46 protein-coding genes (2 of these 46 running past the window's edge) are annotated in these 57,671 nt (G+C 67.8%); 27 read left to right on the top strand and 19 right to left on the bottom strand.

Annotated features, from left to right (window positions below):
• Positions 1-1,957: the 3' portion of a beta-galactosidase gene (locus tag PK98_RS02305; RefSeq protein ID WP_200884962.1), read on the top strand. The gene continues 542 nt to the left of window position 1, outside the view; 1,957 of the gene's 2,499 nt are visible here — the last part of the coding sequence; its start codon lies off the left edge, out of view; it ends in the stop codon at positions 1,955-1,957.
• Here PK98_RS02305 and PK98_RS02300 read toward each other — a convergent pair.
• Both PK98_RS02300 and PK98_RS02295 read right to left on the bottom strand, forming a co-directional pair.
• Positions 1,945-2,856 carry a glycosyltransferase family 2 protein gene (locus tag PK98_RS02300; protein WP_268745934.1) on the bottom strand — a complete coding sequence of 304 codons (912 nt, stop codon included), beginning with the start codon at positions 2,854-2,856 and terminating at the stop codon, positions 1,945-1,947. The two genes, PK98_RS02305 and PK98_RS02300, sit on opposite strands and share 13 nt — an antisense overlap.
• Positions 2,857-3,015: 159 nt before the next feature.
• The gene (locus tag PK98_RS02295; RefSeq protein WP_039093978.1) at positions 3,016-4,389 is read right to left on the bottom strand and encodes a lipopolysaccharide biosynthesis protein; all 1,374 of its coding nucleotides are present in this window, start codon (positions 4,387-4,389) and stop codon (positions 3,016-3,018) included.
• A 444-nt stretch (positions 4,390-4,833) separates the two neighbouring features.
• Between PK98_RS02295 and PK98_RS02290 the strand changes: the two genes are divergently transcribed.
• Complete coding sequence (locus tag PK98_RS02290; protein ID WP_039093976.1) at positions 4,834-5,235, top strand: DUF6491 family protein; 402 nt, start codon at positions 4,834-4,836, stop codon at positions 5,233-5,235.
• A gap of 1 nt (position 5,236) precedes the next feature.
• On the opposite strand, the gene PK98_RS02285 is transcribed toward PK98_RS02290, so the two are convergent.
• Positions 5,237-6,667: an AMP nucleosidase gene (locus tag PK98_RS02285; protein WP_039093974.1), complete on the bottom strand. Its 1,431-nt coding sequence runs from the start codon at positions 6,665-6,667 to the stop codon at positions 5,237-5,239.
• 215 nt (positions 6,668-6,882) lie between these two features.
• Here PK98_RS02285 and PK98_RS02280 point away from each other — a divergent pair, with 215 nt between their 5' ends.
• Together PK98_RS02280 and PK98_RS02275 are read left to right on the top strand one after the other, a co-directional pair.
• The gene (locus PK98_RS02280; RefSeq protein ID WP_039093972.1) at positions 6,883-9,513 is read left to right on the top strand and encodes a TonB-dependent receptor; all 2,631 of its coding nucleotides are present in this window, start codon (positions 6,883-6,885) and stop codon (positions 9,511-9,513) included.
• Positions 9,513-10,622, top strand: coding sequence for a Ca2+-dependent phosphoinositide-specific phospholipase C (locus PK98_RS02275; protein ID WP_235425370.1), 1,110 nt, complete (start codon positions 9,513-9,515; stop codon positions 10,620-10,622). Before PK98_RS02280 ends, PK98_RS02275 begins: the two co-directional genes overlap by 1 nt.
• A gap of 12 nt (positions 10,623-10,634) precedes the next feature.
• Here the strand turns inward: PK98_RS02275 and PK98_RS02270 are convergent, their stop codons facing one another.
• From PK98_RS02270 to PK98_RS02260, 3 genes are all read right to left on the bottom strand, one after another.
• Positions 10,635-11,435, bottom strand: coding sequence for a polyphosphate kinase 2 family protein (locus PK98_RS02270; protein ID WP_052207923.1), 801 nt, complete (start codon positions 11,433-11,435; stop codon positions 10,635-10,637).
• On the bottom strand, positions 11,432-12,775 hold the full coding sequence (locus tag PK98_RS02265) for a cation:proton antiporter (RefSeq protein WP_052207921.1): 1,344 nt from the start codon (positions 12,773-12,775) through the stop codon (positions 11,432-11,434). The genes PK98_RS02270 and PK98_RS02265 overlap by 4 nt, the downstream gene beginning before the upstream one ends.
• Positions 12,776-12,838: 63 nt before the next feature.
• Positions 12,839-14,416, bottom strand: coding sequence for a DUF5060 domain-containing protein (locus PK98_RS02260; RefSeq protein ID WP_039096125.1), 1,578 nt, complete (start codon positions 14,414-14,416; stop codon positions 12,839-12,841).
• A 93-nt stretch (positions 14,417-14,509) separates the two neighbouring features.
• On the opposite strand from PK98_RS02260, the gene PK98_RS02255 reads away from it, so the two are divergent.
• Positions 14,510-15,787 carry an MFS transporter gene (locus tag PK98_RS02255; RefSeq protein ID WP_039093970.1) on the top strand — a complete coding sequence of 426 codons (1,278 nt, stop codon included), beginning with the start codon at positions 14,510-14,512 and terminating at the stop codon, positions 15,785-15,787.
• Here the strand turns inward: PK98_RS02255 and PK98_RS02250 are convergent.
• The 3 genes from PK98_RS02250 to PK98_RS02240 are packed head-to-tail and all read right to left on the bottom strand — an operon-like array spanning position 15,784 to position 19,045.
• Entirely contained in the window at positions 15,784-17,235 is a 1,452-nt protein-coding gene (locus tag PK98_RS02250; protein WP_039093968.1) for an FGGY family carbohydrate kinase, read from the bottom strand. The genes PK98_RS02255 and PK98_RS02250 overlap by 4 nt on opposite strands.
• On the bottom strand, positions 17,235-18,191 hold the full coding sequence (locus tag PK98_RS02245) for a transketolase family protein (protein WP_039093967.1): 957 nt from the start codon (positions 18,189-18,191) through the stop codon (positions 17,235-17,237). The genes PK98_RS02250 and PK98_RS02245 overlap by 1 nt, the downstream gene beginning before the upstream one ends.
• Complete coding sequence (locus PK98_RS02240) at positions 18,188-19,045, bottom strand: transketolase (protein WP_039093965.1); 858 nt, start codon at positions 19,043-19,045, stop codon at positions 18,188-18,190. Before PK98_RS02240 ends, PK98_RS02245 begins: the two co-directional genes overlap by 4 nt.
• A gap of 49 nt (positions 19,046-19,094) precedes the next feature.
• Between PK98_RS02240 and PK98_RS02235 the strand changes: the two genes are divergently transcribed.
• Genes PK98_RS02235 through PK98_RS02195 form a run of 9 tightly spaced genes read left to right on the top strand, consistent with a single transcriptional unit; the run spans position 19,095 to position 29,955 of the window.
• Complete coding sequence (locus tag PK98_RS02235) at positions 19,095-20,075, top strand: sugar phosphate isomerase/epimerase family protein (RefSeq protein ID WP_200884961.1); 981 nt, start codon at positions 19,095-19,097, stop codon at positions 20,073-20,075.
• Between the two features lie 13 nt (positions 20,076-20,088).
• A complete protein-coding gene (locus PK98_RS02230) occupies positions 20,089-23,172 on the top strand; it encodes an alpha-L-rhamnosidase (protein WP_052207919.1) in 3,084 nt (1,027 codons plus the stop codon).
• A gap of 56 nt (positions 23,173-23,228) precedes the next feature.
• The gene (locus tag PK98_RS02225; protein WP_039096123.1) at positions 23,229-24,410 is read left to right on the top strand and encodes an aldose 1-epimerase family protein; all 1,182 of its coding nucleotides are present in this window, start codon (positions 23,229-23,231) and stop codon (positions 24,408-24,410) included.
• Positions 24,407-25,153, top strand: coding sequence for an SDR family NAD(P)-dependent oxidoreductase (locus PK98_RS02220; protein WP_152608511.1), 747 nt, complete (start codon positions 24,407-24,409; stop codon positions 25,151-25,153). The genes PK98_RS02225 and PK98_RS02220 overlap by 4 nt, the downstream gene beginning before the upstream one ends.
• A 12-nt stretch (positions 25,154-25,165) precedes the next feature.
• Positions 25,166-26,356, top strand: coding sequence for a CaiB/BaiF CoA transferase family protein (locus PK98_RS02215; RefSeq protein ID WP_039093961.1), 1,191 nt, complete (start codon positions 25,166-25,168; stop codon positions 26,354-26,356).
• Positions 26,353-27,453 carry an extracellular solute-binding protein gene (locus PK98_RS02210; protein WP_039093959.1) on the top strand — a complete coding sequence of 367 codons (1,101 nt, stop codon included), beginning with the start codon at positions 26,353-26,355 and terminating at the stop codon, positions 27,451-27,453. The genes PK98_RS02215 and PK98_RS02210 overlap by 4 nt, the downstream gene beginning before the upstream one ends.
• The gene (locus tag PK98_RS02205; protein WP_039093957.1) at positions 27,450-28,220 is read left to right on the top strand and encodes an enoyl-CoA hydratase/isomerase family protein; all 771 of its coding nucleotides are present in this window, start codon (positions 27,450-27,452) and stop codon (positions 28,218-28,220) included. Before PK98_RS02210 ends, PK98_RS02205 begins: the two co-directional genes overlap by 4 nt.
• A gap of 3 nt (positions 28,221-28,223) precedes the next feature.
• A complete protein-coding gene (locus tag PK98_RS02200; RefSeq protein WP_039093955.1) occupies positions 28,224-29,174 on the top strand; it encodes a 2-hydroxyacid dehydrogenase in 951 nt (316 codons plus the stop codon).
• Positions 29,131-29,955, top strand: coding sequence for a kinase (locus PK98_RS02195; RefSeq protein ID WP_052207918.1), 825 nt, complete (start codon positions 29,131-29,133; stop codon positions 29,953-29,955). Before PK98_RS02200 ends, PK98_RS02195 begins: the two co-directional genes overlap by 44 nt.
• 4 nt (positions 29,956-29,959) lie before the next feature.
• On the opposite strand, the gene PK98_RS02190 is transcribed toward PK98_RS02195, so the two are convergent.
• A complete protein-coding gene (locus tag PK98_RS02190) occupies positions 29,960-31,975 on the bottom strand; it encodes a right-handed parallel beta-helix repeat-containing protein (RefSeq protein ID WP_039093951.1) in 2,016 nt (671 codons plus the stop codon).
• Between the two features lie 79 nt (positions 31,976-32,054).
• Between PK98_RS02190 and PK98_RS02185 the strand changes: the two genes are divergently transcribed.
• Entirely contained in the window at positions 32,055-33,698 is a 1,644-nt protein-coding gene (locus PK98_RS02185; protein ID WP_235425369.1) for a rhamnogalacturonidase, read from the top strand.
• 81 nt (positions 33,699-33,779) lie between these two features.
• Here PK98_RS02185 and PK98_RS02180 read toward each other — a convergent pair whose 3' ends face one another.
• From PK98_RS02180 to PK98_RS02170, 3 genes are all read right to left on the bottom strand, one after another.
• Positions 33,780-36,476: a TonB-dependent receptor gene (locus tag PK98_RS02180; RefSeq protein ID WP_235425368.1), complete on the bottom strand. Its 2,697-nt coding sequence runs from the start codon at positions 36,474-36,476 to the stop codon at positions 33,780-33,782.
• 161 nt (positions 36,477-36,637) lie between these two features.
• Positions 36,638-37,894 carry an MFS transporter gene (locus PK98_RS02175; protein ID WP_039093948.1) on the bottom strand — a complete coding sequence of 419 codons (1,257 nt, stop codon included), beginning with the start codon at positions 37,892-37,894 and terminating at the stop codon, positions 36,638-36,640.
• Positions 37,891-39,048, bottom strand: a complete 1,158-nt coding sequence (locus PK98_RS02170) for a mandelate racemase/muconate lactonizing enzyme family protein (protein ID WP_039093946.1) — start codon at positions 39,046-39,048, stop codon at positions 37,891-37,893. Before PK98_RS02170 ends, PK98_RS02175 begins: the two co-directional genes overlap by 4 nt.
• Positions 39,049-39,197: 149 nt before the next feature.
• On the opposite strand from PK98_RS02170, the gene PK98_RS02165 reads away from it, so the two are divergent.
• From PK98_RS02165 to PK98_RS02145, 5 genes are read left to right on the top strand one after another with little or no spacing between them, the layout of a single operon-like run.
• On the top strand, positions 39,198-39,938 hold the full coding sequence (locus PK98_RS02165; protein WP_039093944.1) for a FadR/GntR family transcriptional regulator: 741 nt from the start codon (positions 39,198-39,200) through the stop codon (positions 39,936-39,938).
• 14 nt (positions 39,939-39,952) lie between these two features.
• Entirely contained in the window at positions 39,953-40,786 is an 834-nt protein-coding gene (locus PK98_RS02160; RefSeq protein WP_235425367.1) for an amidohydrolase family protein, read from the top strand.
• A gap of 49 nt (positions 40,787-40,835) precedes the next feature.
• A complete protein-coding gene (locus PK98_RS02155) occupies positions 40,836-41,849 on the top strand; it encodes an aldo/keto reductase (protein WP_039093942.1) in 1,014 nt (337 codons plus the stop codon).
• Between the two features lie 12 nt (positions 41,850-41,861).
• Positions 41,862-42,590 carry an SDR family oxidoreductase gene (locus PK98_RS02150; RefSeq protein ID WP_039093941.1) on the top strand — a complete coding sequence of 243 codons (729 nt, stop codon included), beginning with the start codon at positions 41,862-41,864 and terminating at the stop codon, positions 42,588-42,590.
• Entirely contained in the window at positions 42,587-42,940 is a 354-nt protein-coding gene (locus PK98_RS02145; RefSeq protein ID WP_039093939.1) for an L-rhamnose mutarotase, read from the top strand. Before PK98_RS02150 ends, PK98_RS02145 begins: the two co-directional genes overlap by 4 nt.
• 100 nt (positions 42,941-43,040) lie before the next feature.
• Here the strand turns inward: PK98_RS02145 and PK98_RS02140 are convergent, their stop codons facing one another.
• Positions 43,041-45,671 (bottom strand): glycoside hydrolase family 2, encoded by a 2,631-nt coding sequence (locus PK98_RS02140; RefSeq protein ID WP_052207915.1) that lies wholly within the window; start codon positions 45,669-45,671, stop codon positions 43,041-43,043.
• 18 nt (positions 45,672-45,689) lie between these two features.
• Positions 45,690-47,057: a glycoside hydrolase family 28 protein gene (locus PK98_RS02135; protein WP_039093937.1), complete on the bottom strand. Its 1,368-nt coding sequence runs from the start codon at positions 47,055-47,057 to the stop codon at positions 45,690-45,692.
• Positions 47,058-47,149: 92 nt separating this feature from the next.
• On the opposite strand from PK98_RS02135, the gene PK98_RS02130 reads away from it, so the two are divergent.
• Together PK98_RS02130 and PK98_RS02125 are read left to right on the top strand one after the other, a co-directional pair.
• Positions 47,150-48,004 carry a fumarylacetoacetate hydrolase family protein gene (locus PK98_RS02130; RefSeq protein WP_039093934.1) on the top strand — a complete coding sequence of 285 codons (855 nt, stop codon included), beginning with the start codon at positions 47,150-47,152 and terminating at the stop codon, positions 48,002-48,004.
• A gap of 65 nt (positions 48,005-48,069) precedes the next feature.
• Positions 48,070-49,977 (top strand): BCCT family transporter, encoded by a 1,908-nt coding sequence (locus PK98_RS02125; protein ID WP_039093932.1) that lies wholly within the window; start codon positions 48,070-48,072, stop codon positions 49,975-49,977.
• Between the two features lie 21 nt (positions 49,978-49,998).
• Here the strand turns inward: PK98_RS02125 and PK98_RS02120 are convergent, their stop codons facing one another.
• On the bottom strand, positions 49,999-50,895 hold the full coding sequence (locus PK98_RS02120; RefSeq protein ID WP_039093930.1) for an AraC family transcriptional regulator: 897 nt from the start codon (positions 50,893-50,895) through the stop codon (positions 49,999-50,001).
• A 154-nt stretch (positions 50,896-51,049) separates the two neighbouring features.
• Between PK98_RS02120 and PK98_RS02115 the strand changes: the two genes are divergently transcribed.
• Positions 51,050-51,775 (top strand): SDR family oxidoreductase, encoded by a 726-nt coding sequence (locus tag PK98_RS02115; RefSeq protein ID WP_039093928.1) that lies wholly within the window; start codon positions 51,050-51,052, stop codon positions 51,773-51,775.
• A gap of 50 nt (positions 51,776-51,825) precedes the next feature.
• Here PK98_RS02115 and PK98_RS02110 read toward each other — a convergent pair whose 3' ends face one another.
• Entirely contained in the window at positions 51,826-52,959 is a 1,134-nt protein-coding gene (locus PK98_RS02110; RefSeq protein WP_039093926.1) for a hypothetical protein, read from the bottom strand.
• Between the two features lie 170 nt (positions 52,960-53,129).
• Positions 53,130-53,387: a hypothetical protein gene (locus tag PK98_RS02105; protein WP_039093924.1), complete on the bottom strand. Its 258-nt coding sequence runs from the start codon at positions 53,385-53,387 to the stop codon at positions 53,130-53,132.
• Positions 53,388-53,519: 132 nt separating this feature from the next.
• Here PK98_RS02105 and PK98_RS02100 point away from each other — a divergent pair, with 132 nt between their 5' ends.
• Genes PK98_RS02100 through PK98_RS02090 form a run of 3 tightly spaced genes read left to right on the top strand, consistent with a single transcriptional unit; the run spans position 53,520 to position 54,785 of the window.
• The gene (locus PK98_RS02100; protein ID WP_039093922.1) at positions 53,520-53,903 is read left to right on the top strand and encodes an SH3 domain-containing protein; all 384 of its coding nucleotides are present in this window, start codon (positions 53,520-53,522) and stop codon (positions 53,901-53,903) included.
• Positions 53,900-54,136, top strand: a complete 237-nt coding sequence (locus PK98_RS02095; RefSeq protein ID WP_052207912.1) for a hypothetical protein — start codon at positions 53,900-53,902, stop codon at positions 54,134-54,136. Before PK98_RS02100 ends, PK98_RS02095 begins: the two co-directional genes overlap by 4 nt.
• 52 nt (positions 54,137-54,188) lie before the next feature.
• Positions 54,189-54,785 (top strand): hypothetical protein, encoded by a 597-nt coding sequence (locus PK98_RS02090; RefSeq protein WP_039093920.1) that lies wholly within the window; start codon positions 54,189-54,191, stop codon positions 54,783-54,785.
• Positions 54,786-54,828: 43 nt separating this feature from the next.
• Here PK98_RS02090 and PK98_RS02085 read toward each other — a convergent pair whose 3' ends face one another.
• Positions 54,829-57,249, bottom strand: coding sequence for a TonB-dependent receptor plug domain-containing protein (locus tag PK98_RS02085; protein ID WP_235425366.1), 2,421 nt, complete (start codon positions 57,247-57,249; stop codon positions 54,829-54,831).
• 215 nt (positions 57,250-57,464) lie between these two features.
• Here PK98_RS02085 and PK98_RS02075 point away from each other — a divergent pair, with 215 nt between their 5' ends.
• On the top strand, positions 57,465-57,671 hold the 5' end (the start) of the coding sequence (locus PK98_RS02075) for an NAD(P)/FAD-dependent oxidoreductase (RefSeq protein WP_407637597.1). It continues 729 nt past the right edge of the window; only the first 207 of its 936 coding nucleotides appear in the window; it begins with the start codon at positions 57,465-57,467; the stop codon falls past the right edge of the window.

Here is a 57,671-nt window from a genome sequence, read left to right as displayed (position 1 = left end):
GGTGGAGCGTTTCTGGGGCGGCATCGCCGACCAGCTGCAAGGCCTGCTGTGGAAGGATGGCGGCCCGGTCATCGGCCTGCAGGTCGAGAACGAATACAACCTGACCGGGCCCGGCCAGGGTGCGGAACATATCGCGGCCTTGAAGCAGCTGGCGCTGCGGCTCGGCCTGGATGTACCGCTGTACACGGTCACCGGCTGGGACAACGCCGTCTATCCGCGCGGAGAGGTTGCGGCCGTTGTCGGCGGATATGTCGACGAGCCATGGGCCGCCTCGCGCCGCGAGATGCCGCCGCGCGAGAATTACGTGTTCCGGTTCCGCAGCCGGGTGTCGGGTGGTCTGGGCGCCCAGACCGAAGGCGATGCCCGGCGCGAGCCCGACGCCGACAAGGACCGTGACCTCACCCCCTTCCTGGGGGCCGAATACGGGCCCGGCCTGCCGGTCATGTACCGGCGCCGGCCGCTGGTCGCGCCGGACGACATCGCCGCCTCGATCGTCACCCAGATCGGTTCGGGCCTGAACCTGCTCGGCTATTACATGTATCACGGCGGCGCCAACCCGACGGTGCAGGGCCGCGGGCTGGAGGAAACCGTGCGGACCGGCGGGTTCAACGATGTCCCGCTGATCGGTTATGACTTCCAGGCACCGCTGGGCCAGTATGGCGAGGTCAATGCGGTGCAGGATTACCTCCGCCCGCTGCACTACTTCCTCCAGGACCATGGCGACCGGCTGGCCCGCATGACGCTGCGCCAGCCCCAGATCGTTCCGGGCGCGCCCGACGACCTGCGGACGCCCCGGATCGCCGTGCGCAGCGATGGCGAAGCAGGCTACGTCTTCATGAACAACCATGTCCGCCAGTACCCGATGGCGAGCCACCAGGATGTCCAGTTCGAAGTCGCGACCGGCAGTGGCACGATGCGGTTTCCCAGCCGGCCGATGGACGTCGCCAGCGGCACCTACTTCTTCTTCCCCTACAATCTCGATCTTGGCGGCATCCGGCTCGCCTGGGCCAGCGCGCAGCCGATCACCACGCTTTCCGATGCGGACGGCCCGCTGCACGTCTACATGGCGGTGGACGGCATTGATGCCGAATTCGGCTTCGACAGTGCCGATGTGGCAAGCATCAGCGGCAAGACCCGGACCCAGGCGGGGCGGATCATCGCCGACGTTGCGCCATCAGCCACGCGCATCACCACCATACGCGACCGCACGGGCGGCACCCATCGCCTGCTGCTGCTCTCCCCGGCCGACGCCAGGCGGCTCTGGATCGGCGACATGCTGGGGGCGCGGCGATTGGTGCTGACCGATGCGGACATATCCTTCGCCGACGGGGCTGCCACGCTGCGCCAGCGCGGCACGGCCAGGTTCAGCATGGACGTCTGGCCCCGCATCCCGAACCCGTTGGGGCTTGCGGCGGACCGGAGCGCCGGCTTCCTGCACCGCTACCGTGCCACCGTGCCGGCACAGGCCATCAGGCAGCCGGCAGTGGAACAGCTGCGCGCGCCGGGCGCTGTCGGCCCTGTGCCCACGACCGGGCCGCGCGGCTCTGCCGTCCAGCCGTCTCTCGAGGCGTTCGCCAATGCCGGCCGGTGGACGGTGCAGGTGCCGGAGAACGCCCTTGACGGGGTGGGCGATGCCTGGCTGACCATCGACTATACCGGGGATATCGCCCGCCTGTTCCAGGGCAGCGACATGCTGGATGATGCGTTCTGGGACGGGCGCAAATGGTCCATCGGCCTAAAGCGCTTCCGAGAGCGGCTGGCGGACCGGTTGGAACTGGTCATCCTGCCGCTTCGTGGTGATGCCCCGATCTATCTGGACGCAGCCGTCCGCCCGAAGCTCGCGACCGATGCGCAGATCGCCGAGGTGCGGTCGATCACCATCGAGCCGGAGTACAAGCTCGTCCTGACCGGATCGCCCGCGCTCGATCAGCGGGGACCGTCAGATCAACGTGAATAGGCACGCTGCTGGACGAAGTAGCGGAACACTTCCCGCCGGACGGGGGTCCGCTTGGCACGGCCGGTCAGCACCATGCCAAGTCCGTCGCGGATGCCACGCAGGCACGGCATCGGCCGGCGGCGGCGGATCGCCAGCATCATGTCCTTGATCGCCGCCCCCGCGATCCGGCCCGGCACGATCATGGCCGGCGCATACCGGTAATAGAACAGGACCTTGTTCCGCCCGCCCGTGTAATCCTGGATGTCGCTGACCTTCTTCAGCAGCTGCATGTGGTGCAGCGGTGGCGACGTGCCCAGCACGGTGCGCCAGCCGCCATCATTCAGCAGCCGCAAGGCAAGATCGCCTTCCTCCATCGTGTAGAACAGATCTTCGTTGTAGCCGCCGACCGCCAGGAAGGCGTCCCGCCGTACGACATGCGCGCATGCCGCACTATCCAGGAGATCGTTCGGGATGCCCGGCTTGATCTGGTGCCGGACGACGTCATCCTGCAGGATATTGATGAACGGCATGCAGACGATCGCGATATCGTCTGCCGTGAAGTCGGCCAGCGCCTGCTCCAGCGTGGCCGGGTCGACCAGCATGGAATCATCGTCCAGCGGGAAGACGAACGGGGTGGATGCCGCCTCGACGCCGGCATTGCGCTGGTAGCATGGCCCGCGCGACGTCTCGCTGCGGAGATAGGTGATGTCCGGGAACTGCTGCAGCACCGCCTGCTGCGTGCCGTCGGTCGATGCATCGTCGGCCACGATGATATGGACCGGAATGGTCTGCACCAGCGCCAGGGGGATTGCCCGCAAGACGAGATCCCGCCGGTTATGGCACGTGAATACAATGGTGGTCTCGGCCAGACGCTCGGACAGTCTGCCATCTTCAGTATGTGCAAAGCGAGTTTGAGCCATCATTTTCCACCTATATGACAGTTGCCACAGCTAAGACTGCTATCCGGCGCGTTGGTCATGGTTTGAAGTCTTCGGACGGTTGCCCGTCGCTGAACAATCCGCCGCCCATACATGTCGCCAGACCTGGCCGTGCCTGCAGGATCATCGTGGTCGCAAGCCTCAACCATTCCGCGCGAACGCTGTTACCCGTTGCAGGACACGGGGTATGTCATGCACCAGATCGCGCAGGTTCAACACACCTATTTTCCGCGCCAGCGGCACGATCCACAGGAGCATGAACAGGTCGACCGCCAGAACGGATATCGCGGCACCGGTGGCGCCGAAGGCACTGGTCAGCGGGAAGCAGATAAGCAAACCCGCAAGGCTGGCGGCGAGGTAAGCGTAGGCAAACCGCTCCTGCAGATTGATCGCCATGATCAGGTTGGAGATCGGCGTCCACAAGGTGTTGATGAACGCCGCACCCGTCATGGCAATCAGGATCGCGTTGCCCGGCCGGACGGCCCCATTCGTCCAGAACTCGATGAACCATGGGCCCAGCAGGGCCGCCGGTACCAGCACGGCGGTGGAGCAGATCAGGGTGACGATCACGCTTGTCGTCATCAGTTCGCGGGTCCTGGCACGATCGTCCGTCGCCATGGCAGCACTGAATGACGGCATGATGGCATGATTGACGATCATGATCGCCTGGATGGCGATGCGGGACAGTGTCCGCACGGTGGTGAAGACCGGCACCATCGCCGCGCCGGCGACAAAGCCGACCGCTGCGACCGTGCCCTGGATCGAGATCGCCTGCGCCACGGAGCCGAAGACCAGTGCCAGGGCAGGACGCACCAGCTGCGCGACATGATCACGCCATGACACCGAATGTTCGCCGAAGAGCCATGGCGCGATACGCCTGGCGATGAGCGAGAACATCCCCGTGCCGAGCGCCCGGATCACGACGTAGGACAAGGCCACCGTCGCGATGCCACCGCCGCTGGCCACGATGATGATCGCCGATATGGTTTCCGCCGCGAACATCGTACCGACGATATAGCCAGACAGGGCATAGGCACCGGAAGCCGTGTAGGCCGCGTTCGTGACCCCGTTCTGCAGGGTGATGATGCCGTAAAGCGCCAGCAGCGAGAGGACCAGCGCCACATCATACCCGACGATGGCGTAGTTCTCGTTCAGATCCTGGTAGAAGACCGTGAAGGACAGCGAGATGACCAGCAGCAGTCCCAGACCGCTGGCCACCAGGGTCAGGACGCGCGCAGCCCGGTAGGTCGCCACGGCCTTGCTGTGTTCGTTACGTGCGACATAGCTGATCATCTCCGCAGTGGCGGCGCGCGAGATGCCGAGGTCCGTCAGTGCAAGATAGCCGGGGATGCTGAACAGCAGCAGCCACACACCGTAGGTCGTCAGGCCCCAATAGGTCGCCATCACCGGGACGAGCGCGACCTGCGAGAAGATCTGCGTCAGCTGGACGTACATGTTGGAACTGACGCCGCGAAATACCCGCGATCGCTGCAAGTTCTTGATCAGGAGCCACATGCCAATCGTCCCGTACCACTCACCAGATAAGCAAGCCGGCGATGCCTTGACGGGCCACCAGCTCGTGCAGCTGCGCTGACAGTTCAGTTCGCCGGCTGACCGTCACGCCGTGCCCGGCGCATCGCCGAGGCGCCGCCCGGCGGACATGCACCCGGACACGAAGCTGCGTCCCGGTCATGCGAGAAGTCGATCATCAGACGCGCCGGCATTGGACCCCCAGGAACTGGCTAACCCGGCCTGCCGCCCAGCGCACGCTTGGCCTGCGGAGGAAGCCCGGTCGCCATAGACACGAACCTGCCCCTCGGCAACTCGCCGCTGTCGCCCGGCTGAAATCACCCAATCGCCGCCGCTCGCGACCTCGCCATCGCTTCTGGAACACGGCATCCCGCCTGTTCGTTCGTCCACCGTCCACGCAGCAGATTGCGGCAGTTGGAGAATGACCCGATGCGCATGTTCATCCTGCTGGCAGCCGCCGTGCTCCTGCCATCCTGCACCGATCAGGCGGTGAATACGGCCACCAACGCTGCCGCGGGTGAAGCACGGGAGTGCTTCTTCGGATCGCGGATCAGCGGCTTCAAGGATGACGGGCAGGATCGTGTGCTGGTACGGATCGGCTTCCGGGAGGCTTACGAACTCACGCTCGCCGCCGGCTGCCCGCCCGTCAACCTGGCGACCAGCATCGGCATCGTGTCGCGCGGCGGGGACCGGATCTGCACCGGCCGGCCCGCCGAACTCGTCGTGCCACGGGCCAGCGGCACCGGCTCCCAGCGCTGCCTCGTCAGCAATGTCCGCAAGCTGTCGGACACGGAGCTGGCCACCGCCTGGAACCGCGACCCCGCCGATTGAATCAGCGGAAAGGCGGCTCGTCGAAGGCACGCAGCTTGCGGCTGTGCAGGCGTCCGCCGACCTCGCGCAACTGGCTCACCGTCTCGATGCCGATGGCGATATGTTCGCGGATCGCGCGCTGGTAGAACCGGTTGGCCTGCCCCGGCAGCTTGATCTCCCCATGCAGCGGCTTGTCCGACACGCATAGCAGCGTGCCATGCGGCACCCGGAACCGCTGGCCCTGCGTGGCGATGGTGGCGGATTCCATGTCCACCGCCACCGCACGCGACTGGTTGAAGCGCAGTGCATATTCGGCGTAACGCAGTTCCCAGTTGCGGTCGTCGGTGGTGACCACGGTTCCGGTGCGCAGCCGGTCGCGCACAGTGGCCGCATCCTCGCCCGTCACGATCTCGGTCGCGCGGTGTAGCGCCTGCTGCACCTCCGCGATCGGCGGCACGGGAATTTCCGGCGCCAGCACCCCGTCCAGCACATGGTCGTCGCGCAGATAGGCGTGCGCCAGGACATAATCGCCGATCAGCTGGCTGGCGCGCAGGCCGCCGCAATGGCCGATCATGATCCACGCCTCCGGCCGCAGCACGGCCAGGTGATCGGTCAGGGTCTTCGCATTGGACGGGCCGACGCCGATATTGACCAGCGTGACCCCCTCCCCGCCCGGCGCGATCAGGTGATATGCCGGCATCTGATGCCGCCGCCAGGCATCGTCCGCCACCTCGTCCTGCGGGGCGCCACGTTCGTGATAGGCGCCGCCCGCGGCGCTGAACGCGGTGAACCGGCTGTCGCTCCTCAGTTGCTCCCCGGCCCAGCTGGCAAAGGCATCGACGTAGCGGTGATAGTTCGTGAACAGCACGTAGCGCTGGAAATGTTCGGGCGGCGTGCCGGTATAGTGGTTCAGCCGCGCCAGGCTGAAATCGGTGCGCAGGGCATCGAAATGCGCCAGCGGCTTGTACCCGTCATTCCCCCGCCAGCTGCCGTCGGAGATCCGGTCGCCGACCAGCGCCAGTTCCGTCGTCGGCAGGATCGCCGCCAGCGCGGCCGGCGGCACATCCTGCATGTCCAGCCCGTCGATCGCATAGGGAAAGGGGATCTCGGCGGTGGACTGGCCCACCTCTATCTCGATGGCATGGTCGCGCGCCACCGCCTCCAGCTGCTCCACCAGATAGCGTCGGAACAGCTGCGGCCGGGTAATGGAGGTGCGATATTCGCCGGGACTCAGGAACTTGCGGTCGGCGCGGCGCGTGCCGTTACCTGTGCGCGGACCGAGCACACGGACCCGCAGCTCGGGATAGGTGAAGGCCCCCGCCGCCCGCCGCTCCGCCGCCGGGGCGGAGCCATCACGCAGATAGGTCGTCACCGCCTCCCGCAACTCGCCCATGGCGGACTGATACCGCTGCTCCAGCTGATCCACGATTGTATCGGGGGTGTCAGCATCCATTGTCTCTCTCCATCTCGCTTCTTCGCCTCGCGCGTCTGTGGCCCTGTAACCGATCCGTGCCCGCCGGTAACGCCCTGCCGCAAGGCCATGTCCGCACGTGCCTGCCACGAAGTGCGCTGCGTGCAACGGTTCTGCAACATGCCAGCCATGCAGGTGTCACAGTCAGCCCGTAGCGGCGCCCTCACAGGCTCAGGGCCTTCGGGGAAAAACACATCATGTCACGCATTTTGCGCGCACTTCGTGCGCCGCTTCCATTCGCCTGCATCATTCTTGCGCTGTCGCAGCCGGCCTGTGGCCAGACGGCGACGCCGGACACCGCCGCTGCCGAACAGGGCGGCGACGAGATCGTCGTCACCGGCACCTATGCGCGCAGCCTGGCCGCCGCGACCCAGACCAAGCGCAATGCATCCTATGGCGTCGATTCGATCGCCTCCACCGACATCGGCAAGTTCCCGACGCAGAACGTGGCCGAGGCGCTGCAGCTGGTCACCGGCGTCTCCATCACCCGCCCGCGCGGCGAAGGGTTGTATGTCAGCGTGCGCGGCCTGGGGCCGCAGTTCCAGAGCACGCTGGTCAACGGGCGCACCGTGGCGATCAACGACCTGATCGAGAATGGCGGCGCAGCCGGGCGGCAGTTCCGGTTCGAGATGCTGCCGGCCGAGTTCGTGTCCCAGATCGACGTCATCAAGACGCCGACCGCGGACATGACCGAAGGCGCGCTGGGCGGCAATATCGACGTGCAGACCTTCAAGCCGCTGGATGTCGGCACAAAGACCACGCTGAACCTGCGCGGCACCTACACCACCATGACGGAAAGGGTCCGCCCCAACGCCACGGTGCTCAGCAGCTACGCCGCCGCCGATGACAGCTTCGGCATCCTGGCCGGCGTGCAGTACTGGGCCAAGTCCGTGCGGAACGACCGGTTCTACAACACCGGCTGGAACCTGATCCCCCGCTTCGCGCAGACACTGGGCGGCAGCTTCTACACGCCGACCCGCACCCGCCCGACGGTGGAGACCGAGGAACGCGACCGCTATTCCGGCATCGTCTCGGCCCAGTGGCGCCCCTCGCCCGAGCTGGAGACGACGCTGGACGTGTCGCTGACCCGGCTGGATGTCGAATATGACGAGTTCGGCCTCGACATCTATCCCGACGATCCCGGCACCGCGATCGTGCCCGGATCGTTTACCGTCGCCGGCGACACCGTGACCCGTGCCACCATCAACAATGTGCGCTTCATGGCCTCGCGCGAATACAGCCTCAACCGGCACGACCTGATCAATGTCGGGCTGAAGCAGCTGTGGTCCCCCGGCGCGTGGGACGTGTCGGCCAATGTGAACTGGTCCTACGCGCACAGCTTCCATCCCAGCTATCGCGAAGGCACCGTGCGCAGCCGGATGCAGATCATCGCGCCGCTGACCTATGACGCATCGGGCGGCTACAAGGTCGGCCCGGTGATCAGCACGCCCGCGAATGTGGACGATCCGGCCAGCTACATCTTCTATCCGTTCAACATCGCGCCCAAGAACAGCAAGGACTGGGACACCTATGCCCGGCTGGATATCGGCCGTGATCTGTCCGGCTTCATCACCCGGCTGCAGGCCGGCGGCGAATATCATTGGCGCAAGCGGGATTACGCGCGCCGCGACTTCAACGTGAACGTCCCCGGCAACCCGCCTATCGGGCAGGTCGTGCCTGGTGGTTACGAGCCGTTGCCGTTCGACGATGCCTTCGACCGGATCGGCGGCGGCTTTCCGCGCAGCTGGGCCGTGCCGGTCACCAGTGCCTTCTACGACCGGCTGTTCACCGATGCGGTGGCCAATGCGCCGCTGGCAGCGGGCGACCTGCGCGCATCCTACATCGTGGAGGAGAAGATCTTCGGCGGCTATGTCCGGGCCGATTACGGGTTCGACCTGGGCGCCGTCGGCGTCACCGGTAATGTCGGCGTGCGTTACGTCCACACCGACCAGGTGGCGAGCGGCACCCTGACGCTGGGCACCACGCCCACGCCGGCCAGCTTCCCGCAGGAGTTCAACAACTGGCTGCCGTCCTTCAACCTGCGCGCCGCGCTGACGCCCAGCCTGATTGCGCGCCTCGCCGCCAGCCGCGTGCTGACCCGGCCCAACATGACGCAGACGGCGCCGCAGATCAGCGTGTCGACCGATGCACCCACCGCCAGTGGCGGCAATCCGGATCTGCAGCCTTTCCTGGCCACGCAGTTCGACGGATCGCTGGAATGGTACTTCCAGCCCGCCGCATCGCTGACCGGCGCCGTGTTCTGGAAGAAGATGGACGACTACATCACCGCGCAGAACGTCAACATCGACATTCCGGGTCGTGGCACCGTGCTGCTGAACACGCAGGTCAATGGCGGCGCGGCCAAGGTCTACGGCGTGGAGGCGGCATACAACCAGGTGTTCGACTTCCTGCCCGCCCCGTTCGACGGGCTGGGGGTGCAGGCCTCCTACACCCACACCTCCGTCCGCTCCAACTACCAGGCCGGCGCGCGGCCGATCGTGGACCAGCTGATCGGCCTGTCCAAAAACAGCTACAACCTGGTCGGCTTCTACGATTATGGCCCGGTCTCCGCCCGGCTGTCCTATGTCTGGCGCGGCCGGTACCTGACCAGCAATGGCAGCACCACGCAGACGGAAAGCTATGTCGCCCCGTTCGGGTCGCTGGACGGCAACCTGTCGTTCCGCGTCCTGCCCGACACATTGCTCAGCCTGGAAGGGATCAATCTCGCCGGCGCCAAGGCCTACTCCTATAGCGGGATCGAGCAGCGCTATAACGAGATCCAGTATTACGGGCGCACCATCCTGTTCGGCATCAGGACGCAGTTCTGATGCGCCGCCGGATCGCCCTCGCCGCCGCGCTCCTCGCCACGATGCCGGTCCTGCTCGCCGCGGGCGAGCCGGCGCCGCTGGCGATGAACGACATCCAGGTCGTCGGCTCCCACAACAGCTTCAAGGCACAGATTTCCTCCGCCGTGATGGCGCGGCTGCGCGCCATGGAACCGAAGCTGGCCGACGGGCTCGACTACCATCACCTGTCCCTGACGGAGCAGCTCGAAGCCGGCATCCGCCAGTTCGAGCTGGACATCTTCGCCGATCCCGATGGCGGCCGCTATGCCGATCCGGCGGGCGAGGCCTGGGCGCGCGAGGCTGGCGAGGTGACGGGCTTCGACCGGGCGGCGATGCTGGCCCCCGGCTACAAGGTGCTGCACATCCCGGACGTCGATTACCTCAGCACCTGCGCTACGCTGGCGCTGTGCCTGACGGAGATCGACGGCTGGTCGCGCAGCCATCCCGACCATCTGCCGATCATGATCACCCTGAACGCGGCCGACATGCCATCTGGGCGGCCCGGCATCACCGATCCGCTGCCGCTCGACAATCCGGCGCTGCTCGACGCACTGGATGCGGAGGTCCGCGCGGCGCTGCCGGCCGGTCGGCTGATCACCCCGGACGAGGTGCGCGGCACTGCGGCCAGCCTGCGCGACGCGGTGCGGGACAATGGCTGGCCCGCGCTGGATGCGACGCGTGGCCGAATCTACTTGGTGCTCGACGTGCGCGATGCGGTGTCGGACGCGTACCGGGCCAGCCACCCTGCCCTGGCCGGGCGGGCGATGTTCGGCTGGTATCCGGACGGCCAGCCCGAATCCATGCTCCAGATCGTGCAGGATCCGCTCGCCGATGGCGCGCAGATCCGCCGCTGGGTAGCGGGCGGCACGATCGTGCGCACCCGCACCGACGCCAATGCCGTGGAGGCCCGCTCGGGCGACCACACCAAGGCGCAGGCCGCCATGGACAGCGGGGCCCAGGCGGTCAGCACCGATTACTACCCCGGCGCGCCCGACCCGCTCGGGGCCGGGTTCACCATCAGCCTGCCCGATGGCGCGATGGCGCGGTGCAGCCTGGTGCGCGTGCCCCAAGGATGCAAGTTGAAGCCATGAACGCCTTGCCCGTCAGCCAAAGGCGGCGCGCGCCAGCTTCATGACTTCCTTTGATGGCTTCGGCGGCTCCGACGGGGTCGCCGCAGCCAGCTGGTCGTGGATCGCCTGCAGGGCAGCGATCCGCGCCGGCTTCTTCTTGTCGCCGTTGATGATCGTCCAGGGCGCGAGGGCGGTATCGGTCTGCGCGAACATCTCCTCCATGGCGGCCAGGTAGGCGGCGCGCTGTTCCCGGTTGCGGAAATCCTCCGCGCTGACCTTCCATCGCTTCCATGGATGCTCCAGCCGCGCCTTCAGCCGTTCGTCCTGCACCTCGGCGGAGACATGCAGGAACAGCTTGACGATCGTGGTCCCGTCCGCTGCCAGCTGTTCCTCGAACTGGTTGATCTCGGCATAGGCGCGGCGCCACTCCGCCTTGGTGGCGAACCCCTCCACCCGCTCCACCAGCACCCTGCCGTACCAGCTGCGATCGAACACCGCGATCTCGCCCGATGCAGGCAGGCGCTGCCAGAACCGCCAGAGGAAGTTGTGCGCCTGCTCCTCGGCCGTCGGGGCGGCGATCGGCCAGACGGAGAAGGCGCGCGGGTCCCACTCCGCCGTCAGCCGCTTGATCGCGCCGCCCTTGCCCGCCGCGTCCCAGCCTTCGAAAACGATCACGCTGCGCCGGCCATGCACGATATGCCCGACCATCACCTGCGCCAGCTTGCCCTGCAGATCCTCCAGCGCGGTGTCGTATGGCTGGTCCAGCGGCTCGGGCCGGTCGTGCCCGGCCAGCCTGCCGTCCGACTTGGCAGTGGAGCTTCGCGCCTTGGTCATTCCCGTACAATCCTCTCTCCCGGGGATCCCTCCCGATCCGGCTCGCCCGCCGGCCCCTGCAGGCCCGGCGGGCCCGCACCTTCGGCGTCCGGATCGATGCCGCGCTGCTGATCCAGCGTGCGCATGATCGGGGTGACCGTCAGCCCATGCAGCAGGATCGACAGCAGCACGACCAGCCCGACCACGCCCCACAGCCGCTCGGCATCGCCGATGCTCATGTGATTGATGCCGAACGCCACGTAATAGATCGTGCCTACCCCGCGGATGCCGAAGAACGCCAGCGTCAGCTTCTCGCCCCGGTCCGCCGGATAGCCCAGCATCGCGATCCATCCGGCCACCGGCCGGATCACCAGCAGGATGAGCAGCGCCGCACTCACCTCGATCCAGCCGACGGGGGCCAGCAGGCCGCTCACCAGCGCACCGCCGAACAGGATCAGCAGCACCATCATCGCCAGCCGCTCGACCTGTTCGGTCATCGCGTGCATCTCCAGCTGGAAATCATGGTCCCGATGCGTGCTGCGGAACGTCAGCGCGGTGACGAACACCGCCAGGAAGCCGTAGACATGGATGATCTCGGTCAGGCCATACGACACCAGCGTGGCCGCCAGCGCGATCAGCCCGTCGCCGGTCCGCGCCAGCTTGGTTTCGGCCGGCACCCGGAAGGTCAGCCAGCCGAAGGCACGGCCCACCAGCCAGCCGCCGACGATCCCGCCGCCGATCTCCCACAGCACGCGATAGGTCAGCCATTCGGTCAACCACGGCTCCCCACTGGGCAACGCGACCGCCAGCAGGACGGCCAGGTGGACGAAGGGAAAGGCCGCCCCATCGTTCAGCCCGGCTTCGGAGGTCAGGCCGAACCGCACGTCATCCTCGTCACCGGTGCGGGGCGGACCGACCTGGATATCGGCCGCCAGCACCGGATCGGTCGGCGCCAGGCTGGCCCCCAGCAGCAGCGCCACCGCCAGCGGCAGGCCGAGCATGGAATAGCCCAGCAACGTCATCGCCAGGATGCTGAGTGGCATGGTGATCAGCAACAGCCGCCACGTGATCGCCCATTGCCGCCAGCCGAACAGCCGGTCGATCTTCAGCCCCGCACCCATCAGCGCGATGATGACGACGAATTCCGTAAACCGCTCGGTGATCTCCGGATACAGCACCGGCAGCGGCCGCAGGGTCACCTGCGGCAGCAGGAACACGCCTGCACCGATGGCAATGCAGATGATCGGCAGGGACAGCGGCAGGCGCTTCAGTGCCAGCGGCAGCCAGGCGACCAGCGTGATCAGCACGCCGAAACCGGTTAGCATCAGGATGTATGGATCAGGGGCCAGGTCGGGCAGCATTCCCACGCAACGTGCGTCGGGCGCTTTCGGGGCAGCGCCGCGCGCAAATAGGTCTTGTCGGCCTCAGACCTTCACGATCCGCAGCGCGATGTAGGGCTTGCCCGGCAGCGCCACCGTGGGCCGCGCAGGATCGTGGACGTCATATTCGTCCAGCTGCACCATGTTGAACACGCCCTCCACCGGCGTCACCGTCATGTTCCAGGTGTCGAGCACGTCGACGCGGAACTGATGATGCGGATCGGCGGCGCGGGTCGGCAGCCGCATCTGCCATTCGGTCGGCTGCTCGCGCCCGAAATATTTGAGGTACCAGGTGAAATCGCGCCCACCCAGGTGATAGTCCCAGAACTGCTGCAGCGGATCGATGCCCGGGATCGGCGCATCCTCCAGCACCTGGCGCAGGAAGGCGAGCCGCGGCGGGCTGGTGCCGTGCAGCGCACCGCCCTGCCCCAGCCAGGAAATGTCGGGGTTGTCCTCGCTGCTGAATACCTCGCCATGGCCGACATAGCAGCCGCCCAGCGTGCCCCACCAGAACCGCTCCACCAGTTCCTCGCCGCTCAGCCGGGCCCAGCGCTTGGAGGAATTGCCTTCATAGATCACCTCGTCGAAGATCACCGCCTTCTGCGCGAACAGCCGGTGCGGATGGACCCGCCCGTCATCCAGCGGTGCGGCGCCATGCTGCACGCTCGCATGGGTAATCCACGGCTTGCGATGATCGTAATAGACATGCAGCTGGTGGATCGATCGCAGCCGGTCGTGCGGATCGGCCGCGACCAGCACCTGGAACAGGTGGTCCCAGTCGGCGACCGTCTTGCTTTCGACGATGTCGTATTCGTTGGCCATCGACCACCACACATTGCGGTATGCGCCGAAGCGCGCGACGACGTAGCGCAGGTAGCGCTCGTCATCCGCGCGGATCATCCCGGAATAGCCGCGCGTGGCGTCATAAGGGTGGAACAGGATCACGTCCGCCTCGATGCCGAGCTCGCCCAGCCGGATGATGCGATCCTCGAACCGGCGGAAATAGTCGGGATCGGGCCGGGTCGGATCCCAGTCCTTCGGCCCGCCGCCGGTCCGCACGAACGGGTCTGTGGCGACAGAGGCGACATTGGGGAACACCAGCATGCGGATCTTGTTGAACGGCGCCGCCTTCAGCGTCGCCAGCGTCTCCGCACAGCGGGCATCCGACTGCAGCGCCCAGGAATAGGACGTGGTGCCGACCGGCCGGTACGGCGTGCCGTCGGCATGGGCGAAGTGATACCCGTCCCGGCTGATCCGCACCGGCCCGCGATTGCCAGGACCAGGCGCGACGCTGTCGAACGCGCCGGTGCGACCATCCAGTGCGGCGACATTGCTGGTGGTGCGCCAGCGCCATTGCCCCAGATCGGGCGGGCTGAAGCGGATGCGGTACACACCCGCACCGTCATAGAAGCCCGGCACCTCGATCTGCCGCTCGCCCGACTGGAACAGGCCCGTCAGGCGTACATCGTCGAACGGGTTGCCGCCTGCCGGTCCGTCCAGCACGATCTCGTGCACGCCCCACCGCTCCACCTGCGTGCCGCGGGCGGCCGCTGCATGCGGCGCGACGGCCATGGCCCCTGTGGCCAGCGTGGTGCCCAGCAGCACCCGGCGCGTGATCGTCATCGACATTCCTCCCGCTCGACACCGCATTTCGCGGTTGGCATGCACAAACATAATATCATATGCTGTTTGGAAGCAAGACGATGGGGAGAGCAGATGGCGGGCGAGCAGAACCTGGCAGCACCAGGCACGCAGAAGGATGACTGGAAGAACACGATCCTGGCGGGCCTCGCCAACTATATCGATGCCGGATCGATCGTCGCCGGTTCCGCCGCGCTGGCGCTGTGGATGGAGGAGTATGCCCTCAGCCCCAGCTTCGTCGGGCTGATCGGCGCGCTGGGGCCCAACGCCATCTCGGCCGGGCTCGGCGCGTTCATCGGCGGGCGGCTGTGCGACCTGTTCGGGCGCAAGAAGATCTACCAGTACGATATGCTGTTCTACGCCTTCGGCATGCTGTGGCTGATCTTCGCGATGAATGCGTGGATGGTGCTGATCGGCTTCTTCCTGGTCGGCCTCGCCGTGGGCGCGGACATTCCGGCCTCGTGGTCGCTGATCGCGGAGGCCGCGCCGAAGGGATCGCGCGGCAAGCACAGCGGCGTTGCGCAGGTGCTGTGGTATCTCGGCCCGGTCGTCGTCCTGCTGATGTTCCTGGTGCTGGAACCGCTGGGCCTGCTGGGCGCGCGGATCGTGTTCGGCCACCTTGCCGTGCTGGCGCTGGGCCTCACCTTCCTGCGATCCCGCATGAAGGAATCGCAGCGCTGGCTGGACGCGCAGGTCGAACAGGAGGCGGCCGGCACCGCCGCGAAGCCTGCACGCCTGCGCGACCTGATGCAGGCGAAATGGATCGGCCCAATGGCGTTCCTGATCGGCATGTACGGCATGTGGAACCTGTGGGCCGGCACCAACGGGTTCTTCTTCCCCTACATCCTGCGCACCGTCGGCAATCAGAGCCAGGGCATGTCGGTCGCCATCCAGTCGCTCAGCTTCTTCATCGGGATGCTGTCGATCTGGCTGATCTTCATGAAACTGTCGGACCGGGTGAACCAGCGGCTGCTGTTCCTGGTATCCGCCATCATGCAGGTCATCGGCATGGCGCTGCTGGCGATCTTCCCGCTGACGCTGCCCATGGCCTTGCTGCACGTGTTCCTGATGGCGGTCGGCCAGGGGTTCGGCGCGCAGTGCTTCTTCCAGCTGTGGAGCGCGGAGATGTTCCCCACCCTGCTGCGCAGCACCGCACAGGGGCTGATGTTCGGCATCGTCCGGATCTCGCTGGGCGTGTTCAGCTTCTTCGTGCCGCTGCTGACCGCGACCGGGTTCCAGACCCTGGCCTGGATCCTCACCGGGTTCCTGGTGCTGAGCGGGCTGATCGGCTTCCTCGGCGCGCCCCGGAACGAGGGCAAGTCGCTGGAGGAGCTCGAGGAGGAGATGGCCTAGGCCGAAGCGCGATCCACCGCGGCGTGCCAGTCGCGGCGGATCGCCTGCCGGGTGGCGTCCGGCAGGGTCGGCACGAAACTGTCGTCCGCCCGCAGCCGCAAGCCGCCGTCATCCAGCCCCAGCGCCCTTATCGCCATCCGGGCCACACCCAGCGCGCTCGCGCCGGCGGCCTGCGGGCGGCGGATGGTGCGCCCGGTCAGGTCGGCCAGCAGCTGCGCCAGCACGACATTGCCCGCCGCCCCGCCATCGATCGACAGGCTGGTGGTGCGGGTGCCGAGATCGGCATCCATCGCGTCCAGGACGTCGCCGATCTGGTGCGCGATCGCCTCCAGCGTGGCGCGCGCGACATGCGCCGGCTGCGTGCCCAGCGTCATGCCATGGATCGTCCCGCGCGCCTGTGGCCGCCAGTACGGCGCGCCGAGCCCCGCCAGCGCCGGCACGAAGGTCACCCCGCCGCTGTCAGGCACGGTGGCGGCCAGCGCTGTCAGCGCATCTTCGTCCGCCAGGCCGAGCAGCGCGGTCGCGAACGCCGCGGCATGGCCGGACACCGAGATGTTGCCCTCCAGCGCGTGCTGCACCTGCCCCCTGCGCGACCAGGCGATCGTGCCCGAAAGACCATGCGTCGACTGGACGCGCCCCTGTGTCGGGGTCATCAGCGAACTGCCGGTGCCGATCGTCGCCTTCACAGCGCCCGGGCTTTCGATACCATGCGCGAACAGGGCGGCATGGCTGTCGCCCAGCATCGCGTGGATCGGAGTGCCCGGCGGCAGGCCGTATCCGGGTGCGACCATGCCGAACTGGCTGTCGGACGGCATGATCGCCGGCAGCATGGCCAGCGGCACGTCGAAGATGCGCGCCAGTTCGGCATCCCATTGCAGCGTATCCAGGCTGAACAGCTGCGTGCGCGACGCGTTGCTGTGATCGGTCGCATGGACCGCGCCGCCGGTCAGATTCCACAGCAGCCAGCTGTCGATCGTGCCGCAGCGCAGCTCGCCCCGTGCGGCCCGTTCGCGCCCACCGGGCAGGCTGTCGAGCAGCACCGCCAGCTTGGCCGCGGGGAACATCGGGTCCAGCCCCAGCCCGCTGCGCCGGACAACCTCGTCCGCCACTCCGCGATGCTGCAACTCGCGGCAGCGCGCGGCCGAACGCTGACACTGCCACGACACGGCGGAGGTGACCGGCTGCCCGCTTGCCGCGTCCCAGATCACCACCGTCTCGCGCTGGTTGGCGATCGCGACGGCCACGATCCCGGGGGTCGCCACCTCGGCGATCAGCGCCGCCACCGTCTCCCGGATCTCCGCCGCCGACTGCTCCGCCCAGCCGGGCTGCGGGAAGGACAGCCGCAGCGCGCGTGAGCGTGATTGCATCACGCGGCCATCCGCCGCCAGCAGCACCGCCTTGGTGTTCGTCGTCCCCTGGTCGATCGCCAGGATCAGCGGTCCGCTCATCAGCCGGGCTTCGCCTGCAGCACCTCGCGGGCGGCGGCGGCGATGCCGGTGGCGGTCAGGCCGTGCTGCTCCATCAGCCAGTCCGCCGATCCGGTCGGCAGGAAGCCGGGAAAGCCCAGCATCCGCATGCGTGTCGGGGCATGGCGCGCGCACCATTCGGCGACCGCGCCACCCAGGCCGCCATGCGCCAGCCCTTCTTCCGCCGTCACGATTGCGCCGGTCGCCGCCGCTTCGGCCAGTGCCGCCACGTCGATCGGCGACACGGTGGCCATGTTGATCACACGCGCCCCGATCCCCTCGGCCGCTAACGATTCCGCCGCGGCAAGTGCGCGGTGGACCAGCGTGCCGGTCGCCACGATCGCCAGGTCGCCACCCTCGCGCAGGGTCTCCGCCACGCCGATCCGGAACGTCGCGTCGGTCCGGGCCAGCTGCGGCACCGGCATGCGGCTGAGGCGCAGATAGACCGGTCCGTCATGCGCCGCCGCCGCACGGATCGCCGCCGCCGTCTGCCACGGATCGGCGGGCACGATCACCGTCAGCCTGTCGATGGCGCGCAGCCAGGCGACATCCTCGATGCTGTGATGCGTCGCGCCCAGTTCGCCATAGGCCACTCCGCTGGAGATGCCGCACAGCTTCACATTGGCCTGGCTGTAGGCGCAATCGACCTTGATCTGCTCCATCGCCCGCGCGGTCAGGAAGCAGGCGGCACCGCTGACGAACGGTACCTTGCCGCCATTGGCCAGCCCGGCCCCCACGCCGACCATGTTCTGTTCGGCGATGCCGACATTGATCAGCCGGTCGGGGAAACGGTCGCGGAACCGGCCAAGCTTGGACGAGCCGACAGAATCGTTCACCACCGCCACGATGCGCGGATCATCCGCGGCCAGCTCCTCCAGCGCGGCGACATAGGCGTCGCGGCAATCGAACATGCCCTGTGCCGGTGCAGCCCCGCTCATCGTCCCGCCTCCGCTTCCAGTTCGGCGAGCGCCGCCGCATATTGCTCTGCATTCGGCACGCCGTGATGCCAGCCGGCCTGGTCCCGCATGTAGCTGACGCCATGCCCCTTGAAGGTGTGCGCGATGATGCACAGCGGTACGTCGCGCGGAGCGGCAGCGGCGTCGAGCGCCTGCAGCAGCGCGGCATGGTCATGCCCGTCGACCTCCGCCACCTGCCAGCCAAAAGCGCGCCACTTGTCCGCCAGCGGCTCCAGCGCATTGGTGTCCTCCGTCCGGGCACCCTGCTGCAGGCGGTTGCGATCGACGATCACCGTCAGCCTGCCCAGTCTGCGGTGACCCGCCAGCATCGCCGCTTCCCACATGCTGCCTTCCTGCAGTTCCCCGTCGCCGGTCAGCACGAAGGTGCGGTAATCGGTGCGGTCGATCTGCCCGGCGATGGCAATGCCGACCGCGACGGGGAAGCCATGCCCCAGCGGCCCGGTATTGGTCTCTACCCCCGGCAGGTAGGTACGGTTGGGATGCCCGTTCAGCCGCGATCCCGGCTTCAGGTAGGTGTCGAGCTCCGCCTCCGGAAAGAAGCCGCGCCCGGCCAGCGCGGAATACAGCGCGCCGGTGCAATGCCCCTTGCTCATCACGAACCGGTCCCGGTCCGGCGCGTCGGGCATCGCCGGATCGATCCGCAGGACATCGAAATACAGGCTGGCCAGGATATCGGTCGCCGACAGGTCGCCGCCGGGATGCCCCTGGCCCGCCGCCACGATCATGCCGAGCAGCCGCTGCCGCATCCACCCGGCGCGTTCCCGGGTGCGGGCGGCGCGCTGCTCGATGTTGTTCCGGTTCAACTTGTCTGTCATATGATGACCATACGGCCCTCAGCGCCGCGAAGCAATCGGGAGGATGACAATGGGCACGCAACGCTACGGCGCCGGCATCTGGCACTTCGCCACCTATGTGGATCGCTACGCCACTGACGGCTACGGCGAGGCGCGATCGCTGCTGGAGATGATCGATCTCGCCGGACAGGTGGAGGATCTGACGGTAGTGGACATCAACTACCCGTTCGTTGATCCCAGCCTGTCGCTGGACACGGTCGAACAGGCGCTGCAGCGCAACGGCCTGTCGGTGATCGGCATCACGCCGGAGATCTACACAAGGCAGTTCGCCAAAGGCGCCTTCACCAACCCGGATGCGGGCATCCGCCGGCTGGCCAACGAGATGTGCAACGACGCGGCCGACGTGGTCCGCCGGTTCGGCGCCGATTACGTAAAGCTGTGGCCGGGGCAGGACGGGTGGGACTATCCCTTCCAGGTCGATCACCGCAAGCTGTGGCAGGCCAGCATCGACGGCGTGGCGGAACTCGCCGGCCAGAACCCGGACCTGAAGTTCGTCATAGAATACAAGCCGCGCGAACCGCGCGTGCACATGAGCTATGACAGCGTGGCGCGTACCCTGCTCGGCATCGAGAAGATGGGCCTGCCCAATGTGGGCATCCTGCTCGACTTCGGCCATTCGCTGTATGGCGGGGAGAGCCCGGCCGATGCGGCGCAGCTGGCGATCGATCATGGGCGCCTGTTCGGCATGGACGTGAACGACAACCTCCGCGGCTGGGACGACGACCTGATCGCCGGCTCCGTGCACCCGATCGAGCTGTTCGAGTTCTTCTACACCCTGCGCAAGAATGGCTGGGAAGGCGTGTGGCAACTTGACCAGTTTCCCTTCCGGGAGGACTCCGTGGCCGCCGCCAATTCCGCGATCGGCTTCCTCAAGGCGGTCGAGCGCGCACTCGACAAGCTCGATTTCGAGGGGATGCAGGCGGCGCAGGACCGGCAGGATGCCGTCACCGCGCTGAACCTGGCGCGCGCTGCGCTGTTCAGTTCGTACTGAGGGCTGCATCGCCTTGACCGATCTTGCCGTCACCGACCTGCGCGCCGAACAGACCACCCGACTGCTCGGTACGGATGTGCGCCATCCGCGCCTGTCATGGCGGATCGAGGCGACCGCGGCCGGCGTGGCGCAGCACAGCTACCGCATCCGCGCCGCCGCCGATCCGGACGCGGCCGGACCGCCGCTGTGGGATAGCGGCGTCGTCCGCTCCGATGCCTGCTTCGACATCCGCTATGGCGGCCCGCCGCTCACCTCCATGCAGCGCGTGTGGTGGTCGGTCGAGGTGACTGACAATCGCGGCCTGGTCGCCCGCGCCGCGCCCACCTGGTTCGAGGCCGGCCTGCTGGAACCCGGCGACTGGCGCGGCGACTGGCTGGAGGCGGAGGATGCCGGCGCCGCCGCCGAACGCGCTGCGGGCCTCGCCTGGATCTGGAGCAAGACGGCGCTCGACCCGCGGCCCCATGCCTTCCGGCTCGACCTCGACCTCGACCTGCCCGACGACATCATCCGGGTGGAGGTGCTGGTATCGGGCAAGGACCATCTGCGCGGCGTGTGGATCGACGGAGCACCGGCTGCGCTGGACCAGCCATGGGGCTATGACACGCCGCTGCCATATTGGGGCACGCTGAGCCCGGTCGTGGTGCCCTCCGGCGCCATCCCGCGGACGATCTGCGCGCTGGCGCAGGCGGATGTCGCAGGCTTCTTCCCGGTCGATGGCGGGGCCTTTGCCGCGCTGGTCCGGCTACACCGGCGGGATGGCTCCGTCATGCCGGTCGTCAGCGGCCCGGCCTGGCATGTGTGCGTCGATCCCCCGCAGGGCTGGCAGGCACCCGGCTTCGATGCCGGCGGCTGGCCAGCCGCGGTGACCAGCGGCGCGAATACGCACAACGATCCCCGCCCGTCCGAGCCGGTCATGCGCCTGCAAAGCCGTTTTGAGGCGCGCGGCAACATCATTGCTGCCCGCCTCTACGCCACCGCGCTGGGGGCCTACGACCTGTCGATCAACGGGCAGCGGGTGTCCGACGCGGTGCTCTCGCCGGAGATCAGCGTCGCCGCGCGGCATATCTTCTACCAGACTTGTGACGTCACGCCCCTGATCGTGGCGGGCACGAACGCGATCGACGTGCTGGTTGGCGATGGCTGGTATGCCAGCCCGTTCGGCTGGCGGATCGAACGCTACGCCTTTGGCCCTGCGCCGCGCCGGTTCCGGGGGCAGCTGCGGCTCGACTACGCCGATGGTTCACATGAATGGGTCACCACCGGCCCGGACTGGCGGATCGCATCGTCGCAGATCCTGACCTCCGAGATCTACGATGGCGAGACGGTCGATGCGCGCCGGCAGTCACGCGACTGGGTGCCGGTGAAGCTCGGCGCCGACCCTGGCGTCGCGCTGCTGCCGCTGACGTCCCCGCCGCTGCGCCCGGTGGAGGAGCTGCGGCCACTGTCCGTCAGCGAGCCGGTCCCGGGGCGTTTCGTGTTCGACTTCGGGCAGAACTTCTCCGGCTGGGTGCGGATCGCGGCACGGGGTGCGGCAGGCACCACCATCACCGCCCGCTTTGCCGAGCTGCTGCACCCGGACGGCACCGCCGACCTCGCCAACCTGCGCCTCGCCCGCGCCACCGACCGCTTCACGCTGGCAGGTTCCGGCGACGGCACCGGCGAGGCCGAGCTGCTGGAGCCGCGCTTCACCTATCATGGGTTCCGCTATGTCGAGCTGGACGGCTATCCTGGCACACCCGGGCCGGAGGATGTGGCCGGCGTGGTGGTCCACAATGATTGCCGCGTCACCGGCGCGCTGGAGTTCCCCCGGGCCCCGCTGCTGCAAGGCATCTGGCGCAATGCCATGTGGAGCCAGAAGTCCAACTTCTTCGCCGTGCCGACCGACTGCCCGCAACGGGACGAGCGGATGGGCTGGATGGGCGATATCCAGGTCTTCGCGGATGCCGCGGCCTTCAACATGGAGGTCGGCCCGTTCCTGCGCCGCTTCCTGATCGAGGCGCGCGCCGCGCAGCGGCCCGATGGCGGTTACCCCATCGTGGTGCCGCAGCCGCAATCCTACCCCGACGTGGTCACTGCAGGCTGGAGCGAGGCGGGCGTGATCCTGCCATGGCAGCTGTGGCAACGCTATGGCGACACCGCCGTGATCGAGGAGAACTGGGCGGCGATGCAGGCGTGGATGGACCATGTCGCCAGCCACAATCCCGACGGCATCTGGCGCCAAGAACGCGGGCTGGACCTGGGCGACTGGCTGTCCGTCGACGCGATCAAGCCCGATGACGAGACCACCCCGCGCGGCCTGTGCGCCACCGCCTACTGGGCGTGGTGCGCCGACCTGATGGAGAGGATGGCCACTGCCACCGGCCGCGACACCGATGCCGCGCATTACGCGCGGCTGCGCACCGGCATCGGACAGGCCTTTGCGGCCGAGTACCTGCGCGGCGACGGCACCGCAGGCAATGGCAGCCAGACCAGCCAGGTGCTGGCCCTGCATATGGGACTGGTCCCGCCCGGACAGCGCGCTGCCGCCGCGCGGGTGCTGGCCGACGACATCCGCGCACGCGGCATGAAGCTGTCGACCGGCTTCCTCGGCACGCCCTACATTCTGGACGTGCTCGCCGATGCGGGCCTGCTGGAGGAGGTCAGCGGATTGCTGCTGCAGACCGGTTATCCCAGCTGGGGCTACATGGTCGCGCAGGGGGCGACGACCATGTGGGAACGGTGGAACGGCGACACCGGCGATCTGGCGATGAACAGCTACAACCATTACGCCTTCGGCGCGGTGGTCGGCTTCTTCTACCGCCGCCTTGCCGGGATCGCACCGGCGGCGCCGGGCTTCCGCCGGATCGCGGTGCGGCCCTTGTGGCTGCCGGACGTCGGGCCGGTCCATGCGCGATATGAGTCCGTCATCGGCCCGATCGCGACCCGCACCGAAGGCGATGCCATCGGGCTGACCGCCCTGTCCCTCACCGTTCCGCCGAACAGCATCGCGGAGGTCGAGCTGCCCGATCGCGGCACATGGGTCGCGGACGGCCAGGACCTGCCATCCCACCGCTTCTCCGTGCCATCGGGAGAGTACCACTTCACCCTGCGCGATTGACGCCTCCTCACCAGCTTGCTAATCATCATACGTCTTACGACACATGGGAGAGAGTGGTGGTTACGCTGTTCGGCGAGACGATGACCCGGCGCGCACTGGCGGAGCGGACCGGCAGCCTGTCCCAGTTCGCCGGCGTGCGCCTGTCCACCCTGGGTGACGGTGTCGAACGCGGCAATCGGCTGCTGGAATTCCGCACCGGCACCGGCCTGCGCTTCACCGTGCTGGTCGACCGGGCGATGGACATCGCCGAGTGCGAGCATGCCGGGCGCAGCGTCGGCTGGCACTCCCCCTCCGGCTTCCGCCATCCGTCGCTGCACGATTACGAAGGCGAAGGCGGGCTCGGCTGGTTCCGGTCCATGTCCGGGCTGAACATCACCTGCGGGCTGGACCACACGCTGTTCATGCATGACGACCCCGCTGGCCATTACCATTACGGCCCGCGCCAGAAGGTATCCTCCTCCCTGCATGGGCGCGTCGGCACGGTCCCTGCCCGCCTGACCGGCTATGGCGAGCAGTGGGACGGCGATACCTGCGTGCTGTGGGCCGAAGGGATCGTGCAGCAATCGACCGTGTTCGGGGAGGACCTGCACCTGATCCGCCGGATCGAGGCCGATGTCGGCGGCGACGAGATCCGGCTGCACGACCGGGTGGTAAACCACGGGTTCTACCGTACGCCGCACATGTACTGCTACCACATCAATGTCGGGCACCCGGTGCTGGCCGAAGGCGCGCGCTATGTCGCGCCGATCCGCGAGGTGCTGTGGGCCGCGCATGAGGGCGACTACCGTGGCCAGGGCGTCGGCTACCGCACCGCGCCCGCGCCGATCCGCAACTTCCACGAACAGGTCTGGCAGCATGACATGGCCGCCGATGCGCATGGGCGCGTCAACGTCGCGCTGGTCAACGAGGCGCTCGGCTTCGGCTTCGAGGTCGAGACGCTGAAGAGCCAGTTTCCCGCCATGTACGAATGGCAGAACTTCCATGCCGGCCATTATGCGCTGGGAATCGAGCCTTCGACCAATCACGTGCTGGGCAAGGATTTCGCGCGCGAGCGGGGCGAGCTGATCTGGCTGGAGCATGGCGAGGAGCGGCAGTACGACACGGTTCTGCGCATCCTGCCCGGCAGCGCGGCCGTGGCCGATGCGGTCGCACGGATCGAGGCGGTGCAGCGCCAGCCGGACGAGGATTACCCGCAGCCGACCGGCAATTTCCCCGAAATCGCCGGGCGCGCATCGTGAACGGCCGCACGGTGCTCTACACCGGCGCGGCCGGCGGGCTGGGGCTGGAGACGACGGTACTGCTGCTGCGTCGCGGCGCCACGGTGGTGGCGGTCGACAATGATCCCGCCAAGGTCGCGCAGTTGCAGGCCGCCGCAGCTGATGAAACCACCGGCCGGCTGGTGGTGTCGCAGGCCGACCTGTCCGACCTCGCCGCCTTCCGCACCGAGCTCGACCGCCTGCTGGGCGAGGTCGGCCGGTTCGACGTCGTCATCAACAACGCCGCGATCTATCCGTCGAAACCGTTCGAGGACTTCACGGTCGAGGATCACCAGCTGGTCCAGCGGGTGAACGTCGATGCCGGCATCGTCGCGGTGCAGGCTGCCCTGCCCGGCATGCGGGCCGCCGGTCGGGGCCGGATCATCAACATCTCCAGCATCACCATCTCCGGCGGCTGGGCCAACCTGTCGCCTTACGTGGCGTCCAAGGCGGCGCTGATCGGCCTGACCCGCGCCTGGGCGCGCGAGTTCGGCCCGTATGGCATCACCGTCAACGCCATCGCGCCGGGCGCCTTCCCAACGGATGCCGAGAAGATCCACCCGGATCCGGAAGGCTACGACCGAATGGTGCTGGACGCGCAGGCGATCAAGCGCCGCGGCAGCGCGGACGACATCGCCGCCGCCATCGCCTTCTTCGCTGCCGACGAGGCAAGCTTCATCACCGGTCAGACGCTGCACGTGAACGGCGGCTGGGTCATGGCCTGAGGACCTGATTGCATGACAATTCTCAATGGTATCCGCGTGCTCGACTGCTCCATCGCCATGGCCGGCCCGCTCGCCGCCCAGCGGTTGGGCGACATGGGGGCCGACGTCGTGAAGGTCGAGCCGACCTCCGGCGAATGGCAGCGCCATGCCTCCGCCGGCGGGGCGACGGGCAACAAGATCAACGTGTCGTTCCTCTCGCTCAACCGCAACAAGCGATCGCTGGCCGTCGATCTGAAGGCGCCGGAGGGCAAGGCGCTGCTGCTGGAGCTGGTGAAGACGGCCGATGTCTTCCTGCAGAACTACCGCCCCGGCGTGGCCGAGCGGCTGGGGGTCGATTACGCCACCCTGTCGGCGATCAACCCGCGGCTGATCTACGTCTCCATGTCCGGCTATGGCGAGGACGGGCCGTATCGGCTGTATCCCGGGCAGGACCTGCTGCTGCAGGGCATGTCCGGCGCGATGTTGTCGGCCGGCGCCGAAGGGCAACCGCCGGCTCCGGCCGGGCAATATCTGGTCGATGCCGTTACCGCCTACTCCGCGTTCGAGGGTGCGCTGGCCGCGCTGTTCCACCGGGAGCGCACCGGCGAAGGCCAGCTGGTGCAGGTCAACATGCTGGACGCCATCACCACGCTGCAGATGCAGGAACTGTCGGTCTTCACCGTGGGCAACAAGCCGCAGACCCGCTCGGCCGAGGCGCATGCCCACAGCTACATCCGCGCACCCTATGGCGTGTTCGCCACCAGCGACGGCTACATCACGCTCGCCATGGCCAAGCTGGCGAAGCTGGGCGAGGTGCTGGACGATCCGTTCTTCGCCACGCTGGACGAAGAAAGTGACGGCTGGACGCAGCGCGATGCGATCTTCGGCCGGATCAAGGAACGGCTGACGACGAAGACCAGCGCCGACTGGCTCACCGCCTTCCGCGCGGCGGACATCTGGGCCGGGCCGGTCTATGGCTATGCCGATCTGGTCGACGATCCGCAGATCAGGCACAACGGCACCTTCGTGGAATATGACCATCCGACCGAAGGCCGCGTGAAGACGCCGGGCTTCCCCATCCGCTTTTCCAAGACGCCATCCGCCGTTACCCGCGGGGCACCGCTGGTGGGGGAACACAGCCATGCGGTCCTGGCCGAAATGGGGCTGGACGAGGCGGCGATCACGCAGCTGATCGAGTCCGGTGTCGTCAGACAGCACGCATGACGCCGCGCTATCACGGGCTCACCTGGGATCATCCGCGCGGCCATGCGGCGCTGGCCGCATCCGGCGGAACGCTGATCGGGTGGAACAAGCACCCGCTGGAAGGCTTCGAGTCCCGCCCCATCGCCGAACAATGCGCGCTGTACGATCTGGTCGTGCTGGACCACCCGCATGTCGGCGAGGCGGTCGCGGCAGGGTGCCTGTACCGGCTGGAGGAGCTGTTCGCCGCCGACGAGATCGCGGCGTGGCACGCGGCGGCGATCGGTCCGTCCCTTGCCAGCTACCGCTATGCCGGCGCACACTGGGCCCTGCCGCTCGACGCCGCGACGCAGGTGATGGCATGCCGCAGGGACATGGCCGAGACGCCGGAAAGCTGGGATGAGGTGATCGCGCTGGCGACCCGCGCGCCGGTCGCCCTCTCCCTCGCGGGCCCGCATGCCGCGCTCAGCTTCCAGTCGGTTGCGGGCGCGCTGTCCCCGGTGATGCGGCCGGACAACAGCTTCATGGACCGCGTCCTCGCCCGCGGAGCCTATGCGATCATGGCCCGCCTGACCGGCGATGCCACGCGGGCGGCGGCGGCAATGAACCCGATCACCATGCTGGAGGCGATGGCAACGGGCGACGGACCGGCGCTGTGCCCGCTGGTCTACGGTTATGTGAACTATTCCGCGGCCGGCACCGTACGCTACGCCGATGCCCCCTGCGGCCCCGGCGGGCGGATCGGCTCGACCCTGGGCGGCACCGGCATTGCCGTCTCCCGCCGGGCGGAGATCTCGCCGGCGCTGCTCGATCATCTGCGCTGGCTGCTGTCGGACGCGGCGCAGCGCGGTTTCATTCCGCAGCATCAGGGGCAGCCCTCGTTCCGATCCGCCTGGACCGATCCGGCGGTGGATCGGGCCGCCAATGCCTTCTACTCGGCCACGCGCGCCACGCTGGAGGCAGCGCTGGTGCGGCCACGCCACAATGGTGCCATCGCCTTCCAGACGGAGGCTTCGGCCCTGCTGCGCCAAGGCCTGCTCGACCAGACACACGCGGACACGGTGCTCGACGCGGTCGAAGCCGCCTATCGCCGCCACCATCCTGCCGGAGCCGAAACATGAGTGACGAACTGAGCTTCACCATCGCGGACCGGGTCGCCACGATCCTGATCAACCGTCCGGCCAAGCTGAACGCGATGACCCCGGCCATGGCGGATGCGCTGGTCACCGCGATCAGCGAATGCAACCAGTCGGACGCGGTGCGCGCTGTCGTGGTCACCGGCGCCGGAGAGAAGGCGTTCAGCGCCGGGTCGGACATCACCACGCTCGATGCCTATGCAACCCCGTGGGACTTCCGCAACCGGGCCGATTATTGCGACGCGCTGCGCGCCTGCCGCAAGCCGGTGATCGCGGCGATCAACGGTTATGCACTGGGTGGCGGGCTGGAGACGGCGATGGCCTGCGACATCCGCATCGCCTCCGCCAACGCCCGCTTCGCCGCGCCGGAGATCAAGCTGGGCTGGATCGGCGGCGGCGGCATGGCGGCGGGTCTGTCCTATTCGGTCGGTACCTCCAATGCGGCGATGATGCTGCTGACCGGCGACATGATCGACGCGCAGCAGGCGCTCGCCTGGGGCCTGGTCAGCGAGGTGCTGGCGCCCGAGGCGCTGCTGCCGCGCGCACAGGCGATCGCCCGCACGATTGCGTCGCGCGCGCCGATCGCGGCGGAAATCGCGAAACTCAATCTGCGTGCCGCGTTTACCATGCCATGGGACAAGGCCATCGAATATGAGCGCGAGCTGCAGGCGATCTGCTTCGCCACCGAAGATGCACAGGAAGGCCGCGCCGCCTTCGCTGAGAAGCGTGAGCCCGACTTCAGGCGACGCTGAGCGATGACCCGCCCGCGCATCCTGCTGACCCGCCGCTGGCCACAGGCGGTCGAGGACCGGCTCGCCCGCGATTACGATGTGACGCTCAACATCGCCGACCAGCCGCTCGACGCCGCTGCCCTGACCGCCGCGCTGCGCAGCCATGATGCGCTGTGTCCGACCGTGACCGACAGGCTGCCGCGTGCGGTGATTGCCGGCGGCACGGCTCGGATCATCGCCAATTACGGCGCGGGGTTCGAGCATGTCGATCTGGACGCCGCGCGCGAGGCCGGGATCGTCGTCACCAACACGCCCGACGTGCTGACCGACGCCACTGCCGACATCGCGATGCTGCTGATCCTGATGGCCACGCGCCGCGCGTCGGAGGGCGAGCGCGAGCTGCGCGCCGGCGGATGGACAGGCTGGCGCCCCACCCACATGCTGGGGCAGAGCCTGACCGGCAAGACGCTGGGCCTGATCGGCTATGGCCGCATCGCCCGCGCCACGGCCGAGCGGGCGCAGGCGTTCGGCCTGCGGATCATCTATCACAGCCGCAGCCGGGCCGACGACATGCCGGCCGACACTTATCGCGCCACGCCGCACGCGCTCGCCGCCGATGCCGATATCGTGTCGCTGCACGCGCCTGGCGGGGAGGCCACCCGGCATATGGTCGATAGCGCCTTCCTGTCCGCCATGCGGCCCGGGGCCGTGCTGGTGAACACGGCGCGCGGCACGCTGGTGGACGAGGCCGCCCTCGCCGCGGCGCTGGATGCCGGCACGATCGCCGCCGCCGGGCTCGACGTCTACGCGGCTGAGCCGGAGGTCAGCGCCGCCCTGCTGGGCTGCCGCAACGCCGTCCTGCTGCCGCATCTGGGCAGCGCGACGCTGGAGACGCGGGTGGCGATGGGCATGCGCGTGGCCGACAATCTCGATGCGTTCTTCGCCGGCGAGGAGCCGCGTGACCGGGTCGCTTGACCGGGTCGAGCAGGCCGTCGGCCGCTGGCTGGCAGGTCGCGACAGGCCGCTGATCCTGGGCCTGTGCGGCGCGCAAGGGTCGGGCAAGTCGACGCTGGCGGAAGGCTTGCAGGAGCGGATGACCGCGCGCGGGGTGCGCACCGCCATCCTGTCGCTGGACGACCTCTATCTCGACGGCCCCGCCCGCGCCGCGCTCGCCACCCGGATCCACCCGCTGCTGCGCACCCGTGGCGTGCCGCTGACCCATGACGTGCCGCGGGGCATCGCGGTAATCGACGGCATCCGTGCCGGGCAGCCGGTCACCCTGCCCCGGTTCGACAAGGCGCGGGACGAGCCTGCGCCAGATACCGGCCCGGCTGACGGCGTCGATCTGCTGATCTTCGAAGGATGGTGCGTCGGCGCCATCCCGCAGGACGAGGTTGCCCTGGCCAAGCCGATCAACCCGCTGGAGCGCGACGGCGATCCTGACGGCACATGGCGTCGCGCGGTCAATGCAGCCCTTGCCACGGACTATGCCGCACTGTTCGGCCGCATCGACCGGCTGATCCTCCTGGCCGCACCCGGCTTCGAGGTGGTCGCGGGCTGGCGCACGGAGCAGGAGGAGGCACTTCGCCGGCGGATCGCTGCCACCGGCGGCGACGCATCCGGCCTGATGGACACCGCCGCGATCGGCCGCTTCGTGCAGCATTACGAACGGCTGACCCGCCACATCCTGCACGAGATGCCCGCCCGCGCCGACCTGACGCTGCCGCTGGACGAACATCGCCGATTGCTCGGCTGAGGGGTCAGTCCCGCACCCCGGCCCGGTCCATCACGTTGCGCGCCTCCACCGACCAGTCACGATCCGGCACCAGCACATTGTCGCGCGCGACATTGCCGATCTCCGCCAGCCAGCGCCCGCCCGTGGTGCTGGAGCTGTGCCAGTTGCCGGTCGCCAGATTGTCGGTCGAGATGCGCCGCTGGTACATCTTGCCCGCGGTGTTGATGTTCAGCCACTTGCCGCGTGTCTCGATCACGTTGCCGGTCACGTCGAAATGCTTGCTGCCCTCGTCCAGGTAGATCGCGATCTTGTCGTCGATGTCGAAGATGTGGTTGCCGCGGATCACCGCGCCGGGATTGGCCGACAGATTGTAGATCGCCCCGCCATCCATGAACCAGGTCTTCACCCCATGGATGCGGTTGTTCTCCACCACCGTGTCGCGCAACGTCGTGGGCGTGGTGTAGCGGGTGTTGTGGACGTATCCCTGCTGGTTCTCGTCATAGTTCGGGTTGCCGCCGACATCGTTGTAGCCCCAGCCCCAGCCCACCGCGATCGCGTCATAGGGCGCGTCGGTGATGTCGTTATGTGCGATCCGCGCGCCGGTGATGTAGGTGGTCAGGATCGCGGCATTGTCCTTGTAGTCCTGGCTGACGGTGGCGATCGTATTGTCCTCGATCACCAGGTCGCGGTTTATCAGCGCGGGGTCCTGCGGATGGTGCGCATCCTCCCGCACGCCGCCGGCCATGATCGCGCTGCCGGACAGGACGGCGAAGTGGTTGCGTACCACCCGCACCCGCGCGGTCGCATGACCCATGCCGCTGCGGTTGGCGGTCGGATCGTTGCCGATGCCCAGACCGATCTGGCCGAGCTGCGTGAAGCGGTTGCCTTCGAACGTGACGTCGCGCGCGGCGGCGACCTGCACGGCAGCGGGCATCTGGTGCCATTTCTGGCGCATGGATTCGAACTCGACGCAGCCCCAGCCGCATTCCTGCCAGGCATCGGCCGGGCGGATCGGCGACACGTCCGACAGATAGGCGCCGCTCTGCTGGTTGGCATAGCCGGTCGGCTGCGACGGCCCGAGCCAGCTGGTATAGGAGAAGCGCAGGCCCTTGAACGAGAGCCGCTCGACCGACTGCGCCGGGGTGCCGGCGATCGACACCAGTGCATCCAGCCGGGGGATCACGACCTTCAGTTGGCGGATATCGTCATCCTGCGCGATCCGCAGGTACAGCTTGCCCGCCTCCGGGTCGATGAACCACTGATACGGATTGGCGTGCCAGTCATTGGTCCTGCCGACGAACTCCAGCGCGTTGACCAGGAACAGCCGCGAGTCTTCCGGGAAGATCGGCTTGGTGATCGTGTCGTAGCCCCAACTGTTGTTGTCCCACGCCGGCTGCTGCATCGTCACCGTGCGGCCGGAGATCGACTGCACGGGCGAATACCGGTCGGTGAAGAAGCCGGTCGCCTCCACCTCCATCCGGCCGGGCTGCGCGACCTCGGCAACCCAGGCCAGATCCGGGTTCATGATGTCGAACCCGGTGCCGGAGAACGCGACATCGCTGGCCTCGATCTCGATCCAGGGCCGCTCCGCCAGCTGGTCGTTGACCCACAGCTGCCGTGTGTCGATGCCCCGGGGCACATCGGCCACCCAGATGCGGCGTTCCTCGTCATGCAGGCGGAAGCCGGCCACTGCCAGGCCACCGGACAGCACCGGCTGCGCGCCGTCCGCCGCCCGCCATTCCACGCGGTAGGCGCCCTGCCCGCCATCGGCGCTGCGGAAATCGAGCGGGGCGGCGAGGTCGTAGGTGCCGTCCGCCAGCACCACCGTCACATCATTGCCCGCATTGGCCGCCCGCACCAGTTCCTGCGCGCGGGGCAAGGTCCTGACCGGCCGCTCGGCAGTGCCGGCGGCACGGTCGTTGCCGTCCGGCGCGACATGCACCACCACCTGCGCCGCCGCCGCGAAGGCCGAGACGGAGGCCAGCAGCGCCGCAGCGATCGCCATGCCGGCGCGCAAGCGGGGGGCGTGAAAACTCTTCATCCTGCTCCTGGATCCTCTGCTGTTATCCGCCGGTGGACAGCGGTTTGCATAAACGTATGATGTCTTATGTTTGGAGCGCATGCAAGCGCGGGATGATGGAGAGCGCATGTTTACCGAAGGAATGGCAATGGATCGACGGTCGCTGCTGCTGGCCTCCGGCGCCACGCTGATGGCGGCCGGGTGGACCGACCAGGCCGGCGCCGTGGCCGCCGGCATCTTCGAGGATGTGCGGCAGCATGGCGCGATCGGCGATGGCGTGGCGATCGACAGTCCGGCGATCAACCGCGCGATCGAGGCGGCGGCGCAGCGCGGTGGCGGCACGATCGTGGTGCCGCCGGGCCGCTATCTGTGCTTCACCATCCGCCTGCGCGACAATATCGCGCTGGTGCTGTCCGCCGGCGCGACGATCATCGCCGCCAGTCCGGAGACACATGGCGCGCATTACGACCCGCCCGAAAACTACATGGAGGAGCAGTTCCAGGATTTCGGGATCACCCATGTCCACAACAGCCTGATCGTGGGCGACGGCGTGAGCAACGTGGCGATACTGGGGCCGGGCATGCTGCACGGCATCGGCCTGGACCGCGCGGGTCCGGGCGAGCGCTGGCATGGCCGGGGGCAATGGCAATCGGCCGCCGCGCTGGGCATCACGCCCCGCGAACAGGCGCTGCAGAACCCGGAGGAGCGCGCCGCCGTCGGCCGTGCCAACAAGACGATCGGCCTGATGAACTGCCGGGGCGTGCGGTTGCAGGACTTCACCATATTGCAGGCCGGCCATTTCGCCGTGATCGCCCATGGCTGCAGCAACGTGCAGATCGACGGGCTGGTGATCGACACCGATCGCGACGGCATCGACATCGACGCCTGCCGCGACGTCCGCATCGTCAACTGCACGGTCAACGCGCCGAAGGACGATGCGATCGTGCTGAAGAGCAGCTACGCGCTGGGGCGCCCGGTGCTGTGCGAGGACATCCTGGTGACGGGCTGCAAGACCAGCGGGTACCTGATGGGCTCGCTGCTGGATGGCACCTACCGGCCATCGGACTACAATATCGAGAATATCGGACCGCTCGGCCGGATAAAGCTGGGCACCGAAACCAATGGCGGGTTCCGCAACATCCGCATCACCGACTGCATCTGCACCGCGACCCGCGGGATCCTGCTGGGGATCGTCGATGGCGGCACGCTGGAAGATGTGTCGGTGTCGAACATCACCTTGCGCGATCCGTTCAACCACCCGCTGTTCATCCACCATGCCGCCCGCATGCGCGCGCCGCGCGGCACGTCAGTGGGCGCAGTGCGGCGGGTGCAGTTCGACGGGATCAGCGTGACCGGTGCCCGGCTGCCCTACCCCTGCGGGGTCGAAGGGATCGCCGACGCGCCGGTGGAGGACGTCACCTTCCGCGACATCGACATCGTGGCCCGGGGCGGCGGCACGGCGGAAGATGCCGCGCGGGAGCCAGAGTATCGCCGGGAGACCAGCCTGGAGGTCAGCTATCTCGGCACGCTGCCCGCCGCCGGCCTGTATGCGCGGCACGCCCGGCGCCTGACCGTGCGCGGCTTCAACCTGTCGTTGGGGGCACCGGATGCGCGCCCCGCCGTCGCCCTGCGCCATGTTGCCGGCGCCAACCTCGACGCGATCACATCCCCGGCGGAGCGGGCGATGGTGGTCGATGCGCGGGACAGCACGAACGTTGCCCTGGGCCAGATCAGCACGGCCTGAACGCCGACATGCGAAGGGCGCCCCGGTCGTGGAACCGGAGCGCCCTGGGTCCGCCGGGTGGGGCCGGCGGGGGAGTCGGGATCAGAACCGGATGCGGGCGCCGGCGGAGATACGCCGGCCCGTCTGGCGGTATTCCTTCGTGCGGTCTTCCGTAACGGAGTAGATGAACTCCTTGGCGTTGTTGACGTTGATCGCATCGGCAAACACGGTGACCTGCTCCGTGATGTCGTAGGCCAGGCTGAGATCGAGCTGGCCATAGGCATCGAAGTACTCAGGCTCGCCATTGCGCCCGGAAGCGACCTGCAGGAAGTTGTCACGATAGGTGTAGGCCGCCCGGGCGGTGATCCCGTACTTCTCGTAGAAGCCGACCAGGCTGTACGAATTCTTGGACAGCCCCTCCAGCCCGAACGACACGTTGGCGACCGCGTTGGTGTAGTTGGCGTTGGAGTCGGTATAGTTGTAGCTGGTCTGCACGCCGAACCCGTCGAACGGGGCCGGCAGCCACGAGGCGAAGGACTGGCGGTAGCCGATCTCGAACCCCTTGACCGTCGCGCCCTCGCCATTGTCGGGCACGGTCACCTGGAACGTCACCTGGTCCACCACCTGCGGCGTCGTGGTCAGCGTGACGAAGCTCTCGATATCCTTGTAGAAAGCGGCGAAGTTCAGCAGCGAGTCCGGCGTGAAGTACCATTCCAGCCCGGCCTCGATCTGCTTGGCGCGGAACGGCTGCAGGTCGGGGTTGCCGCGGCGGATCGTCTCGTTGCCCGGATTGGTCTGGATCGTCTGGCGTGGCGACAGGTCGGACAGGGTCGGCCGGGTGATCACCTTGGATGCGGCGAAGCGCAGCAGCAGCTCGTCCGTCAGCGACAGGCGCAGGTTCACCGAAGGCAGCCAGTCCTGGTACTGCCCGCGGAAGCTGACCGGGATGACCGGCGACACCACCACGATGTTCTGCCCGCCCGCATTGGGGCGCGCGCTGACCACGGTGCGCGACGCGCCGGAAGAGGTGTAATCCGTATCCTCGAACCGGAGGCCGACATTGACCGCCAGCGGCATTCCGCCGATCTCGGTATCCAGCCCACCCATCAGGTAGACCGCACGCACCTTCTCATCCACCTCGGACGAGGCGGACGGAGAGAACACGGCCGGGTCGAAGGGGATGCGGTCGGTTTCGGCGAACTGGTTGATCTGCTGCACCAGCTGCAACGGATCGTAGATCAGCCAGTCGCGCAGGATGTTGCCGCCGCCGCCGGGGAAGAACCCGCGATCGGTGTTCTCGAACAGCGATGCCGGCAGGGCGCGGTTGGAATCGCAGTAGGCGCATTGCTGGGCGAACGGCGTCTCGTCGGCATTGATCGTCTTGGTGCGCCGCTGCATCAGCGCGCCGCCCGACAGGGTGAACGCGCCGCCGCCCGGGTTCCACTCGGCATCGCCGCGCAGTTCGGAGATCTCGTCGTCGATGTTCGACCCGCCGCCCCAGATGTAATAATGGGCGGTGAGGCCGTTCGGGTTGGTCGCCGCATCGGCATAGTTCGGGCTGGTGAAGCCGTAATCGTAGATCGGGCTGCCGCTGCGCCGATCCCAGAACAGGTCGACATTCTTGCGCCGGATGGTGGTGAACAGATTGTTCTCCTTGCCCCGCCGCTTCGCATTGGACAGCGATCCGTCCAGCTTGATGCGCAGGTCGTCCGTCGCCTCCCAGTCGAAATTGATGCCCAGCTGGTCGGTCGTGACGTCGCGATCGTCGTACTGGATGATCTGGTCCACGAACCCGCCGACGTAGCGCTGATACAGCGCCTCGCCGTTCTCGACCACCTGCTCCACCAGCGTGCCGCCGGCGAAGTCGTAGGCGAGGCCCGTCTGCTGCTCCACGAAGCGGGCGCTGGAATACAGGCCGTCGACCGACACGGTCAGCCGGTCGGACGGCTTGAACTGGAACGCGCCGTTCACGCCCCAGCGGGTCAGGTCGCGTTCGAAGAAGAACGGCGACAGGTTGGACGGCATCGACACGCGGCTGAACGGCGCGACGTTCGGCCCGATGCGGCCACCTGGCCGCGCCGGCACGCCCGGCCGCGCCGCCGAATTGTAGTAGCTGTCAGTGCTGGACCGCCGCACATGGCCGGCGCCGATGGTGAACTCGTCAATGCGGTTCTCCTGCTTGGAATAGACGCCGCCCAGCGCGAATGCCATCGTGCCGTCATCGTTCTTCCAGCTGCCCACGGCGGAGATTTCCGGGTTGTAGCTGTCGGCCAGTTCCGACCACATGCCGGCCGCCGATCCGGCGAAGCTGAAGCCGGAGCGCCCGTTGAGCGGCCGGATCGTGCGCACGTCGACGGTGGCACCGATCGAGGCGCCGTTGATGCTGGCCTGCGGCGACTTGTAGACATCCGCGCCCGAGATGATTTCAGACGGCAGCACGTCGAACGAGAATTCGCGGCCATTGTTGTCGGTCGCCAGGGTGCGGCCGTTCACGGTCACCGCGTTGAACTTGGGCCCGAAGCCACGGACGGTGACGAAGCGTCCTTCGCCGCGGTTACGTTCGATGGTGACGCCAGGGATGCGCTGCAGCGATTCCGCCACATTGTTGTCCGGCAGCTTGCCCAGATCTTCCGCCACGATCGAATCGACCACGACCACCGCGTTGCGCTTGATGTCGATGGCGGCGCGTTCGGCGGCACGGATGCCGGTGACGACAATCTCGCTATCGTCGACCACGGCGGCATCGGCGCCGGCTGCTTCGGACTGCCGTGCCGGCTGGATCACCTGCGCGGCTGCCACGCTACCCCAGGCCGAAGCCTGCAGCGCGGTTGCAACGAGAAGCGCGCGGCGCGCACGACCACTCACCTGTGCCATGAACTCTCCCATCCCTAACCATTATCTTGTGACGCTATCCTGCGCCCTGCTCACGCAAATGTCAAATGATGTAATACGTAGTATGTTTAGCGGACGCCCCGGATCGGGACAACGCAGATGGCGGATCCGAACACGAACAGGATCGCGGCCCAGAAGATCGTGCGGTAATCCCCGCCGCTCAGGCCCAGCAGCGTCGCGGCCATGACCGGGCTGATGATCTGCGGGATGTTCACGGCGGTGGTCAGCACCCCCAGGTCGCGGCCCTCATCGCCCAGCGCGCTCTGCGGCAGCACCTGGGTCATCAACGCGATGTCGATCGACATGAACATGCCGTAACCCACGCCGATGATTGCGGCGTAGGCCCACATGCCGGTCATGGAGGGGAACACCAGCGGCATCACCATGGCACAGCCCATGATCAGGCTGCCGGCTACCACGAAGGGCTTGCGGCGCTGGATCCGGTCGGACCACCAGCCGGAGATCAGCGCGGAGGCGACCAGCCCCACCAGCGTGATCACCGCCATGTTGGCGATGGCGATGTTGGAGGCATCGTCGCCAAGGCCGATATAGTCGCGCAAGATGTACAGCAGATAGGCGGCAACGCCCTGGTACCCCATGTAGATGGTGAACCGGCTGAGAAATGCCCAGGCGAAGTCCGGATGCTCACGCGGGCTGATCCAGAAGCCGCGGACGAACTCGCCCCACTGGATCGGCCGGCGTGGCATCGTCTCGCTCGACGGCTCGCGGTTCAGCGTCACGAAGGCGAGGCACGATACCGCGATGGCGGCGGCAAACAGGCCGTAGGCCAGCGTCGCCTGCCCGGCGAGGTATCCGGCGACCACCGTGCCGGCGGTCAGCCCTGCCGTCATGCCCGCGCCGACGATCCCCGACACGCCGCCGCGCACTTCCGGCGCGAACCGGTCGGCGATCAGGGTCGTCATCGCCGGCTGCATGGAATTGTAGGCGACGGCCGCCATCACCCACAGCACCATCAGCGACCACAGGCTGGTCATCCACGATACGCCGAACAGGGCCAGCGACCCGACCAGCGACCCGACCGCGATCCACGGCGTGCGCCGGCCCCAGCGGCTGCGGGTCCGGTCCGACAGGGCCCCGGCGATCGGCGTCGCCAAGGTCGAGAAGACGGAGGTGATCGCGAACAGCAGGGCCAGGTTGTTGGCCTTGTTGTCCGGATCCAGGATGGCGATCTGGTTGGGCAGCAGCACGCCGAGCACGCCGCTATAGAGCGCCATCAGCAGGAAGAAGTTCGCCATCAGCGAAAACTGCAGCCGCGTGCGCGCACGGCCCAGCACGTAAGCGGGCTCTGCCGCGGCGGCGGTCATGACAGCATCGGTCCGGCATCCGGCACCAGCCGCAGCCCGGCATCGCGCGGACGCTTGTGCGGCCCGCCCGCGGCGTTCCAGCTGCCTTCGCTGCGCTGCTGCGCGATTGCCGCCTCGTCCACCACGATCCCCAGCCCCGGTCGGTCACCCAGGATGATGCCGCCATCGGCGATCTCCTGGTCGATATCCAGGCCGACCGGCCAGTTGAAGTCCTGCACCTCCAGGCCGATCATGTTCGGCACCGCGGCGGCGGCGTGGGCGATGGGATTGCCGTCATAGCCGACCGGCGAAACGGGCAGGTCGCGCACATGGGCGGCGATCGCCACGCGGTTGAAATGGGTGATGCCCCACACGCTGCCGGCCTGCACCACGTCCACCGCGCCGGCATCGAACAGCGGCGCGAACTGTTCAAGGCCGGTCAGGTTTTCGCCCGTGGCCACCGCGCAGCGGGCCGCGCGGGTGATCGCCGCGTGGCCGGCCGCATCCCAGCGGCGCACCGGTTCCTCGATCCAGGTAAGATCGATGTGCGCTGCCTCGATCGCGGCGAGATGGCGGATCGCCTGCTTGCGGTTCCAGCTTTCGTTGACGTCCAGCATCAGCGCCGGCGCGGGCGAGTTGGCCGCCATGATCTCGCGCACGATGCGCAGCCGGGCGATGTCGCGCGTCAGGTCCTTGCCGCCCTTGATCTTCGCGGCATCGAAGCCACGCTCGGCCCAGCGGGCATACAGCGCGGCGAAGGCGTCATCCTCCAGCCCGTAGCACAGGCCGGAAGCGTAGCCGCGCACGAAGCGGTCGGCGGCGCCCAGCGTACGCCATAGCGGCTCGTCCGCCATCTTGGCCTTCAGGTCCCACAGTGCCATGTCGATCGCGGCGATGGCACCGTAGGTCAGGCCGGCATGGCCGCTCTTGAACACGTGGGACAGCATGCTGTCGTAGAGGACCGGCACGGCGCGGGGATCCTGGCCTTCCACCGCGGCGAAGACCCGGTCGATCTCCGCATGCTGCCCCAGGCCGATCCCCTCCAGCCCGCCATCGGTTTCCAGGATCAGCACCGGCACTTCGGTGATGCCCGAGGCGACAACCCCGTTGACGTCGCCAACCGGTCGCTGCCAATCGTGCGATGTGACCAGGCTCCTGTAGCCGGTGACCTTCATTGATGCCCCTCCTCCGACCACATCGGGTGGTCAGGCAATACGTATTACGTATTATCTTTGGCGTTGGCAAGGCGTTGACGAAGCAGCATTAGCATGGGCAGGTACCGGCAATCGCCAGCCGTCCGCACCGGGGAAGAGTCACAATCGCCATGTACGAAAAGCCTGCCGCCGATTCGCTGCGCATCCGGCGGCGCCCTCGCCTGGCCGAGGCGGTGGTCGAGGATGTGGTCAAGGCGATCGTGACCGAGACCTACCCGGCCGGCACCGCCCTGCCCCCCGAAGGAATGCTGGGCGACATGTATGGCGTCAGCCGCACGGTCGTGCGGGAGGCGACCATGGCCCTGACCGAGAAGGGGCTCGTCGTATCACAGCAGGGACGCGGCACGATCGTGCGCGAATCCAGCGGGTGGGACATGCTCGACCCCCTGATCCTGGGCGCACTGTTCCAGCGGGAGGACGGGCTGCGCTATCTCGACAATCTGTCGGAAATCCGGTCGCTGCTGGAAGGCCAGATGACCTACAAGGCGGCCGAAAGCCACACGCCGGAGCAGCTGGCCGAACTGTCGCAGCAGATGGCCAAGCTGGAAAGCCTGATCCCCCATCCGGCGGCCTATGTTCACGAGGACGTGGCGTTTCACGACATCATCATGCGCATTTCCGGCGACAAGCTGAGCAAGGCGGTGATCGACGGGCTGCAATCGGAAGCGCTGCGCAATCACGGCTATAGCGGCAGGCTGAACGAGGAGCATATCCGCGCGACCCATACGGCGCACGAGATGATCTTCGACGCCATCAGGAAGGGCAACGGCCCGGCCGCGCGCAAGGCGATGCGCGACCATATCGAAAGCTCCTGGGCCCGCCGGCGCGCGGCGCGCACCTCCGAAGACTGACGAAAGGCGCACCCATGGCGATCCGCCTGCTCGACTCCCACCTGCATTTCTGGCGGATCGGCGGGCCGGGCCAGGTCTGGCCGGATGCCGACTGGCCGCGGATCCATCGCGACTTCCTGCCCGCCGACCTGCGCGCCGAGGCGGAAGGGTACGGGCTGATCGGCGCCGTGCTGGTCCAGTCGCAGCCGGACGACCGTGACACGGACTGGATGCTGACACTGGACGACCCGCTGATCCGGGCGATCGTCACCTGGGTCGACCTGGCGGACGGCGGCGCGCCGGACCGCATCCGGCACCTGGCGGCGCAACCGCGCGTGCGCGGTGTCCGGCCCATGCTGCAGGGCATCGCCGACACCGACTGGATCCTGCAGCCTGCGCTCGATCCGGCGATCCGCGCGCTGCTCGATACCGGCCTGCGGTTCGATGCGCTGATCCAGCCGCGCCACCTGCCCGTGCTGCACCGGTTCGCCAGCCGCTGGCCCGACCTGTCCATCGTGATCGACCATGCGGCCAAGCCGGACATCGCGGCGGGCGAACTCGATCCGTGGCGCGACGGAATCGCCGCATTGGCTCAGCTGCCGAACGTCTGGTGCAAGCTGTCCGGACTGCGGACCGAACAGGCACCGGAGCAGCCGGTCGAGGCGTTGCGCCCCTATGTCGCGCACCTGCTGGCCTGTTTCGGCGAGCGGCTGATGTGGGGCAGCGACTGGCCCGTGCTTCGCCATGCCGGTGACAGCTACGGCACGTGGGTCGAAACCACGCTGGAGCTGGTTGGTCCGCAGACGCCGGATGCCCGCGATCGGCTGGTTGCCGGTGCCGCCGCTGCGTTCTACAACATTGACGTATGACGTATTATGACTTAGTTGTTTGCTGACGCAAGCAGGAGAGGCACGTCACATGGTCGATCTTACCGCGCTAGGACGGCTCGGCTTTGGCGCCGGATCGATCGGTAACCTGTATCGCGCCCTGCCGGATCAGGAGGCGCACGAAGCCGTCGCCATAGCCTGGGACACCGGCATCCGCTATTTCGACACCGCACCGCATTACGGTTTCGGCCTCAGCGAGAAGCGCCTGGGCGCGGCGCTGTCGCAGGTCGATCCGCACGAAACCGCGATCATCTCCACCAAGGTGGGGCGCCGGCTGGACCCGGTGCCCGCCGGCACCGACCTGTCGGTTCCGCGCCAGGCCTTCGTGACGCCGGAGCCGTTCGAGAGCGTGTTCGACTACACCTACGATGCGGTGATGCGCTCGTTCGAGGCCAGCCGCTGGCGGCTGCGGCGCGAGCGGATCGACATCCTCTATGCCCATGATATCGGGCGCATGGCGCATGGCGACGACCATCCGCGCCGCATGGCCGAGTTCATGGAGGGCGGCTATCGCGCATTGCGCGAATTGCGGGCCGCGGGCGTGGTCGGCGCCATCGGCCTGGGCGTGAACGAGACCGCCGTGTGCGAGGAAGTGCTGGCCGCCGGCGATATCGACGTGGTGCTGCTGGCGGGACGCTACACATTGCTGGAGCAGGACGCGCTCGCCACCTTCCTGCCGCTGTGTCGCCAGCGCGACGTGAAGATTGTGCTGGGCGGGCCATACAATTCCGGCATCCTGGCCAAGGGCGTGCGCCATGGGGGCGAGGTGCATTACGACTATCAGCCCGCGCCCCGGCACATCGTGGACCGGGTGGGCGCGATCGAGGATGTCTGCGCCGCCCATGGGGTGCCGCTCGCTGCCGCGGCCTTGCAGTTCCCGCTGGCGCACCCGCAGGTCGTGTCCGTCATCCCCGGCATGAACAGCCCCGCACAGGTGGCGCAGGCGGTGGCGCTGATGGACACAGCCATCCCCGCCGCGCTGTGGCGCGACCTGCAGGATCGCGGACTGATCCGTGCCGATGCGCCCATTCCCGACCCTTCATAGAAAGCTTCCCCCATGCGCCTTCAGGGCAAGACCGCCATCATCACCGCCGCCGGCCAGGGCATCGGGCGTGCGACCGCCGAACTGTTCGTTCGGGAGGGCGCGCGGGTCATCGCCGCCGACATCAATGCCGACACGCTGGCGACGCTGGAGGGCTGCGAGACGCACGTGCTGGATCTGACAGACGGCGCAGCGATCACCTACTTCGGGCAGGCGGTCGGCGCAGTGGACATCCTGTTCAACTGCGCCGGCTTCGTCCATGCGGGCACCATCCTGACGACGGAGGACCGCGATTTCGACTTCTCCTTCGACCTGAACGTCCGCTCCGCATATCGCATGATCCGGGCGGTCCTGCCGGCGATGCTGGCCAAGGGTGGCGGGTCGATCGTCAATATGTCGTCGGTCGCCGGATCGATCATCGCGGTGCCCAACCGGTTCGTCTATTGCGCGTCCAAGGCGGCGGTGATCGGCCTGACCAAGTCGGTGGCGCAGGACTTCGTGGACCAGGGCATCCGCTGCAACGCGATCTGCCCCGGCACGGTGCAGTCGCCGTCGCTCGACGAGCGGATGGTGGCGACCGGCGATGCGGACAAGGCCCGCGCCGATTTCGTCGCCCGCCAGCCGATGGGCCGGCTGGGCGGCGCGCCCGAGATCGCCGAACTGGCGCTGTATCTGGGCAGCGACCTGTCATCCTATACCACCGGCACGGTCAACATCATCGACGGCGGATGGAGCAACGCATGAGCGGACGCATCTGCCTGGCGCTCGACCTGGTCGACGATGCCGACCTGATCGCGGAGTACGAACAGTGGCACCGGGTGGGCAACACCGACCCGGCGGTCATCCGCTCCATCCGCGATGCCGGCATCGTGAACATGGAGATCTACCGCGCGGGCACCCGGATGTTCATGATCATCGATGCGGATGACAGCTATTCCGACGCAGCAAAGGCCGCGGCGGATGCCGCCAACCCGGCGGTCGCGGCATGGACGGCGAAGATGCTGCGCTTCCAGCAGCCGATCCCGGCCGCCGGGCCGGACGGCACCTGGCTGCCCATGGACCGGGTCTTCCGTCTGACCGACCACGCGGGCTGACGCCGCCGTCCAGCCGAGATCCCCGGCGGCAGCGTAGCCACGCCGCGGCCAAGGTCACCCGCCACGAACCCTGCGGCGTCACGACCCGCCGCAGGCTCGATCAGCGCGGGGTCACATCGATCGCCGAGACGATCGCCTCGCCCACCTCACCCTTGAACTCCAGCACCAGCAGCCCGTCACGCGCCCGTGCCGGCAGTTCCACCGTCACCGCCCGCATTCCGCCGCCGGCGCGCGCCACCGGATCGATCCGGACCGGCGCCGCACCGCCGGCCGCGACGGTGAAGACCCGCTTGCCAGCCTCCGTCTCGGTCGGGTCGAACAGGTGCAGCCGTACCCGGTACCGGCCATCAGGCACCGGCAGCGCGTAGCGGAAGGACGATCCGGCCCGCCAGCTGGCATACAGTTCCGGCATATCCGCCCCGGCCACGATCTTGGGGGCAGGCCGCTGCTGGTCGGCGGCGTACAACTCGCGCTGGTAAGGGTTGAGCGTGTAGCCCAGCCCGCCGTCGAAGAAGTTGTCCGAACCGTAGCGGGTGCCCGCCGCCAGCGTCACGCCGTCCAGCGATCCGGCGCGCACATGCACCGCCCGCTCCGGCCCGGCATAGCGCAGCACCATGCTGTCGCTCTGCGCGCCGGCCGATGCCTCGATGCTGTTCTCCCCCGCGGACAGCTGCACGCCCGGCCACACGCACACGAAGTCGGCGCAGGCGGTGGTGCCGATATCCTGCCCGTTGACCCGCAACCGCGCCTCCGCCGCATTGGAGTAGGCGCGCACGTCCACCACACGGTAGGCGCGATCGACGTAGCGGCGGCCGGTCAGGTGCAGCACCGGCTTCTTGCTCCATGCCGCCTTGTAGAACCAGAACGCATCCTTGCGGATGCCCCGGTCGAAGGTGACGAGGCCCTTGGTGTTGATGTCGCTGCTGTCGCCTTCCTCCCGCAGGTCGGAGGTTGCATCGAACATCTGCCAGACCCAGGTGCCCCACATGAAATCGAGCGGGGCAAGCTGCTTCCACGACAGTTCGTGGACCACCGCCTGCACTTCCTCGGCCTGCGGGCGGTAGATGCTTTCGATCTTGCCGCCATGGACATTGTCGGTGTGCTGGGTCGTCGCGCCACCGGCGCCATATTCACCGACGCCGACCGGCAGCGTGGGCATCTCCCGATGATAGCCGCGCATCACGTCGCCCAGCCGCGCCGCGTCGGCCACCCGGCCGGACACGTACCAGCCATAATACAGGTTGAAGCCGACTGCGTCCGCCGTGCCGGAGGTGTAGTCGCGGCCATCATCGGCCTCGCCCGGCAGCACCTCGCAACAGGCGGCGATGGTGGTGGGACGGCTGGCATCCTCCCGCTTCGCCACGGCGTCCAGCGCATCCATCAGCGGCCGCGCGTTGGAGGGGGTCAGGCCCTTGGACGACCAGTTGGTGATCTCGTTGCCGATGCCCCACACGGCCACGGACGGGTGGTTGTAGTTCTGGCGGATCAGCTCCACCATCTGCGCCTCCGCACTGGCGCGCATCTGCGGCGGCGTGTCGGCCACGCCCGGAATGGAGGCCAGGTTCACCAGCCCCAGTTCCGCCCACAGCATCATGCCGGTGCGATCCGCCAGATCGTAGAAGGTGCCGGCATGGTTGTAGTGCGCCAGCCGCACGGAATTGGCGCCGACTTCCCGGATCAGCGCCATGTCCTGGACATGGTCGGCCTCGCTCAGCGCCCAGCCCTTCTCCTGCCGGTCCTGGTGCCGGTTGACGCCGCGCAATTGCAGCTTCTGCCCGTTCAGCAGGAAACCCTGGTCGGGATCGACCGCCACGGTACGCAGGCCGAGCGGTTGTTCCACCCGGTCCAGCACCGTGCCGTCACGCCCGACCAGCTCCGCCACCATGCGGTAGAGATAGGGATCGTCCAGCCCGTTCCAGCGGCGGGGTTGCGGGATGGTCAGCGCCAGTTCGCGTGCCCCATCGGCACCGGCGGCCAGCCGCAAGGCTTCCTCGCGTGCCGCGACCTCGGCACCGGCGGCATCGAGCACGCTGGTGCGCAAGGTGAAGCGCCCTGCCCGCCCCGCATTGTGCAGCCGGGCCAGGATGGCGACCTCCGCCGCGTCGTCCGCCAGCGTGACCACGCGGCCGTAGATGCCCGGCCCGCCATGATCCATCATGTCGATATGCGCGGGCCCGGCTGTGATCAGCGACACCGGGCGGTACAGCCCGCCATACATGAAGAAGTCGCCGGAGATCGGCACGATGAATTCGGTCGTGCTGCCCGGTTCCGGCTTGGAGTTGTCGACCTTCACCACCAGCACGTTCTCGCCCGGCTGCAATGCGTCGGTCGCATCCAGCCGGAACCGGCTGAACGCGCCCTCGTGCCGGCCCAGCTTGCGACCGTTGACCCAGACTTCCGCGATGATGCTGGCGGCGTCGAACTGCAGAAAGGTGCGCTGTCCGGCGGCATCGTGCGGCAGGTCGAAGCGCAGGCGGTACCAGCCGACCCCGCGCGTCGTGTCGGCATCCGGGCGGCGGGTCAGGTCGTAATTGCCCAGCCTGTTCCAGGTGTGCGGCACCGCCACCGGCTGCCATCCGGCATCGTCGAACGCCGGGGTGGTGGCGTTCCCGCTCACCTCGCCCAGATGGAACCGCCAGCCATCGGCCAGCGGCGTTTCGGTGCGGGCCTGCACCGCCGCCGGCATGAGCAGCACCCATGCGAGCATCAGGGCCAGGATCTGCCTCGGCATCGTTCTCTCCATCATGTCTCAGCTCGTCACGATCTGGCCGGGGGCGCCGTTCACGCGGACGTTCTCCATCCGGATGTTGCTGGTGTTGCGCGCGATCAGCGCGGTGCGTTCGGGGTCCGTCAGCCGCACGTCGATGTCGCGGAGCAGGAAGTCGCTGATCTGGGTGGTCGGGTTGCCGCTGATCGTACCGAAGCTGCGCGTGGTGCCGCGCACATCCTCGATCACCACGTCGCGGATGATCGCGGCGGGCAGCTGCGGTTCGACCCGCGTGCCATGGTTCAGCCGGGCGTTGACGATCAGCCCGATCGCAGGATCGCTCCAGCTGAAATTGGGGATATCGGTGCCGTAGAAGACCTCGCCATTGTGCCAGCGGGTGACCGGGGTGGGCGCCTCCGCCAGATGGACGCCTTTCACCCGCAGCTTCTCGTACACCTGGCCCGGCGTATCCGGACGGATCTTGAAGCGGATGGTCGGAATGTCGCCAACATTGGTGATCCGCTCCACCAGCACGTCGCGGATGATGGTGGCGTTGGTGCCGTAGGTGATGCAGCCCAGTCCGTGCTCGAAGACGCAATCGTGGATGTGGATGCGCTCTACCGGCGGCGCCTCCGTATAGGCGGCAGCGCCCGGCCCTTGTGTGCCCTTCAACGCGATGCAGTCATCATCGACGGAGAACCGGCAGCGGCGCACCACCACGTCCTGGCAGCTGTCTATATCGACCCCGTCGCTGCTGGGTGCGCGGATCTCGTGCGGGACTTCGAACCGGCAATCCTCCACCACCGCGCGGCGGCAGCGATACAGGTGCAGATTCCAGAAGGCGGGATCCTTGAACAGAACGCCGCTGACCAGCACGTCATTGCTATCCTCGATCGAGCAGAGCTGCGGGTAATGGTAGAAGACCTTGTTGCCCTCGACATACTCCTCCGGCCGTTCGAAGAACCTGCGCCAGAACGGATCGCCCTGCCCGTCCAGCGTGCCGGGGCCGACGATCCGCAGGCCGTGATTGTTCGACGCGTTGACCAGCGCCAGCCGCAGGGGTTCGGGATAGGCTTCCACGAAGCGGCGCATCACCAGCGGATAATCCGCCAGATCCGCCGATCCCTTCAGCACGCCATCCTTGCGCAGTTCCAGCCCGACGCCCGGTTTCAGCCAGATCGAACCGCTGACGAACACGCCTGCCGGCACGGCGATCATGCCGCCACCATCGCGCGCGCAGGCATCGATCGCCGCCTGGATCGCCCGCGTGTTGACGGTGCGGCCATCGCCGACCGCGCCATGATCGCGGATGTCCACCGTCCGGCGGCGCTGCGCCCGCGCAATGCCGGGCAGTGCCGATGCCGCCGCTGCCATCGGCAGTGCCAGCAGCAGATGTCGCCGCGTGTTCACCCAACCTCCTCTCGCCTGTTCTATTTGACGTATGACGTATCATGACTCAACAAGGGCGTATAGAGAGGCTCTCATCATCGAAGGAGATTTGCATGAAGCTCTGTCGTTACGGTCCGGTCGGGGCCGAGAAGCCCGGTATCATCGACGCGGACGATCGCATTCGCGACCTGTCCGGTCATCTGGCCGATCTGGACGCTGCCGCCCTTGCGCCCGAGGCGCTGGCGCGGCTGGCTGCCATCGATCCGGCATCCCTGCCGCTGGTCGACGGTGACGTACGCTATGGCGTGCCGGTTACCGGCACGCGGCAGTTCGTGGCGATCGGGCTGAACTATGCCGACCACGCCGCGGAGTCGAACCTGCCGATCCCGGACGAACCGGTGGTGTTCAACAAGTGGGTCAGCTGCCTGCAGGGGCCGAACGATCCCGTCACCATCCCGCGCGGATCGCTGAAGACCGACTGGGAGGTGGAGCTGGGCGTGGTGATCGGCACCACCGCCAGCAATGTCACCGAAGCCGACGCGCTGGACCATGTCGCCGGCTATGTCGTGGTCAACGACGTGTCCGAACGCGCCTGGCAGACCGAGCGCGGGCCTACCTGGGACAAGGGCAAGGGCTTTCCCACCTTCGGCCCCGTCGGTCCGTGGCTGGTCACCGCGGACGAGGTCGGCGATCCGCAGGGCCTACGCATGTGGCTGGACGTCAACGGCACGCGCAAGCAGGACGGGTCCACCGCGACCATGATCTTCACCGTCGCGCAGATCATCGCCTATTGCTCGCAGTTCATGACCCTGCTGCCGGGCGACATCATCACCACCGGCACGCCGCCCGGCGTGGGCCTGGGGCAGCGGCCGGAGCCCTGGTACCTGAAGGCAGGCGACACCGTCGCGCTGGGGATCGAGAAGCTGGGGCAGCAGCAGCAGACCTTCCACGCCGCGCCGGAGCGCTGACGGTATCTGGCCACCCGGCGTCGGGTCGGGTGGCCAACGCAGCCCGCCGGCGCTAGACGCCGGCCATGCTGGAGACCCGAATAAACCCGCGCGTGTTCTGGGGCGCGTCCGCCATTGTTGCCGTGATGCTGGCTGCCACGCTGCTGATGCCCGGCACGGCGGATGCCGCGTTCCGGACCGCACAGAGCTGGACGATCGACACGTTCGGATGGTTCTACATCGCCTCTGTCGCGGTGTTTCTGGTGGTGGTGCTGGCGCTGGGCTTCGGCCCGGCCGGCAAGCTGCGGCTGGGGCCGGACGATGCGGAGCCGGACTTCCCCTATCTTTCCTGGCTGGCGATGCTGTTCGCGGCCGGCATGGGGATCGGCCTGATGTATTTCGCGGTGGCCGAGCCGATCCAGCACTACATCTCGCCCCCGGATGTGGAGAGCGGCACCATCCTGGCCGCGCGCGAGGCGATGGCCATCACCTTCCACCATTACGGCGTGCATGCCTGGGCGATCTACGCGCTGGTGGGCATGAGCCTGGCCTATTTCACCTATCGCAAGGGCCTGCCGCTGACGCTGCGATCCGGCCTGTCGCCGATCCTGGGCAAGCGCATCAACGGCCCGCTTGGCGATGCAATCGACATCTTCGCGGTGTGCGGCACCGTGTTCGGCATCGCCACATCACTGGGCTTCGGCGTGTCGCAGATGACGGCCGGCCTCAACTACATCTACGGTGTGCCCGACACGACCGCGACCGCGATCATGGTGATCGCGCTGGTCATGGGTGCAGCCACCCTGTCCGTGCTGAGCGGTGCGGATCGCGGTGTGCGGCGCCTGTCCGAACTGAACCTGACCCTGGCCGTGCTGCTGATGCTGTTCGTGCTGGCGGTCGGCCCCACGCTGTTCCTGCTGCGCGCGCTGATCCAGAACTTCGGCCTGTATCTCGACCATTTCGTGATGCGGACCTTCACCCTCTATGCCTACGAACCGCGGGCGTGGATGGCGGACTGGACGCTGTTCTACTGGGCCTGGTGGATCGCCTGGTCGCCGTTCGTCGGCATGTTCATCGCACGCATTTCCCGCGGGCGCACGATCCGCGAGTTCGTCATCGGCGTGCTGTTCGTGCCGACCGCCTTCACCTTCCTGTGGATGACGGTGTTCGGGAACACCGCGATCTCGCTCGACCTGGGATCGGCCGCCGGCGGGATCGCCGATGCGGTGCAGGCGAACCTGTCCACCGCGCTGTTCAAGTTCCTGGAATACCTGCCCGCGCCCGCCTTCACCTCCACGCTGGCCATCCTGCTGGTGGCGGTGTTCTTCATCACATCGGCAGATTCGGGCGCACTGGTGATCGACACGCTCGCATCCGGCGGGGCGGAGGACACGCCCCGCTGGCAGCGGGTCTACTGGTGCATCCTGCTGGGTGTCACGGCAACGCTGCTGCTGGTGGCGGGTGGCTTGGGCGCGCTGCAGGCCGCAACGCTGATTGCGGCCCTGCCGTTCTGCTTCATCATGCTGCTGCTGGCTGTCGGGCTGGTGCGACAGACGAACGCCGATCTGGCCGGCATCACCTTGTCGGACGAGGCGCCGGCGATCAGCGAGCGATTGAAGCAGCTGTTCGTGCCGGCACGCCGGGCCGACATCGTGCGGCAGATGCTGGCAAACGGCGAACCCGCGCTGCGATCCGTCTTCGAAGCGATGCAGGCGGAAGGCTGGACGGACAGCCGGATCGAGGCGGAGGAGGAGCAGATCACGCTCACCATCGGCGCGGATACCGACCACACCTTCGTCTATCGCCTGCTGCCGCGCTCCCGCCCGCTGGCGGCGTACACTGCGCTGGAGGCCCCCGAAGGCCGGCGCAGCGTGACTTGGACGCTGGCCGCACAGACCAATGACGAGAGCCGCACGCGGGATCTCACCGGGTTCTCCGCCGAACAGATTTCCGGCGATGTGCTGACCCAGCTGGCACGCTGGCGGCTTGCCTGAGACCAGCGCGGCACGATCCCCCTAGAGCGGCGTCAGGATGCTGCCGCTGGTCTGCAATTGCCGGATGTCGCGCCGGGGCGGCGCGCCGAACAGCCGGCCATACTCGCGGCTGAACTGCGACGGGCTGTCATACCCGACCGCAAAGCCCGCCGACCCGGCGCTGGCCCCTTCGGCCAGCATCAGGCGGCGAGCCTCCTGCAGGCGCAGCTGCTTCTGGTATTCCAGCGGCGTCATCCGGGTCACCGCCTTGAAGTGTTCATGCAGGGATGACGCGCTCATCCCCGCCGCGGCGGCGATCTCGTCGATCCTGAGCTGCCGGTCGAACCCGCGGCGGATGGTGGCAATCGCCCGGCTCACCTGATTGAGGTGGCTGTCCGCCACCGCCATGCGCCGCAGGGCCGGGCCATGCGGGCCGGACAGCAGGCGATAGAGGATCTCCCGCTCGATCATGGGTGCCAGCACGGTGATGTCGGCCGGACGGTCCAGCAGCCGCACCAGCCGGCAGGCCGCATCGATCAGATCATCGTCGCTGCGGTACACCGCCAGTGGCGGCAGGTCCGCCTTCGGCGCAGGGCCGTCCTGCGCCAGGATCAGCTCCGCCAGCACCGCCTGGTCGATGTCGATCTTGCAGCAGAGATAAGGGGCATCGCGGCTCGCCTGCGTGACATGGCCGACCAGCGGCAGGTCCACGGAAACGAGCAGGTAATGTGCCGCGTCATATTGCAGGTGCTGGTCCTGCAGCGAGACCCGCTTCGCGCCCTGTGCGATCAGGCAAAGCGAGGCTTCGTAGACGGCAGGCACCGGCGCTGTCGGTTCGTCGGCACGAAACAGCGACAGGCGGGTCAGCGCCGTGCCGGTCATACCGGTGCGGGGCACGTGGCGTTCCACCAGGGAGGCGAGTTCGGCGATGCGGTCCATGCCCTTACCTGTCACGCCCGCGCCCCGTCTCGCAAGCACCGGCCCTGTCTTTACGGAGGATCGTGCAAGAACTCCGGATGATCGCTCTCACGCCTGACCCCCGCCTGGCGCCATCTGATGGAGGCGCCGCAAGGGCGACAGGAAAGGACCGACCATGACCACTTCCATCAACAAGACCGTGCTGATCACCGGCGCATCCAGCGGCATCGGCGAAGCGACGGTACGCGAACTCGCCGCCACCGGCGCCCGCCTGTTCATCGGTGCGCGCCGGACGGACCGGCTGGAGGCGCTGGCGGAGGAGCTGGGTGACAATGTGGCGTGGCGCGCGCTGGACGTGACCGACGCGGCCGCCTTCGCCGGCTTCGCCGATGCGGCGCAGGACCGCTTCGGGCAGGTCGACACGCTGATCAACAATGCCGGCATCATGCCGCTTTCCCCGATGGCCGCGCTGAAGCAGGACGAATGGACGCGGATGATCGACGTCAACATTCATGGCGTGCTGAACGGCATTGCGGCGGTGCTGCCGCGCTTCGTGGCGCAGGGGTCGGGCCATGTGGTCAATGTGGCCTCCATCGCCGCGCATGTCGTGCTGCCCAGTGCCGCGGTCTACTGCGCCACCAAGCATGCGGTACGGGCGATCACCGAAGGGCTGCGGCAGGAGCATGACGAGATCCGCACGACGCTGATCTCCCCCGGCGTGGTCGCGACGGAGCTGGGCCATGACATCACCGATCCGGCCATCGCCGATGCACTGGTGGGGTGGCGGCAGAAGTCGCTGACGCCCGACGCGATCGCCCGGGCGGTCCGCTTTGCCGTGGAACAGCCGGACGGCGTGGACGTCAACGAGATCATCGTGCGCCCCACCGCTGCCAACATGTAGCCACCGGCTGGCGGGACGATGACCTGATCGCCCGGCTGGTGCCGATCAGGTCATCCTGCCGCCGGGACCGGCCCGCCCGTCGGCTGGCGAGCCGCAACCGGTGGCAGCTTGGCGCGCACGCCGTCCGGCAGGCGCATGACCAGGCGTTGCCGGATCTGCTGCCACCAGGCGGACAGTGCCAGCAGGGCGGAGCCGATGATCAGGGCGGTCAGCGCGACGTTGAGCTCGATCGCGCCATAGCTCTGGAACAGCTGGGCCAGCGCGATCAGCACATAGGCCAGCGCAGATACCAGCAGCGCGCGCCGGTCGATCGCCAGCGCGACCACGCCGAAGCCGAGATAGATCACCAGCACACCGCCGGCCGTAAGCAGGCTGATCGCATTGCCACTGGTGACGCCCATCCAGTGGAACAGCGGATGGGCGATCAGCGGCGCGGCGACCAGGTGGAGCCAGAAGGCGATGTCGGACCGCTGTGTCGTCCGCAGCCGGTCCGACATGTCCCAGCGCATCGCATAGGCGAACACCGCCAGGCCACACAGCAGCGCGGTCGGCTCCAGCAGCGGATTGTCGCCGAGCGCCTCGTTGCGGGTGGCCGCGATGCCGGAGATGACGAACAGGGCCAGCGCACCGACGGCCGCGGCGATCGTGATCGGGACATGGAAGCGGCGCCAGTGCAGCAGTGCACCGATGCCGGCTGCCGCCGCGCCCGCCAGCACCATCACCGCCTGCTGCCAGGGGTGGTGTTCCCACTCCGACAACCGTTGCAACCTGCCCCCGAACATATACGATCTGTCGACTTCGTGTTTCGGCATGGCCGCTTCCAGCCAGAAGGATGTGGCGAACCACAGGCCGAGCACGAAGGCCAGCAGCAGGATGATCGACGGCAGGGCCATGCGGCGCCGGCGCGTGAAGGCTTCGGCCATGGCCCATGCGGCCACGGCGACGAGCAGGCCCCCGGCGGCCGCGGCGATCATCGTCGTGCCGACCGCGGCGGCGGCGAACACCACCAGCAGGCAGGCGATGGACACGAAGATGTCGTTGAAGCCGGTGACCAGCCGGAAATGCTCTTCGTCCACGGCCGGTGCGGCATGCAGGGCCGCAGCATGGGCGCGGAACGCCGCCGCCGCCTCGGCCGAGACGGCACCCGCATCCACGGCGGACTGAAGATCACTTTCGCTGTACATTCCCGGCTGCCCCCAATGCCTGCGACGCTTGCATCAGGAACAGTCTATCGCGGGGCATGCGGCTTGGCGAGCCGATCCGGTTGCCGGAAAGGCACGGTCAGCCGCCTGCCGCCGCTGACCATCGTCGCCGACAGGATCGTGCCCTCCCCTGCAAGCGAGATACCGTCGGGTCAGAGGCCGGCCCGTTCCAGTGCCGAGGCCAGCTCGTCGTTCATCGCACCGCCGTCCTTCGGGGTCAGGCGGTTCAGCGCGGTCTGTATCCGGGCCTGCGCCACCTGCAGGGTCTTGTGCCGCACCGCGCGGACCGCATTGGTCTTGCCAGAGCGGCTCTCTCCCAGCAGCGCGTCCCATTTGGCCTCCTCCGCCGCCAGGATGGACAGGGCCAGCCGAAGGCCGTCGCGCCGGCCATGCGCATACTCGTCAGACATCGGAAATCCTCAGGCATGGCGTATCAGGCGATGGTCGATCTTGCATCGCGGGTTCGCCCGATGCCATCGTGGCGCGCATCGGCAAACGCAAGCACGAGGATTCGCATGATCATGGCAGGATGTCGCCCGGCGATGTTCGCACTTGCGACCCTGGCCGTGGCACTGGCCGGTCCCGCGGCGCAGGCGCAGCAGGCGCGCCCGGTGCAGGTCGGCGGTGACGGGACGATGGATGCCTGTTCCGGCATCGGCCAGGTGACAGGGCTGCGGCCGGGTGGAGACGGCTTCCTCAGCGTACGGGCTGGTCCCGATGCGTCCCGCGCCGAAGTCGATCGGCTCGGCGCCGGCACACAGCTTCATCTGTGTGACGCGGACGGAGCATGGCTGGGCGTCGTCTATGCCGATGATGAGAGCGCGGATTGCGGCGTGACCTCGCCGGTGCCGGGGCGCAGCGCCTATGCCGGGCCGTGCAGGTCCGGCTGGGTGCACAGCCGCTTCGTGAACATTGTTGCCGGATGATCGCCTGGCGTCGCGCGTTCCGCCGCGCCGCGATCTTCGCCGTCCTTGCCGGCACGTTATGGCTCAGCCTGGCTGTGCTGGCCGAAGCCTATGGCGCAGGGCCCCCGTTCTATGGCCGGACAACCAACATGGACAAATGGGCGAGCCCGTGGCCGTGGCTGGCGCCGATCGATCTGGTCGCGGGTGTGGCGGTGCTGCTGCTTGCCCGGTCCGGCCGTCGTGCGGACAGTTGAAGGCCGGTCATCTATCCGGCAGACCATCCGCTTCGAGGAGGTCGGGACATTGATGTCGAGATATCTTGCGGTCGCCCTGCCCCTGCTGCTCACCGCATGTGGTGCTTCGGCCCAGCCCGTTTCCGGTCAGTACGGACCGCTGCTGATCTCGGTAGCCGACGGCAGGATCTCCGCGGTGTTCGTCGATGCAGTCGGCGGCAGCGGGCCGGGCGGCGCGCCGCAGTTCCTGTGCGCCACACTGCTCGACGGACAGGCTGCGGGAGACAGTGCCGCGCTCCGGGCCTGGCTGCCCGATGATCCGGAGCGGATTTCCGGCGAGCTGCACGCGGGTGGGGAGACGATCGTGCTGCGGCTGGACGAGAACCCGCCGGGCTGCGCGATGGCCTCCAGCCTGACGGGCGAAGGACAGCGCCTGCTGCGGACAAGCGCGCATCCCGACTGGATCGGCGCGGGTCTGGTCACCGCGGAGCGCGCAGTCCTCCATCCGGAACCGCAGGCGACCAGCGGACGGCGCACCCCCTACCTCGTTGCATGGAATGCCGTCGCGATCATCGCGGAGCGTGGCGCGTGGGTGCAGGTCGAATATGTCGGCGGCAAGCAGCCGGTCCGCGGCTGGCTGCGGCGATCCGATCTGGCCGTCGCCGGCTGAGGCATGTGCGGAGGGCACCGGCCGGCGCCCTCCGCATGTCCGGTCACCAGTCGAGGTTGATCCGCGCATAGAGATACCGGCCGTTGAAGCCGAACGGCGAGTAGTACGGGAAGGCCGTGCCGCCATTGTTGTAGTTGATGGCGTTCGTCTCCGGCACGAAGTCGGGATAGACGTCGAACAGATTGTTCGCGCCCACCGCCAGTTCGGCCTGGCCGAACAAGGGCGCGCGCGCCTCCAGGTCCACGATCACGTGTTTGCCGGTATAGGCATAGTTCGCCGGCGTCGGCGCCGGCTGGGTGACGCTGCCGTAGTACGTCGCCCGCACCAGCGCACCGAAGCCGTCCAGCTCCCAGTTCGTCTGGCCACTGACCTTGACCCGTGGCGTGCCGCGTTCCAGCCCGACGATCCGCTGCTGGCCGAACAGCGCCGGCACGGTGATCGTGCCGGTACCGGTCGGCACCTCCGTCAGCTCGACCTCGTTCAGATTGCCCGCGAGGGTGAAGTCGAACCGGCCGGCCGCATCGGTCGGCAGGCGGTAATTGGCGACCACATCGATGCCCCGGGTGGTCGAACGGATGCCGTTGACGAAGAACCGCGCCGCCGAGACGTTGAACGGCGCCAGCAAGGCGGTGATCTGCGGCGTGGCGTTGACCCCGGTGCCGAGGTTGTCCGACAGGGCCAGCTGGTCGCGTACCTTGATGCGGTAGGCATCGATGCTGAGGTTGAACCCGCCGGAGCGGAAGACCGCGCCCGCCGACAGGTTGAACGACTTCTCCGGATCCAGCGGCTGCCCGCCCAGCGCGACCGCCACCGGGCTGGTGGCCGGGAAGGTGCCGGTATCGACGATGGTCACCCCGCCCCCCGGTGCCGCGGCCACCTGTGGCTGCGTCAGCGTGTAGAAGGATTGCTGCAGCGATGGCGCCCGGAACCCGGTGGAGGCCGCGCCGCGCAGGGCGAAGCTGTCCGTGAAGTCGTAGCGGGCGGAAACCTTGCCGGTGGCGGTCTCGCCGAAGTCGGAATAGCTTTCGCCACGGGCCGCGACGCCGATCAGCAGGCGGCCGAGCTGCGCCTCCAGGTCCAGATAGGCGCTGACATTGTCACGCGATACATCGACCACATTGGCGGGCGAGAAGCCCTGGAAGCCCTGCGCGCCGCTGCCCAGCGCGGTGTTGCCGCCCAGCGGACCACGGGCATAGGATTCCACCTGGCCCTGGGTGATCTCGAAGCTTTCCCGCCGATATTCGAGGCCGGCGGCCACGTTCAGCGTGTCACCGCCGCCCAGTTCGTACAGGCGGCTGGCATCGGCACCGGTGACCAGCTGGTCATAGGCCAGCTTGCCGTCGCGGAAATCCGTCGGCGAGGCGGCGCCGTAGGTGGAGTTGATCGAATCCAGCGTGCGGAAGCGCAGCTGGTTGCGGCCCCACGACACGCTGAGATCCAGGTCCCAGTCGCCCACTGGTCCGCGCAGGCCGAGCGCCGAATTGACGTCGTCCGACCGTACGTTGATCATCGGGCGGAACCCGTCAGGGTAGATCGACGCCACATTGTTCACATTGTTGGCCAACCGCGGGAAGGCCGCGCCGGTGCTGTCGCGAAACTGGTAGCCGGCAAAGCCGTAGACATCCCAGTCTCCGGCAAAGGGTGCACCGAAATTGCCGAACAGACTGACCTGCTCCACCTCCGGATCGCCGAAGCGCGAGGTGACCCGCGCCGGGTTCACGCGCCGGTCCAGGTCGCCGCGGCTGGTGAAGCCGCGATCCAGGTAATCGGCCGACAGCGTCAGGAACCCGTCGCTGCCCAGCCGCATCCCCTGCCACACCGCGACGTTCACGGTCTTGCCGTCACGGCGCTCGTACTCGCTGCGCGCCGGTTCCACGCTGGTGACATACTGGCCGTAACTGACGGTGCCGCCGCCGCCCTCGCTCGCCTCGCGCAGGCGCAGGTTGATCACGCCGGCGATCGCATCGGAGCCATATTGGGCGGAGGCGCCGTCACGCAGCACCTCGACCCGGTCCAGCGCGATCGTCGGGATGGTGTTGAGGTCGAAGGCGGCGGAGCCGCGCCCGACGGAGCCGTTGGTGTTCAGCAACGCGGAGCTGTGGCCGCGGATGCCGTTCACCAGCACCAGCGTCTGGTCCGGCGACAGGCCGCGCAGGGTGGCGGGCCGCACGGAATCCGTGCCGTCCACCGCCGCAGAGCGCGGGAAGTCGATCGACGGCGCGACGTTGGCCAGCGCCTGTCCCAGTTCGCTGGTCCCCTGCGCCCGCAGTGCCTCGCTCGACAGGACGTCCACCGGGGACGCGGTCTCCAGCCGGGAGCGGCCGGGCGTGCGCGTGCCGGTCACCACGATCTCGTTCGCGGGGTCGGCCGCCACCGGGCCGGTTGCCACCGTCTGCGCCATGGCGCCGGACGGGATCGCGAGAGTGAGGAACGAGACGCTGAGCAGCAGATGGCATGTACGCACGGACAGGTGACCTTGGATTGATGAAGCCAGATACCTGGCCGGCTTAGTAGGAAGCCGGCGACTTGCCGCGCGGGATCATCTTCAAGGCGGTCAAGGTTTTGTTGCAGCGCACATGCGGTTCCATCCGGTGGGGCGCCGCTTCCCATTCCGGCCCGTTTGTCGATCCCGGCCCGCAAGCCGGCAGGGCGACGACCGCCGCGGCACCGAACCGGGGCATGATCGTTCTGCCGCCCATGGACGATCATCCGCTCGACTGCCTGATCATCGGTGCCGGCCCCGCCGGACTGACCGCGGCCATCTATCTTGCGCGGTTCCACCTGCGCATCCGGATCGTCGATGCCGGACGCAGCCGCGCGGCGATGATCCCGCACACCCGCAACCATGCCGGCTATCCCGGCGGTATCGCCGGCAAGGACCTGCTC

This window comes from Croceibacterium mercuriale, from assembly GCF_000802385.1.
GTDB classification, from domain to species: domain Bacteria; phylum Pseudomonadota; class Alphaproteobacteria; order Sphingomonadales; family Sphingomonadaceae; genus Croceibacterium; species Croceibacterium mercuriale.
The sequence above is the reverse complement of the archived record's forward strand: the minus strand, read 5'-3'. Positions and strand labels throughout refer to the sequence as shown.

Excerpts from the sequence above, each read along its gene's own strand:
- PK98_RS02300 (WP_268745934.1), bottom strand. The coding sequence starts at position 2,856 with ATGGCTCAAACTCGCTTTGCACATACTGAAGATGGCAGACTGTCCGAG.
- PK98_RS02295 (WP_039093978.1), bottom strand. The coding sequence starts at position 4,389 with ATGTGGCTCCTGATCAAGAACTTGCAGCGATCGCGGGTATTTCGCGGC.
- PK98_RS02290 (WP_039093976.1), top strand. The coding sequence starts at position 4,834 with ATGCGCATGTTCATCCTGCTGGCAGCCGCCGTGCTCCTGCCATCCTGC.
- PK98_RS02285 (WP_039093974.1), bottom strand. The coding sequence starts at position 6,667 with ATGGATGCTGACACCCCCGATACAATCGTGGATCAGCTGGAGCAGCGG.
- PK98_RS02280 (WP_039093972.1), top strand. The coding sequence starts at position 6,883 with ATGTCACGCATTTTGCGCGCACTTCGTGCGCCGCTTCCATTCGCCTGC.
- PK98_RS02275 (WP_235425370.1), top strand. The coding sequence starts at position 9,513 with ATGCGCCGCCGGATCGCCCTCGCCGCCGCGCTCCTCGCCACGATGCCG.
- PK98_RS02270 (WP_052207923.1), bottom strand. The coding sequence starts at position 11,435 with ATGACCAAGGCGCGAAGCTCCACTGCCAAGTCGGACGGCAGGCTGGCC.
- PK98_RS02265 (WP_052207921.1), bottom strand. The coding sequence starts at position 12,775 with ATGCTGCCCGACCTGGCCCCTGATCCATACATCCTGATGCTAACCGGT.
- PK98_RS02260 (WP_039096125.1), bottom strand. The coding sequence starts at position 14,416 with ATGACGATCACGCGCCGGGTGCTGCTGGGCACCACGCTGGCCACAGGG.
- PK98_RS02255 (WP_039093970.1), top strand. The coding sequence starts at position 14,510 with ATGGCGGGCGAGCAGAACCTGGCAGCACCAGGCACGCAGAAGGATGAC.
- PK98_RS02250 (WP_039093968.1), bottom strand. The coding sequence starts at position 17,235 with ATGAGCGGACCGCTGATCCTGGCGATCGACCAGGGGACGACGAACACC.
- PK98_RS02245 (WP_039093967.1), bottom strand. The coding sequence starts at position 18,191 with ATGAGCGGGGCTGCACCGGCACAGGGCATGTTCGATTGCCGCGACGCC.
- PK98_RS02240 (WP_039093965.1), bottom strand. The coding sequence starts at position 19,045 with ATGACAGACAAGTTGAACCGGAACAACATCGAGCAGCGCGCCGCCCGC.
- PK98_RS02235 (WP_200884961.1), top strand. The coding sequence starts at position 19,095 with ATGGGCACGCAACGCTACGGCGCCGGCATCTGGCACTTCGCCACCTAT.
- PK98_RS02215 (WP_039093961.1), top strand. The coding sequence starts at position 25,166 with ATGACAATTCTCAATGGTATCCGCGTGCTCGACTGCTCCATCGCCATG.
- PK98_RS02210 (WP_039093959.1), top strand. The coding sequence starts at position 26,353 with ATGACGCCGCGCTATCACGGGCTCACCTGGGATCATCCGCGCGGCCAT.
- PK98_RS02205 (WP_039093957.1), top strand. The coding sequence starts at position 27,450 with ATGAGTGACGAACTGAGCTTCACCATCGCGGACCGGGTCGCCACGATC.
- PK98_RS02200 (WP_039093955.1), top strand. The coding sequence starts at position 28,224 with ATGACCCGCCCGCGCATCCTGCTGACCCGCCGCTGGCCACAGGCGGTC.
- PK98_RS02195 (WP_052207918.1), top strand. The coding sequence starts at position 29,131 with ATGCGTTCTTCGCCGGCGAGGAGCCGCGTGACCGGGTCGCTTGACCGG.
- PK98_RS02190 (WP_039093951.1), bottom strand. The coding sequence starts at position 31,975 with ATGAAGAGTTTTCACGCCCCCCGCTTGCGCGCCGGCATGGCGATCGCT.
- PK98_RS02185 (WP_235425369.1), top strand. The coding sequence starts at position 32,055 with ATGCAAGCGCGGGATGATGGAGAGCGCATGTTTACCGAAGGAATGGCA.
- PK98_RS02175 (WP_039093948.1), bottom strand. The coding sequence starts at position 37,894 with ATGACCGCCGCCGCGGCAGAGCCCGCTTACGTGCTGGGCCGTGCGCGC.
- PK98_RS02170 (WP_039093946.1), bottom strand. The coding sequence starts at position 39,048 with ATGAAGGTCACCGGCTACAGGAGCCTGGTCACATCGCACGATTGGCAG.
- PK98_RS02165 (WP_039093944.1), top strand. The coding sequence starts at position 39,198 with ATGTACGAAAAGCCTGCCGCCGATTCGCTGCGCATCCGGCGGCGCCCT.
- PK98_RS02160 (WP_235425367.1), top strand. The coding sequence starts at position 39,953 with ATGGCGATCCGCCTGCTCGACTCCCACCTGCATTTCTGGCGGATCGGC.
- PK98_RS02155 (WP_039093942.1), top strand. The coding sequence starts at position 40,836 with ATGGTCGATCTTACCGCGCTAGGACGGCTCGGCTTTGGCGCCGGATCG.
- PK98_RS02150 (WP_039093941.1), top strand. The coding sequence starts at position 41,862 with ATGCGCCTTCAGGGCAAGACCGCCATCATCACCGCCGCCGGCCAGGGC.
- PK98_RS02145 (WP_039093939.1), top strand. The coding sequence starts at position 42,587 with ATGAGCGGACGCATCTGCCTGGCGCTCGACCTGGTCGACGATGCCGAC.
- PK98_RS02140 (WP_052207915.1), bottom strand. The coding sequence starts at position 45,671 with ATGCCGAGGCAGATCCTGGCCCTGATGCTCGCATGGGTGCTGCTCATG.
- PK98_RS02130 (WP_039093934.1), top strand. The coding sequence starts at position 47,150 with ATGAAGCTCTGTCGTTACGGTCCGGTCGGGGCCGAGAAGCCCGGTATC.
- PK98_RS02125 (WP_039093932.1), top strand. The coding sequence starts at position 48,070 with ATGCTGGAGACCCGAATAAACCCGCGCGTGTTCTGGGGCGCGTCCGCC.
- PK98_RS02120 (WP_039093930.1), bottom strand. The coding sequence starts at position 50,895 with ATGGACCGCATCGCCGAACTCGCCTCCCTGGTGGAACGCCACGTGCCC.
- PK98_RS02115 (WP_039093928.1), top strand. The coding sequence starts at position 51,050 with ATGACCACTTCCATCAACAAGACCGTGCTGATCACCGGCGCATCCAGC.
- PK98_RS02110 (WP_039093926.1), bottom strand. The coding sequence starts at position 52,959 with ATGTACAGCGAAAGTGATCTTCAGTCCGCCGTGGATGCGGGTGCCGTC.
- PK98_RS02105 (WP_039093924.1), bottom strand. The coding sequence starts at position 53,387 with ATGTCTGACGAGTATGCGCATGGCCGGCGCGACGGCCTTCGGCTGGCC.
- PK98_RS02100 (WP_039093922.1), top strand. The coding sequence starts at position 53,520 with ATGTTCGCACTTGCGACCCTGGCCGTGGCACTGGCCGGTCCCGCGGCG.
- PK98_RS02095 (WP_052207912.1), top strand. The coding sequence starts at position 53,900 with ATGATCGCCTGGCGTCGCGCGTTCCGCCGCGCCGCGATCTTCGCCGTC.
- PK98_RS02090 (WP_039093920.1), top strand. The coding sequence starts at position 54,189 with ATGTCGAGATATCTTGCGGTCGCCCTGCCCCTGCTGCTCACCGCATGT.